The organism is Chitinophagales bacterium (assembly GCA_041392475.1).
Taxonomy (GTDB): Bacteria; Bacteroidota; Bacteroidia; order Chitinophagales; family UBA2359; genus JAUHXA01.
Genome location: JAWKLZ010000003.1, coordinates 1 through 57,671, shown reverse-complemented (window position 1 = coordinate 57,671; position 57,671 = coordinate 1). Strand labels below are relative to the sequence as shown.

Below are 57,671 nucleotides of genomic sequence, written 5' to 3'. Positions count from 1 at the left end.
AGCGGATAACCTCACGAAAGGTTTCAAATTCAAGCGAACCTTCAATGATGGCCAATCCTCCAACGTGCATGGGAGCATTGGGTGTTTCGAGATATAGGAAAGATGCGTCTAAGCCTGTTAATGCGTGCATAAAAAATGAAAATAAAATGAGAATAAATCAAAAATGCCCGAATTTGGCTTCAATTGTAGCAGCCGTAAAAATAAGGTAGCATTTTTACAAAAATACCTTCTTTTTCCTCATTTGTCACATATATCTAGCTTTTTGTGGCTTCAAAAATGGTTTTGTTCTATTTTAATGTGTTTCACAAATGATAGCATTGTCAAATATCTTGCGAGCCTTATAATTTCTTAACATTCATTAAGTGAATATCCAACCAAATTTCCCTAATCTTGCATCTATTTTTTGGAGGACGCAGGTTGACGCTTATTCCCTCTAACCACAAACATTTGAATTTCATGCAAAAAATACTACGACCCTACATTTTTATCCTATTATTGACTTTGATGAGTATACCTTCATTGTTGAAGGCGCAAGGTGGAGACGGCATTATCAGGGGTTTTGTTTACGATGAAGAATCGGGCGAACCAATGATCTTTAACAATGTCTTTTTGGAAGGAACTACTTATGGCGCCGCAACCGACATCAATGGTTTTTTCAGTATCAATAAAGTCCCAGAAGGCACTTACATGCTTATGAGTACCGCCCTTGGATATGATACCACAAAAGTTGAAGTGACGTTGAGGGCCAACCAAATCCTCAATGAAAAACTATTCATTTCCAAAGGCAATATTATGCTGGATGTTTTTGAAGTAGGTGCAGCCAAACAAGAGGCACAGACAGAAGTACGTACTTCTGTTATTAAAATCACCCCAAAACAAATCACCAAAATTCCTGCTATTGGAGGAGATCCCGACTTGGCGCAGTATTTACAAGTATTGCCTGGAGTAGTTTTTACGGGAGATCAAGGTGGACAATTGTATATTAGGGGAGGTTCACAGATTCAAACAAGGGTCTTATTAGATGGTATTACCATTTACAATCCCTTTCACTCCATCGGTTTGTTCTCTGTTTTTGAAACCGACCTTATCAAAAACGTGGAGGTAATGACAGGTGGCTTCAATGCTGAATACAGTGGTCGAATATCGGCGGTGATAGATGTGACGACAAAAGACGGTAACAAAAACCGCCATACAGGTAAAATTGCCTCCAATACTTTTTTGAGCAAAGCCATTCTGGAAGGACCTTTGATGAAATTGAAGGAAGGAGGAGTCGGAGTGAGTGCTTCTTATATCCTCTCGCTCAAAACGTCTTATTTGGATAAAACTTCAAAAACCTTTTATTCTTACATTGACACAGCGGGTCTGCCTTACACCTTCACCGATATTTACGGAAAGGTATCCTTCAATACCGATAATGGTAGCAAATTCAATATTTCAGGCTTTCGATTTGGAGACGATGCCAAGTTTGCAGAACAGTCGGATTTTAGTTGGGATGCTACGGGCGTAGGTTCTACATTTGTATTGATTCCAGGCCAATCCAAAATGATTTTGGATGGTTTCTTGTCTGTGTCTGATTACAATATCGGCTTGGTAGAAGCCGATGGGCAACCTCGCAAAAGTTCTATTGGGGGCTTCAATGGAGGTATCAACTTCAATTATTTTTTGCCCAATAGCAGCGACTTGACCTATGGTATTGAAGTGAGTGGGTATTCTACCACATTTGAATTTATCAATCCTTTGGGCTTCAAAATTGAAGAAAATCAGAATACGACCGAGATTGGTGGCTATTTAAAATACAAGGCAAATATCAAAGAAAAATTGGTGATAGAACCCAGTATTCGGGTGAATTATTATGCTTCGGCAGCCCAGTTCAAATTTGAGCCACGCTTTGGATTGAAGTACAATGCAACGAGCGACCTACGCTTCAAATTGGCGGGTGGAGTTTATACACAAAATTTTATGAGCACAAAGTCCGACCGTGATGTGGTGAACTTGTTTACTGGATTTTTGTCTGCACCCGAAACTGCCATTTTTGATACAGAAGGAAATCGGGCAAGCGACAATTTGCAGGCTGCAGTTCATGCCATTGGAGGAGTCGAATTCGATCTCACCAGAAATTTGTCTTTGAATGTGGAAGGATACTACAAAGATTTCACCCAATTGACGAATGTGAACCGCAATAAATTGTTTGGCAATGATCCCAATTACATCATCGAAACAGGAAGTGCTACTGGGGTAGATTTTTTGTTGAAATACGATCACAAGAATCTATTTCTGTGGCTGGTGTACTCGCTAAGTGAGGTAACAAGAGATGATGGCACACAAATCTACAATCCTCACTTTGACCGCCGCCACAACCTCAATTTCCTAAGTAGTTACGGTTTTGGAAAAAATACAGATTGGGAAGTGAGTTTGCGGTGGAATTATGGTTCAGGTTTTCCTTTCACTCAAACACAAGGTTTCTACGAAGACCTCAATTTTTTGAGTACGGGTATTGACGTAAACATTACAGAAGAAAATGGTAATCTTGGAATTATATTCGATGATCAACTGAATGGCGGTCGTTTGCCAGACTATCACCGTTTGGATTTGTCTTTGAAGAAGCAGTTTTCAGTGGGGGTAAATTCTATCTTAGAATTATCGGGAAGTGTCACCAATATTTACGACCGACGAAATATATTTTACTTTGACCGTGTTCGGTACGACCGAATCAATCAGCTACCAATTTTACCAAGTTTTGGAGCATCTTTTACTTTCTGATAAAAATTGAGCTTCGACTTCGGAAGTTTGCCTCCTAAAGAATCAAGAGGCTATGTTACTAATTGTAAATCTTTTATAAAAAACTTCCGAAGTCTTTCTTTATCAGCCCAAAGAGGCTAACACCACTCATTGCTAAAGTCCAAACATATCCTTAAACATTTTTTGTAAATCTTTGGTGTCCATATCTCCAAAAAAGTCATCGTCGTCATCGTACTCATCATCTTCGTCATCAAACTCATCAAAAAACATCGAAAGATCAGGTATCAGGCCTGCTTTGATTAGCATTTCATTGGTAAGCGTTCCTTTCTTCAACAATTCTTCCATGACTCCTTTCACTGCGATCAGTTGCTCAACTGCACTTTCCATTTGCTCCTTCATATCCGCCACAAAATCAACGCCATATTTTTTAGCGCGGGTAGCTTCTCGGTGCATTTCACCCGCATCTGAAGCCCTCAAATCTTTTGTTTCTGCTTTCACTCGGTTCAACTGCCCTTCTAATAAATCCAGTTCAATAGCTGCTTTTGAAATTTCTTGGTCGAGTAAACTCACAATCGCCGATTCGTCAATTTCATTGTTCACCTCCTCTTTTTGATAATCGGCATATTGAGCTTCCATATCCAATAAGGTCAGAATATCATTGCGTTCATAAGCAGTATTGATTCGCTGCATAATCTTGTGAAAACGATCTGCTTCCTGCGGCGTGCTTGCTTTGTCGGGGTGAAATCTCGCTGCAAGTTTGATAAATACCTTGCGAATACTCCTCTGCTCTTCTTTGGGTGTTTCGGCTCTAAATTGCTCAAAGAAGGCAAAACGTCCTCCCCTTCCTTCATATTCACTTTCATCCCCTCCTTCAAAATCTTCCATATTGGGAACAGTATCATCAAGTTCCCCCAGTTCTTTGAAAAGTTCTTTGGCTTGCGCTCGGCTTTCTTTATCCACTTTTTTTGAAGCCATTATTTTCTTCAACAATGCCAATAGTTCTTCACGAAGAGCCTTCATTTTTTCTTGATTTTGCAGCATTTCATTGGCTATGTTTTGCTGCAATTTGGTAATGCCTTTTTGAAGGTTAGTGAGGCGTGTAGTGCTGCGCTTCAACTGTGTTTTGGTTTTCTTCAACTGCTTTTTCAGATCATTCAATTCACGTTCTTTTCGAATGCTGAGAGGGGTTTTGGATAATTTCATCGAGTCAATTCTGTATTTTAATTTTTAATAAACCTTTAACAACGAAGATAGAGAAAATGTTATATCTGTTGGCAAAATCAATAAATTGTTGGTAAATTTTGCTGAATTTTATTGTAAATGAGGTTGTGTGATTAATCTAGATGGTTCTTAATCGTTACTGTGAGTTTTTGTTTATTTCTTGGGAAAATTACAACTTCACACCGTTCATGTACTTCCGCCATTTTTCAATCACACCCAACATATCCTCAGGCAATTCCGATTCAAAATACAGTTCCTTTTTAGTTGTTGGATGGACAAAACCTAAAACTTTGGCATGAAGTGAATGTCTGGTGATGATTTTAAAAGCATTGTCTACAAACTGTCGGTATTTGGTATAAACCGTACCTTTGATAATTTTATCACCTCCATACGCTACATCATTGAAGAGCGGATGTCCGAGCCACTTAAAATGTACCCGAATCTGATGCGTCCTTCCAGTTTCCAAGCGACATTCCACCAAAGTCACATACCCAAATCTTTCTAAGACTTTGTAATGCGTTACCGCATGTTTGCCCCTATCTCCTTCTGGAAAAACGTCCATCACCTGTCGATAGCGCAAATTGCGCCCTACATTTCCTGTAATCGTACCTTCTTCCTCCTTCAAATCGCCCCACACCAACGCATGGTACCGACGAACTACTGTATGGTCAAAAAACTGTTTGGCGAGATGAGTCATCGCAAAATCGGTTTTAGCAATCACCATCAAACCCGTTGTATCTTTATCAATCCGATGCACCAGTCCAGGCCGCCTCATTCCTTCAATTCCTTTTTCATTGACAGGTAAATGCTCAAAATGATGTAACAATCCATGTACCAAAGTACCTGTATAGTTCCCACTACCAGGATGTACTACCAATCCAGCAGGTTTGTTCACAATCATCAATTCTGTATCTTCATATACAATGTTCAAAGGCATGTCTTCAGGTTCAATCTCATAGCGTCCCATTGGTTTGGGCATCACAATTTTTATCTCATCGTTTGGATTGATTTTGTAATTGGACTTCACCGCCTTCCCATTAACGAGCAAACACTCCGCCTTAGCAGCATTTTGAATCTTGGTGCGACTACTAATCCCAGTTTGTTGAAAAACAAACTTGTCTATTCTGATTGGAGTCTGTCCTGGATCTACTTTTAGGACATAATGTTCATAAAGATGTTCTTCTTCTTGGTTATCTTCGTCCGTCTGATTATTTTGAAACTCGTCACTCATTGAAGGGTTAATTTATTTTTGAATTTACAAAATTACACATAATGCAGCGTTTATACTATTCTTTGCCTACAATACTCCTCTTTCTGCTTCAACCTGCTTTTTCGCAAGTGAATGAGGATGTGTTCAATACAGAAGCAGACAAATCTCAACAAAACACTGATTTAAGAAATGTAGAAGATGCTTTTCGCATTATGTTCTACAATGTCGAAAATCTATTTGACACCCGTGATGATAGCCTCAAAAACGATGAGGATTTCACCCCAAGAGGTATCAAAGGTTGGGGAAGTCGAAAATATTATACCAAACTACAAAATATTTACCGAACCATTATTGGTGTTGGAGGATGGGAACCACCTGCTGTGATAGGTTTGTGCGAAATTGAAAATCGCTTTGTCTTACAAGAACTTATAGTCCGAACGCCCTTGCGAAAATTGGATTACGACATTATACACGAAGAATCGCCTGACCGCCGAGGGATTGACGTTGCGATGCTCTACCGCACAAGTAAATTTGAACCCATTGGCCACAAAGCCATTACTATAAAATTTCCGTTTGATATTGACTCCAAAACAAGGGATATTCTCTATGTAAAGGGAATTGTATTAGGTGAAGATACGGTTCATCTTTTTGTCAATCATTGGCCTTCCCGATTTGGTGGCCATATCGAAACAGACCCTAAACGAAATTTTGTGGCTTCAGTATTACGACAAACGGTAGATTCTATTTACCAAACAGATAGCGAAGCAAATATTGTGATTATGGGCGACCTAAACGATTCACTCAATGACGAAAGTGTTTTGAAGATATTGAATGCTAAAAAAGATACTTCCAATCTGGCTTCTAATGATTTATTCAATTTAATGGCGGCTTTAGAACAAGCAGGAAAAGGTACACATAAACACGAAAATCATTGGGGAATTTTAGACCAAATAATTGTTTCTGCACCCTTACTTCAACGAAAAAAGGGACTTCAAATTCAAAACCAAGCAGCAATGATTTATGAAGGTTCGTTTTTGGTAGAACCAGAAGACAAAAAACTGGGTGTGCGTCCTTTTCGTACCTATTACGGTGCGCAGTATACGGGTGGATACAGCGATCATTTACCCGTTTATTTAGATTTGGTGTACTAAATTATTGAACAAAAAAAGCCTGCTATTCAAAGAATAACAGGCTTTTGTATTAATTATAGTCGCATATTTATTTCAAACCCAATGCTCTCATCGTTTCCATATTCACTTGACCAATTGGAAGGCCATTGTCTTTTTGGAATTGTGTAAGAGCTTGTTTTGTTTTCGCACCCATCACATTGTCAATCGGACCTGGATCGTATCCTCTTGAACGCAATGCTTGTTGGATAGCAGAAACAGTCGCAGCATTCATGTCTGTTTCACATACTACTTCTACCCATTCTGTGAACCCACCTTCTTTTACCAATTTACGAGTAGTTACGGTGCTGTATTCAGCAGGGATTTCTACTTCATTAGTAGTAGCAGGAGAAGCCAATACTTGCTTAGTTACATTTCTGTATTCAGCAGGAACTTCTCTTTCTTGTGTAGCCGCAGGAGATTGAACTACTGCTTTGGTGATGGTTTTGTACTCAGCAGGAATCGGTGCTTCTGTAGTAGTCGCAGGCGATTTCAATACTTGACGTGTTACGGTTTTGTATTGAGCAGGAATTTCAGTCAAACACCATACTTTACAATCTTCTGGATTTTGTGACAAGCAGTTTGCATCTGCTCTTCCTTTTGTCCATTTTGTAGTTGCTGGTTGTACCAAAATTTGTTCTGTAACAGTTTCATATGTTGGCGGAACATACTCCAAACGTGAAGATGCTTCTTTTACCAACAATTCTTCGGTAACAGTTGTAAATTGAGCAGGAACAATTTCCAATACTCGGTATGCTTCTTTTACTAAAATTTGCTCTTCTGCAGTTTGATATACAGCTGGAACAATTTCAATTCTTGAAGAAGCTTCTTTCAAAAGAACTTGCTCAGTAACAGTCTCATACTGATCTGGAACTAAACACTTAGCATAACATTTGCCAGGCTGAGCATTAGAAGGCAAGTCACCTGCTTCTTGTGCGGTAGCAAGGTTAGTTAGCAGCAAACAGACTGCCATACAAGAAAATACTGAAAATAACTGTTTGAGATTTCTCATAATCTGGAAAAAATTTAAGTTGTTAAACAATAATAGCTAAAAGAATTAAACCTAATTATGTCAAATACTCGCCAACAAAATTAAGCATTTTTTAATCATTTCAAGCCTTATCAAATGTTTTTTTGACTTGTATTGTATAATTGAAAAAATTACTCGGTTTGTATAAAGTATTTTAAATCTTATTTATTTTTACTAAAAGGCAGATTATAAATATTTTGCAAGACAATTTATTGTGTAAAAAACACTTTTTAGCTTAACTACTCTTTTAATACCAATACAACCATTAAGTAATAATGGGTATTCTATCGTTATTTCGAAAAAGCAAATGCAAAAATAAATAAATAGAATATAAAAAAAGAATTATTTGCCTACTGACTTTTAGAGCTTGCTTAAATTGGTTGGATTACTTTGTTTCTTTCTTAAAATATCATGCCATTGTAAAATTTTACAAAGTCTTACAAAGTTTATTAGACTCCAATTGCATTATTTTAGTCACATTTTATTTATTTTTTCAATTTTATTATTTCTAAAGCTATTGGGGATGGATTCTCAATATAAGGCAGACTGGGTGTACTTTCGAACTATTTTCAGTATTACTCTCACAAATACATAATGACATTACAAGATAATAAAAAAGCTACTTTGAGGTAAACAAAGTAGCTTTTTTATTATAATTTTTCTGGGATTAATATTTCTTTTCTGTTAATCGTTTCTTTCCTTGTTTATCTTTCCATTCTTTTTGCAGTGGGGAAATATACAACTGATTGAATATGCCCCAATCATGAGTTAAATAGTGGTTCTCTCCAAAAAAATGTAGCAATTTATCCATAACCACTGGGTTTTGAAAGCCTTTTACTGGCTGAGGATTATTTGCTTTCTCATCCAAAAATACTACTGAAGGATAACTTAGTTGTCCTCTTGTTAGATATACACTAAACATATTGTAGCCTCTCTCTACTTGGCTTTCATAGTTAAAATCACGACCACGAAAGTTGATAGTTTCGCGAGTTTCGGCATCAAATTTAACGGGGTAAAAGTTTTCATTGATGTATTGAGCAATTACAGGATGTTTGAATGTTGCCTTCTCCATTCTTTCACACCATACACACCATTCGGTATATAAATCTACTATAATTTTCCTAGGCTCAACTTTTTGTAATTCCATAGCTTCCTGCCAAGTAAGCCAATTGACGACCTCTGGCTTTTCGGTGATTTGACGAAGATAGTGTTTGTAAATAACACTTTGATTGGTGTCAGAAGCCAAAGTTTCTGTTGCATCTGTAGTAGATTCAACTTTAACTTCACCTTTCGAAATTCCGTCATTTATACTAGTAAACGAGGAACACAATGCAAAAACCACTACGAAGAGGAACATTCTTTTCATACAACAACAACTTTTTTCAGTTGGTTATAAACCAATCTGGTATGGAGGCAAATAACAATAATAAAATAGAAAGTAAACTTTACGGTCGCAAGATAGTTATTTTTGATATTTTCTTAAACAGATTTTTAGATAATTTTTTTAAAAAAAATAGTATGGGTAAAAAAATAGTCGTGGCAATCACAGGAGCAAGTGGATCTATATATGCAAAAATATTATTAGACAAACTTTTATTATATGGTAATCAATTGGAAGCTGTAGGTGTTGTGATGTCTTCTAACGCAAAAAGCGTTTGGGAATTTGAGCTAGATAATTCTGATTTTGATCAATACCCATTCGATTTTTACGAAAAAAATAATTTTTACGTGCCATTTGCCTCTGGTTCGGCAAAATATGGTGAAATGATTGTTTGTCCTTGTTCGATGGGAACGATGAGTCGAATAGCACATGGCATATCTAATGATCTTATTACAAGAGCAGCAGATGTAATACTGAAAGAACGACGCAAGTTGATATTGGTGGTGCGAGATACTCCTTACAGTTTGATACACATCAACAACATGAAAACAATAACCGAAGTAGGCGGAATTATTTGTCCGGCAAGTCCTTCTTTCTACAGTAAACCTGCTACATTTGAAGATTTAGCAGCGACTGTTGTAGATAGGGTATTGGACTTAGCAGGATTTGAAAATTTGGATACTTATAGATGGAAGGAAAAAGAATAGCAAATAGAGAAGACCATAAACAAAAAAAGGCGAGTATCCCACAACGCACCGCTCGACAGAACCCTCCTTGCTGCGATCAAGCCCTGGGGAATTAGGTAAAGGAGCTGGTCTTGTGAGACTCGCCGACTGCAAAGATAATAATGTTTTATTATCCAACCATACTTTTTTATCTAAATTTTCAATTGATGTAAAATTACCACACTTCTTTTACTCTCATAAAATTCTCACCTTCAATTTTTTCCATAAAAAAAGCTGCAATGAATTCTTTTTAAAGAACCCATTGCAGCTTAAGTTTTAATGCTTTTTATCGTACGAAAAGGTTATCTGGATGCAGATTCGAAGGATTGATTGTACAGACTCCAATCCATTTCCTTGTAATAATTTTCTCCGAAGTATTGTAGTAACCGATTCATCATCCCAATATTTTGAAAACCTTTGATAGGCTGAGGGTTGTTGACCGTTTCATCTAAAAATACAATGGAAGGGTAAGTCAATTTGCCTCTTGTCAAATACAGACTGAACAAGTTATAGCCTTTATTACCATCTTGAATGTAGCCAAATTTTTGCCCCTTGAAAAATACTTCTTCACGAGTCTCAGCATTGAATTTTACAGCATAAAAATTTTCATTGATGTACTGAATAATCGCTGGATCTTGAAAAGTTGATTTATCCATTTTCACACACCATGTACACCAATCTGTATATAATTCTACCATGACTTTTCGAGGTGATTGAGCATTTTTTCTCATCGCTTCATCCCAAGTCATCCAATTAATAGACGTATGAGCAGTTGAAGAACTTGCTATATTGTCTATCAAAGATTGCATCCCTGTTGTTTTGGCTTTATCTGTTTTGTGATTAATCATATCTAATATAGAAGCAGGCTCTGCAATAGGGACATTGTCTTTTTTTACATTGCGTTGCTTTGCCATATAACTGGTACTTATCAATTGCAGATTGTTTTGTCCTTTCACAGGTTCTAAAGATTTTACTTCTTGAGCCTGTGATCTTACAACAATAGCACTTGGAGTTGGATTAGAAGGACGTATTTCTTTTGTAGAAGGACCAATAGAAGGTTGAATTGTAGTAGTAATTTTTGGCTCAGGTTGGATAGTTACTTCTTCTTTTTTTGCAGGAAGAAACTCATATCCAATTGATTGTACAGTATTCTTTTTTTCTGCTTTATCATCTTCCATTGGAGTAATGGTATTGTTATCTTCCTGAGGTCTAATTACGGTTTCCTCTGAAGGGCCTATACTTGATGCAGGGCCGATTGTAATTTCCTTTTTTTCACTTTTTGCGTTCCCGTCATTTTTTGTAGATCCATCATTGTTATTGACAGTAAACGACATACAAATAAAGCAGTAAAAAGTAATCAATATAAAAGTCAATACATTCTTTGTCTTAGAATGAACTTTGTTGAGGCTTGTAACACTAACTTGCATGGGCTTGTTTTTATTTGGGTGTTAAAAAAATTAAGAAAACCAATTAAAACTTACTGATAGTTCTGCTTGATAGACACACTACTATACAAGCAATTATGAGAGTCTCCAATCATAAACAATATATATTAGCCACTCCAAAGATGTTTTACAAGACATGGGAAAGTGAGACATCTTTGGGAAAGCCAAAAATTATTTGCGTAATTTTACCCTCGAACAAACAAAAAATTATGCAGCAAAACATAGAATTTCAAAAAAACAAAGATGCTTTGAAATTGGCTACATCTAATGTTCGAAGACATTTGGTGAATATATATGCAGGAGGAGGTCACAAAAGAATAGACAAACTTCATGCCAAAGGGAAGCTTACAGCACGAGAAAGAATAAATCTATTACTCGATCAAGATGCACCTTTTTTTGAAGTAGGTGCTTTTGTGGGGTTTGGAATGTATGAAGAATATGGCGGATGTCCCGCTGGAGGTGTTGTGGTAGTAATAGGTTATGTAAGTGGGCAACAATGTATCATCGTTGCAAATGATTCTACGGTCAAATCGGGTGCTTGGTTTCCAATTACTGCAAAAAAAAATCTGAGAGCACAAGAAATTGCCATAGAAAATCGCTTGCCCATCATTTATTTGGTGGACAGTGCAGGTGTGTTTTTACCCATGCAAGACGAAGTATTCCCTGATAAAGAACACTTTGGGCGTATGTTTCGCAACAATTCTATTATGTCTGCTATGGGAATTCCACAAATTGCAGCCATCATGGGAAGTTGTGTGGCTGGTGGAGCGTATTTACCCATTTTATCCGACGAAGCCTATATCGTTGAAGGCACAGGTTCGGTTTTCTTAGCAGGGCCATTCTTAGTAAAAGCAGCTATTGGAGAGGATGTAGATTCCGAAACTTTGGGCGGAGCGACTACACATAGCGAAATTTCGGGCGTGACAGACTACAAAATGCCTGATGAAAAATCCTGTCTTGAGGCCATCCGAAAAAGCATGGGTCGCTTAGGAAAGTTTGAAAAAGCAGGCTTCAATAGAGTGGAAGCCAAAGCTCCAAAATTTGAAGTGAAAAATATTTACGGGGTTTATCCAGAAGGTGGCAAAAAACCCTACGATACGCTGCACCTCATCGAACACATTGTGGATGAAGATTCTGTTCAAGAATATAAAGAAAAATATGGCATGTCCATCGTGTGTGCTTATGCCCGAATTGATGGATGGGCAGTGGGAATTGTGGCAAATCAACGAAAAATCGTGAAAACGAAAAAAGGGGAAATGCAGTTTGGAGGAGTTATTTACTCCGATTCTGCTGACAAAGCAGCCCGTTTTATTATGAACTGCAATCAAAAACGAATACCTCTCGTATTTCTGCAAGATGTGACTGGCTTCATGGTTGGAAGTCGTTCGGAACAAGGCGGAATCATCAAAGATGGTGCAAAAATGGTCAGCGCCATGAGTAATTCTATTGTACCGAAATTTACCGTCATCATCGGCAATTCGTTTGGTGCAGGTAACTATGCAATGTGCGGAAAGGCTTATGATCCTCGTTTGATTGTGAGTTGGCCTTCTGCAAAATTGGCGGTAATGGGTGGAGCTCAAGCGGCCCAGACGTTGGTGCAGATTCAGGTGGCAAGCCGCAAAAACCGAGGTGAAGCAGTGGACAAAGAGGCGGAAAATGAACTGTTGAAGGAAATCACCGAACGCTATGAACGCCAAACAACTCCCTACTATGCAGCCGCTCGATTGTGGGTAGATGCCATCATTGACCCTGCCGATACCCGACGCATCCTTTCGATGGGCATTGAAGCAGCGAACCATGCCCCAATTACCAAAGAATACAATGTTGGAGTGATTCAAACTTAGGGTTCTTTGACAAAATCTGTGATTTGAGACTTCGGAAGTTTGCCGCTTACAAAATCAAAAAACTATTTCGCTAAAAATTAACTTCTTATAAAATGAAACTTCCGAAGTCTTTATTGCTTCCACAAAAATTGTCACAGAACCAAACTTAGTAACGAATGAAAATTAAAATGAAAAAATCACACCTTAATCAAGTGATTAAAAATTTAAAATCGGGGAGTTATTTTTTGAACGTTACTTAACAACATCAATAAGGATTGCCAACAAAATAACTTACCACATTTGAGGTAAAAACTTTTGAAGTTTACTCTTTGAAGGACATTGATTTTCATTGCAATAGAGAACATTTGAAGCAAAACTTCAAAAGTCTAAATTAGGAAATTATTTTATTGACATTCCTAAGATAATTTTCAGATATAGACTTTCACTGATCTTTCGTACTCTCTATTGATAAACAATTATTTAAATTCTATTTTTTTGTTAATTTAATGATTTTTAGGTTTGCTACAATCGGGTAGTTACCTTAATACAAAAAATAGAATTTTAGGGTGCGAAAGGTCAATTCCAATAATATTCTTCATTTTATATTTATTTCACCTCAATCAAGCCACTTTCCCCAATCACATAGTGCAGATTGGCAGCGTCCAAAACACTCTTAACCGCCTGTTCGTCATTGCGGAAATACTCGTACAGCAAAGGAATGATTTTGTATTGAAGGTGGTAGGTCAAATCAAAATTGCCCATTCTGTCCTTCAAAAAATAAGCGTGTCCAATCTGAAATTCTCGTCCTCGAAGTTGGGTGATTTTTCGATTCATTTTTTGCAACACATCGGCGTATGCCAATTGCGGTAAATCATAGCGTGGATAGACCGCTTTGAAGTCAAAACGCCTCCGTAATGCCATGTCTAATAGCGCAATAGATTTGTCAGTGGTATTCATCGTACCAATGATATAGAGGTTGGGGGCAACGACAAAAGGTTGTCCAGAAGGCAGGCGAAGACTCAGCGCATTGCGGGCATCGTAGCGTTTGTCTTTTTCGATGAGGGTAATCAGTTCACCAAATACACTGGAAATGTGCGCTCGGTTGATTTCGTCAATTACCAACACATAGTTTTGTCTGTCCACCCGCTTTCCTTCCTTCAATTGTCGCTCATAAACCGCCTGTTCCTCATTGACCGAAAAATGGTGGTAAGCGTTTGAGTTCGTTTGCCCAATTGAGTTGGTTTCTTGAAGGTATTGCAGCAGTTGTTGGTCTTTGCGGCTCAGTTGGACTTTGGAAGCCAAGTAGTTGAGAATCGCTCGGTCTGCAATGCGTTTGAAAATTCCGTCTTTTAGCTCAAACTCCAATCCTTTGTTGCGGTTGGTGACGGGGCGCAGTCCTTGTATGAAATCTTCGTAGGCGTAGTTGGGATGGAAACTAATCATTTCGATTTGATTGCCCAATGCACCTTGAAAAATGGCTTGATTTACTTCATGTTGTGGATTCGATTTGCCGATGATTTCGGCTGCCATGTCTATGCAGTGATAGGTCTTGCCTGTGCCAGGAGGGCCATACAATAAGATGTTGGGATTGGGGTACTTGTCCCGTATTTCTTCAAAATGTTCGGGGGCAATATGAATTTGGTGTTCAATGCTTTTTTGGTAATCGCTGTCCAATACCTCCGCTAGTTCTTCAATGGTATGGGGATAATTTGCAGCCAAAAATTGCAGGATTTGCTCCAGTGTGAAACCCAGCTGATTCGCCAATGCAAAAGTATCAGGATTTGTTGCAGAGATATTGAAGTGGTGCAAAACGGGTTTGTCAAGGGCATGAACAAACTGCATCCGAATGGCAGGAGAAGGTTTGTTGTTTCCGAGCTTCAATTTGGGATTGCTCACGTGGTAATCTGTTGCAGCAATACCCAGACCATAATAATGTGTTTTGTCCATCAAAACCATCAAATCCTCCCGATTCAATTCGTTTACCCACTTAGGAATCACTCGCTTTCCTCGCTTCAATGACGAAGGGCTGATTCGTTGGTAATCTGTTTCGGCATCCATCCATGACAAGGTGACTAAACCACTTGCTTTAAAAGTATTCCAATATTTCAAATCTCCCAACCGCCACATTTTGCGTGTACTCAATTGCAGTAAATTGTGGATGTGGTGAATATCGGTTGCCAATGAGGTCATATTGAAAGGATTTCGTTTTTCGTTGGATTGGAAATTTGAGCCTTTTTGGTTATTTTGCAAAGATTATCAAACTTTAAAGATATGAAATTATTTGTTTTTTTGTTCATCTTGAGCATGGGTTTATTTGTAAGCTGCTCTTCCAAAATTCACTCTTCTGTTTCTGACAACGAAACACTTAGGTCCGATAAAAACACATCTGATGAACCAGACAACGAGGTGGTCGAAGTTCAACTAATTACCGATGTGTTGGGTCTCGACAAAAAAATTACGGTAAGGGTCAAGAAAAAAGATGGGGTTTTGAAGCCTCTAAAATTTACCGACCAGACGGCCTACTACATCGGCATTTTGAACTACAATCTGTCTATGAGTCCCCAAAGTTCGCTCAAACTCTTGAGTTGGGAACTTCCTATGACCGACATCAGCATTATGGAAGCCCGCAGCCCCTCCCCTATCGTCATTTCCGAATTTGATGTGGGCAAATTGGCGATTGTACATGGCTATTCGGATGGCGGCATGATTTATTTGGCAAACATTGTGGCGGTATTTGAACAAAAACCGATGGCATTGTTGATGGAGTTGTTGAACAATGAGAGTTTTGATTTGGAGGCGCATGTGAGGAAAAACAACTAAAATTAAGTGTGCTTTTTGATTGCTGTTTCATTTTTACCTAACCGACTCCAACACCAAATCATAATAATCTCGTTTCTGCAATTTCGATTGTAGCCACAAGACATAGTTGATGGTTTCGTTGGACCCCAACTCAATATCTTTGTAAAGTGTCAAAAATTCTTGGATTTTGGTCTGCACTTTTTTGCTGCGAAAAGGTTCTGCTTTAAAGGCTACATCTTGCAAAATTTGGAGGAATTGTTTTTCTCTTTGATAGGCAGTTTGTTTCAACTCTTTGCTAAAGCGGCGTTTGATGTCTCGCAAACGGTGGGCAACATACTCAAAATCATGGGTTTCAATCCGAAGTATCAATTCGAGGATGCTCACATTTAGCTGGAGATTGTCCGCCAATGTTTTGTATAAATCCGTTGCCAAAACCATCGCCAAATTGCCCAATGCTTTGTCCACTTGTTTTTCACAGTAATAACTTGCCGCCAAATTGAGGTAAACAAACACATCGTAAAAAATATTACCCTTCAATTTGGGATTGTGTTCCACTTCCTCCAATAAGTCAATCACCTCTCGGTTGCGCCCCAAAAAAGAGTAGTTGATGATGAGGCTTTGGTGATACAGCCATATATATTTGTCATAATACGCTCGGTTATCATCCATAATTAATTTGTGCAACTGTTCTGCATATTGAAGGGATTGTTCAAACTTTTTGTTTTTTGTGGACACATTCACAATCCAGCTCAACATCAAGATTTTCTGGGCAGCATTGACAAACAGTTTCTTTTCTTCAAAGTCATGAAGGCTTTGAATTAGGTACTGCTCCAATGCCACGAAATCTCTTTTTTGGAGCAATACATTTTTTACGCATATATGTATTTGGCGTTGAATGTTGTGGTCATCTAAATATTCCTCTGCCACCGAAAGTTCTGCAATGATTTGATTGAGCTTGTCAATCACTGCATTGTCATTGTGGGCAAAATTCGTTTTTCGCAACTTGTAGCCTATGGTTGCCATCAAAATTTCAGCTTTTTGGGTAGCATCTTGTTTTACTCGATTTTTTTGCTTTCTCTCCAAATATTTCTGGGGATCAATCGTATAATACACACCACACAAGCCAATTATTTCGTCATAAATGATATTGAGTAAGTCAAAAGTCACTTCTTTTATGGCCAGTTTTTCGGCTTTTTTGAGGTAGAAAAACGCCTTTTCGTAATCCGATTTGTAGCTGAATATGCGGGCCAATTGAAGCCAATTGAAGATTTTAAAACGCTCGTATTTTTTGCGGTTCAACATCAATAGACTATGTTCGATGTCTTCAACCAATCTATTTTTGAGGCGGTAATAGGCATTTTTATTGCCGTTAGGATACAATTCTGCAATCAAATCATCCCCAAATTCGTCCATTTGGTCATTTTGGATACCTTCAAATAAGTCAATGATTTTCTTCCCTTCTTCACTTTGGTGTGTACGAGTTGCGTAGATTTTGAAGTTGCGTAACTCTTCCTTGTTCAGTGAATTGATCAATTCTGTGAGGTGGTACTTCGACATGATTTTTAATTTTGGAGGTGTAAGATTACGCTTTTTTTAACTCATAAAGAATAGACACATTGTTTATTTTTGAGGTATTATAAAAATTCCCACATTAAAAAGGGTTCTACCGTAATACAATTATCGGCAAAAAAGACTACTTTAGCTTTCATTATTACCTCATTAAATTGATTCAAATGTCTATTTTGCAATCCATTAAATTACATATCATTCGTTTAGTTGGCTTACTGTGCTGCTTTTCGATGGGTATTCAAGCTCAAACCGCCGATTTAAGTTTGGTACAAGTCCAGCTACCTGATACAATTGTATTGGGAGAGGTGGTGACTTTTAGTGCTTACCTCAAGAACAATACAGATGCAACCTATACAAATGACAACCTACAACTGAACCTCTATGTCAATGAAATCCAAGACATTGAGAAAATAGCAGCGATTCAAAACCTGAATATTGCAGGTAATTTTAACATTCCTTCGGGAGATAGTATTTTGATTGAGCAGAATGTTTTGGCGGACAATTCACTGCTTCAAATGGGTGAACAACAACAGATTCAAAAAAACATCATCATCGTTTGGCCCACCGAAGACAACTATTCTATCAACTACCATCTTCAACCAATTGTAGCACTTAAACAGGCGATTCCAACCGTCTTTTACAACAATTCCTCCAATTTTTCGGATACAAATATAAATAGTACAGATTTGCCGCTTGATGCCATCAACTACATCAATGCGGAATATACTGGATATATTTTTGATGACATCAAGCAGCAAAATTTTGAGGATGGCAGTGTGCAATTTGAAGTGAGACTGGAGAATGATGAGGACAAAGTGCGACTATACTTTAGCGCAGAGGGTATTTTGGTGCTGACCCAAACAGAATTTGATGAGAGCAACGTGCTTCCCAATATCTCCACTTTTATTGCAGAAAATTACCCTGATTACACGATTGACAGTGCCTATGAATTGCTTTTTTCGGATGGAACGATACAGTTCAAAGTTGAATTGACCAATATAGTAGGAGACGAAATCGAAATATATTTTGATTTGGTGGGCAACAACATTGCAGAGATTGGAATAGTCATCGAACTCTACGAAGAACCTGATATTGAACTAAATGGGCTGGAGCTTCCAAGTTTATTGGATTTAGGCGAAGAAATTGTTGTAAATGGTTCTCTCACCAATCACTTAGCAGTTCCTTACAACGATGTTTTCATTCCTATCAACTATGCTACTTTACCCTTTCCTCCAACGCTTAACAACCCCAAACTTCGCACTCAAACGACCGATATTGACCTCATCGCACCTGCCGAAACCATCGCTTTTCAGCAGAATTTAAGTATTGAGGACGACCTTTTTTATGCAGGTAAAAATATTGTGATTGTATGGCCTACGGATTATGCGATGAACCTGACCAGCAATTGCATTTTCCAAGAAGTTTTTGTAGAAACAGTGCGTGATACCGTTGGTATAGAAACGATTGTAGCACTTTCCAATGACATTGTGATTGCTCCAAATCCCACAATAAGTCATTTGAATATCCAAACCCACGAACTGCAAATTGAAGCGATTGCAGTCTATGACATAGCTTCAAAAGTCATTGCCCATTATCCTGCTATCCATCAAAATTCCTTTGAAACAGATATTAGCCATTTCAAAAATGGAATGTATTTGCTTTATATTCAGACGGATAAAGGAAATACAATGAAGAAATTAATTATCGGAGATGGATTGTGAAATGATTGAATAGTGAGATTCAATTTTACATTAACACAAATTCTAAATGCGTAAGATTTTTACTTTTTGGATTACTTTTTCGTTATCCCTTCTACTACTTTTATCGCAAGGATAGAGGTAGAGGAGCTATTTATTCACAAATATTCGTAAAAATGAATCGCAAAGATTTTTTGAACAGATTAGGCATTGGAGCAGCATTTGTATTGACAACAAGTTGTATGAACGCTTGCAGCAAGGCAGCAGATATTGGACCAGTTGACTTTACATTAGATTTAGACGACCCCAGTTATTCCAAACTGAAAACCAATGGCAATTATATTGTTGTCAATGATACCGTTGTTGCACGAACAGTAGATGGCGACTATGTTGCAGCAACAGTTATTTGCAGTCATGAGCAAAAAAAGAGGGTTACCTACCAAAAAAGTAGCAATGAATTTCTATGCACCGAACACAGCGCACGGTTTGACCTTTCTGGAAAAGGACTCAACAATGATGGACGAAAAGGTTTGACCATTTTTCAAACAACTTTGAATGGAAATCTATTGAAGGTAGTTGGTTAGATTTTGAAGATGTAAGATTCTTCAAAATATGATTAGCAGGTATTATCTTTTGGGAATAAATTTGTAGTAGTCATAATTATTTTAGTAATGGTTTAGTTTAGTAGTGATAAAGGATGGGTGAATATATTTTACCCATCCTATTCATAAAAATGGTATCATTAATTGGCAATTAAGAAACGACCGCATTGCCTATGGTATAGGAGTATCCTATGGATCTACTTTTGGCAGACCCAGCATCATACCCGTTTTTGCTTACTACAATACCTTCAGTGAAAAATTTGGGATAGAAGCCTTATTACCAGGCAGTATCAAACTGCGGTGGAGCATCAATCAGATGAATACCGTCTATTTTACGACTAAAGTAAATGGAGCAAGTTTCCGTATTCGCTTAGACGATGACTCTGTGTTCTCACAATATGACATCTTGGAACTACGGAGATCTGAAATCAAAAGTTATTTGAGTTACGAGCGAGAAATTTACGATTTTTTGTGGTTCGGTACAGAATTCGGTGTGCGTTCTAACCTTAATTTTAGTCTCAGCAATTCGCTTTACCGAAGAGGCGATACACTTGTAGAGGGTCAAGTAGATATAGCTCCTTTTGTGAATTTTAGCATTTTCTTAGTTCCTCCAAGAAAATTTTTGGACTAACTCTAAAGCAAGATATAGTTTATTTTTAGTATTACGGGATAAGAGGCGTTTGGCTATAAGAATGGTCAAACGACCTCTTTTTTTTATACAAAAATGCCCACCAATACAAGTTATAAACTCTTGTATTGGTGGGCATTGAATGAGAGTATAGATTCTTCATTCACACACTAAGCCACTACTCTTTCTCTCTCCATAATAATCTTGGTGATTACCAAGAGCAAACGCTGCATGGTTTGTTCATTTTTGATGATGTAATCATACGCACCTTCTCGGATAGTCTGAATAGCCGTTTGCATATCCTCTTGTCCAGACACCATGATTACCTGGGTTTCTGGAGCGAGGGTTTTTATTTGCTTCAATATCTGCAAACCATTTTGGGCATCTTCACGGATGGCATTGAGGTAATAATCCAACACTACGATGTCTGGCTTTTCATCCATTCTATCCAAGCAGTTTTCACCATACGCAAAAACATTCGCTTGAATTTTGTGATCAGGAAGATTTTCCAATTTGTGCTTGAGCATGATGAGCGTTTTCACATCGTCATCCACTAAAAATACTTTGTAAATTTTGTCTGCCATAATTGTTGGGTTTAAAATGTTAAAAATGATTGATTTATTGCTGTAATCTTTTAAGCTCCATTTCCAATTCTTTACAAGCCTCCAAACAAGTCTCTTTCACCACTTCAATTCTATCCCACAAATCCTCCAAATTTTCTTGTTTTTCTGCATCAATCTGAATATTCTTCACCATCTCTTCAATGTCGGGCATTCCCATAAATGCCGCTGAAGATTTGAACTTATGTGCCACAGCCCGCAGTCTATCCCAATTTTGCTGATAATAATGATATTCCATCTTTTCGAGTTCCTCGGGAGTTTCTCGAAGCATGATTTCGATCATCTTCACTATCAAATCAGTATTGTTGTCCGTTGAAGCTTTCAAAAACTCCAAATCAACTGTATGATAAACGATTGAAATATCTTCATTGTTTTTAGGAATTGCAGCTATTTCTTCTGTTTTTTCAGGTAAAGTAGCAGGGTCATATTTGACCAACTTTGCAATTTTTCGGTACAATTTTGCAGGATCAAAAGGCTTGCTAATGAAGTCATTCATCCCCGCCACAATCGTTCGCTCTGCCTCTCCTGTCGTTGCATAAGCAGTCATTGCGAGAATAGGTAGATTTTTCAATTGCAGTTCTTTGCGAATATATTTAGTCGCTTCCAGTCCATTCATTTTTGGCATTTGCACATCCATCAGCACCAAATCATAGCGGTTTGGATGTTGTTGAAGTGCATCCACTGCCAACTGTCCGTTCTCAAAAATATCTACAATAATGTCCTCATTCCACTTCTTAATCGTATCTTCTGCCACCACTTGATTGAGTTCGTTATCTTCTGCCAACAAGATAGTTAACATCGGCAGTTTCCCTTCTTCAAAAGCAGCCTTGCTAAAAGATTTTACCGTAGCCCGTTCTTGTTCCGATTTAGGATATTTCAGCACAAAACTAAATGTAGATCCTTCTCCCACTTGACTCCTCACCGAAAGAGTACCGCCCTGCATCTCAATCAGTTTTTTGGTAATCGTGAGCCCAAGACCCGTACCTCCAAAGCGACGAGTTGTATCACTACTAATTTGAGAAAAACTATCGAAAACCGTTTCCAATCGTTCTTCGGGGATTCCACATCCTGTATCCAAAACCGAAAAAACAAGGTTCACACTCGAAGCCCCTTCCTGCAATGCCCCCACTTCAATCTCTACGCTCCCTCTGTCTGTAAACTTGATGGCATTCGACACCAAATTCAACAAAATTTGCATCAGTCTTGTCGGATCACCCAACAACATATCTGGCAAATTGTCCTCCATGTGAAGCAATAAGTCAATTTGTTTTTCCTCCGCTTTGTATTTGAAGGTGTGACTCACATTTTGCAGCACCTCATAAAGACTAAATGGAACATGCTCAATCTCCAGTTTGCCTGCTTCAATTTTAGAAAAATCGAGTATGTCATTGATAATCACCAGTAAATGCTCAGAGGCATTTCTGATTCCCCGCAAATATTTTTTTTGATTAGGGGTAAAACTATCTGCATCGCTTTCCAGTAAATTGCTCATACCAATCACCGCATTCATCGGTGTGCGAATTTCGTGGCTCATATTCGCCAAAAAACGCTGCTTCAAACCCGCCGAACGCTCTGCCAATTCTTTTGCCGTTTGGAGCTCCTCATTTCGTTTGAGTTCAGTAACATCACGAATAATTCCCTGATAACCGATATTTTCCCCCTTAGCGTTTCGGCGAATCGTTGTCGACAAAATACAGTCTAAGGTCGTTCCATCTTTCCGCATCAACTTCACCTCATAGTTGCTCACCGAACCTTGTGCTTCCATTACTTCCTGAAAACGCTTTCGATCTTCCGCATTCGCATACAACTTAAGAGCCGACTTACCGACCATTTCTTCATGTTTATAGCCAAAAAGCTCTAAAGCCGCTTTATTGATTTGCACAAACTCACCACTCACCGCCGATACATAAATCGCATCATTGGAGTTCTCAAAAAGATTTCGGTAGCGAATTTCACTATACACCAATTGTTCCTGAACCTCTTTTCTTTTCGTAAGATTTTGGATAGCAATCACTTTGGCTTCTGAACCTTTGTGGGGAATATACTTGCGTTTGATTCTGGCAGGAAAAGTGCTTCCATTTCGATGGACACAAACGATTTCAAAAGCATCTTTATTAGGATCTTCAATGTCCCACAAAGCCGCACTCCGATTCTCTTCTTCAAACAACAAACCGACATCCATATTGGTCATTTCGAAGCGATCGTAAGCGAACATTTCGCACATAGCCTCATTCATCAAAATGATTCTACTGTCTTCCAACATAGCAATACCTTCAAAAGAAGCTTTTGAAAGTTGAAGAAAACGCAACTCTGCTTCAAACATATCATTTTCAAGCACTTCAATATGGTTGCGAAGTAGTTCGTTTTCTTTTTGAAGTTTGAGGTACTTTTTTTGTAGTTGTTGAAATTCTGATTGATTAATTGTAATGTTTTCTAACATAGGCGTACTGGTTTAAAGGCTGTTTGTAAGTATTTCTGTAGCAAAAGAAGCATCTTTTATCACTCAAAACCAATTAGGAAAGTAGTTTCTGGCAAGCCTTAGTTCTATCCTACATATTTACAAATTTAAAGTGAGAAATACAAGTTTTTCACAGCATTGATAAACCAAATAAAACACCTTCAATTTTCAACTATCACATAATCAATATTTTATTTCATTATTTCGATTTTGATTCTCATTTTTATTTTTCACCTCCTAAATAATTCCATACAGACTTTTTCCTTTTTCGCCCAACCTGTCCACCTTTCGTTCAGTAGCCGCATCTTCAATCAAAGGCGGCGCATGATGTGGTTTGATGCGGGTATCCATCACCAAAGAACCTCGACATCCCCAGTGTTTGTGTTCCACAAAAGAATCAACACCGTGTATATCGTGTGAAGGATTGCAACGTGTAAAACTTGTCCAGAGAAAATTGTTCAGCGTTCGGGCCACAAACTCACTGTCATCGGTCAGCAAAATAAGTGGCCATTCCTTCAATTTATCCCTACCATACACTTCAAAATGATGTGTCAAATGCTCTACTTCCTCCAATGCACTTTTTTCATCCTTGTATTTGGGGGAAGACACTGCAAAAACACCAGGCAGCACCATTTTGGGAAGACTAAACCCATCGGGAAGCGTCAAATCACTCGGCAAAGCTGTTGCCAAAGTCCGAATTGCAGCACCTGCCGCCGCCATGACTACTTTCGACCCTGTATTCAAACCCGTACCACTGTAATCCAGCGTATCCATCGTAGCTTTGGTATGAAAATGCAAATCACGCTGCCAATCAATCCGCTTCAATACATGCTGCAAATAGTGGGCAATGTCGTGCGTGTTGAGTTGAACATCATCTTCTTTGGCTGCAATGATTAGAAACTTCGCCAATGACATCTGCCCAAATCCGAGGATGTGATTCGCAATCGTCAGAATCTCCTGCGGTTGTTTGCGCTCATAATAAGGCGTATATCTTTCGCTTCCAATCGCCAACAAAACAGGATGTACGCCCGCAGCATCTACCGCATTCACCTCATGCAGCCCCGGCACTTCACTCGGAATCACAGGGCCCGTGATGTCGTGAATCAATGCCCCAAACTGTGTGTCCTCTTGTGGGGGTCGCCCAACTACCGTAAACGACCAAATCGCATCCTTTCGGTGCCACACTTTGTGTACCTTCATCAACGGAAAATCGTGGGTCAAACTGTAATACCCCAAATGGTCGCCAAAAGGACCTTCAGGCTTGTTTTCTCCAAAATAGACGGCTCCTGAAATAACAAAATCAGCATCTGCCGATACTGCAAAACCATCTTGATAGGCATACCGAAAACGCCGTCCTCCCATCGCCCCTGCAAAAGCTACTTCAGGCAAACCTTCGGGCAGAGGCATTACCGCCGACAAAATATGAGCAGGCGATCCGCCTACAAACACGCTCACTTTGAAGGGTTCACCCTTGGCATTTGCTTTGGATTGATGCACTCCGATACCTCTATGCAACTGATAGTGAAGCCCAATTTCTTTGTCTTGCACGTAGTCATTGCCGCCCAACTGTATGCGGTACATGCCCAAATTGGATTTCATAATCCCTGGCTTGTCCAAGTCTTCGCTATACACCAAAGGCAATGTGACAAAAGGGCCTCCATCATCTGGCCAACATTGAATTTGGGGTAAATCGCTGATTTTGCATTCATTTTGGAGAACAGGTTTAGAGAACCACGCTTTACTCGGTAGGGCGGTCAAACCCGTGTAAGGCACATCCAAAAATTTCCACGGCTGCTTCAATGCCACACTTGGATCGGCCTTCAATTGCACCAACTTGCTGACCCGCTTCAAGGTATGCCGAAACATAAACTTGCTGCGCTCCATATTTCCAAACAAATTGGAACAAGCCGAAAATTTGCTACCTTTCACCTTCTCAAACCATATTGCGGGCCCGTTCGCTTCAAATACCCGCCGATGTATGGCAGCCATCTCCAAATAAGGATCGACTTCTTCTGAAATCCGAACCAAATGTCCATGCTTTTCGAGGTCTAATAAACAGTCACGGGTGCTTTTGTATGCCATTGTTTTTGGGATAAAGATTCGATAAATTATGGGAATAAAAATAACCAAACCTCTGTTTTGTTCAAAAACCTTAGATGAAAAGTAGATTTAAGGTGTTTTTTGTAAAAGCGATTGCGATTTTGGAGAGGTCAAATACACGCCTGTTTATTCTGCAATTAGCTAGGTAAAATCGCTTGTATATTATTTTATTCAAAATTTTTATTCCCCTTTTTTCTAAGTTTTATCAAATTTTGTTTTGGAGAGATGCGAAAGTTTTTTTATTTTTGAAAATTGCAAGTGGCAATTGAAAAAAGAATGGAAAAACTCCAAAATCCTTTGGATAATTTGGACATATAGAAATATCAACTATTTGAGGTTTTTTCCTCATTTCTTTTTATTGATGTTGTTGATTGTCAAAAAAATACCCAACAAATATCAACTAAATTGTCTAAAAATCACTTGCGATATATGTGCACCTAGGTGTACATATTGACGAGTTGCCAGCAATTAAAACCAACAAGACCGTAAAAGGACAAACGACAGAATGAAGTATAAAAACATAAGAAGAAGAACTAAAAATAAAGTTGGTGCGGACTGGTTTAAGCAATTTGACACCACCGAAATTTTTAGGAAATATTGACTTCACCGTTTTACCAAACAAGACAGCTTGTTTGGACGGACACCTCTTTTGTGGGCGGAAGCGAAAACTGGAAGTTTTGATATTCCGACGATGTTTGTGCAACTCGCTATTCTGACTATTGGAAAAGCACGAACATTTGACAAAACTTTACCACCTGCATTTTAGGAGCGTTTGACTTTAAAAAAATTGCTTTTGCAGATTACATAAATGTTCAAGACATATTCTTTCTAAACGATTTTAACTGGAATGTTACCAAACAAGCACGACACGAAAGAATTTAAACTGATTAAAGAACGAATAGAATCGGTTTTTTAAGTAAAGACCTACGTTTTTGATTACCAAAAAGACGAAAAGGAACTCAAAACCTTTATCAAAAACAATGTGGCAAAAGCCACCACAAAAAGTAAAATCAAAATTGACAAAAACAATTTCATCCCTATTCTTACGTTGGATCGAAATTGTAAAACCAATTATTGATGTAAACTGGGACGAACTCAAAAAGAGTAACATTCTCGATAGCGATTTTATTTAGCAGACTTATTTGTTGATGATAATAACACTCAAAACATTGATGACGACTTAACAATAAGAGATAGTTTGTTTGTTGTGTATCAAAACCAAGGCTATAAAATTGCTAAAGAGAACATCAAGCAAATGTTTGATGCCACAATAAACATCCGCAATAAAGACGCTTATTCACAATTTTTGGAAACTCTACAAACGACCACCTATAAAAGAGTTTCAGGATTACATTATTGAACGTAGAGATTTACTTGTTCCTCAAGATATTAGAGAACGTAAAGGAGCATTTTTCACGCCAAGAATTTGGGTAGAACTTTCACAAAAATACCTGACCGATTATTTGGGAGAAGATTGGCAAGACGAATATTACATTGGGATTGTGCAGCAGGAACGGAAACCTTTTAGCGGGTTTAACCAATAAATACAACATTTATGCAAGTACTTTGAGACCAAGCCGACATCAATGTAATGCACGAGCGTATTGACCACGGGTAACCTATTAAAAATCACGTTTTCCAATTTGATTTTTAAATGATGATTTTACAAACTACCTCAAAGTTTACAAGACATCATAAACGACCCTGAAAAACGAAAAAAATTAGTCATTCTATATAAATCCGCCTTATGCGGAAGCTGCAAGTAAAGGCACTGTATCAAACACAGGAACAAACAAAACAGATGTTGCTGTAACAACAAAAGTTTACGAAAAGTATAAAAGTAAAATTGGAATTGGTGGACGTAGAACTCTTTGTTCAATTCATTACAAGAATTAATGCTGAAATCCCTAATACCTTGCTTGCAGAATTTTCAAAGTTGAAAATTCTGCAACAATTTTTCGGATTTCCGAAACTTTTTCGAGCGAAGTCGAAAAGTTATTTGTTGTTCCTGCTGATTCTTTTGATAATGTGAAAGGCAAGTTTCCAATTGGGTTTTCATTTGGAACAACGATTTAAAAGAAGAATTTAAGGAAATAGATAGTGACATTTATAACTCTAAAGGGGATTTTATTGGTCGTAAGAAATTTATAAACACTTCAGTTTTTAAATCAATAAATGATTGGATAATCACAACAAGAAACAGAGCAAATGAAAAAAATATTGGTTTTATGTCCGCAAAAGGCAATGATTTTCAGAATGTAAATTTCATTTTCATTATTAACGACAAAAATCAATTACCACATCCAAGAGGCACTTGGGTAACTGATAAAAACATTATAGAGATTTCGATTTACATTTCGGTACGTCATACTATTCAAGCAACTTGGCTTAATGATAGAGACCAGTTTACCTTTCCAAAAAATGATTGGGAACAAGACCAAGAATTTCATAACGACTGCTTAAGTTTTTGTTTGTTCGACAATAGCAATAACATTTCAAGTAGCAAGGGCATCAACCATTGGATACCATTCACAGAACAAGAGGTAAATGCACAGAATAGATTTGAAAGCCATTTTATGACCGACTTTATCAATGGTAAAATAAAAACCGAAAACGAAAGCAATCTATTTGGCACATCAAAAATTCAGTCTATAAAATGTGAGTTTTCGGCAGAAGCGAAAGATGTTTTTGATGCAGGTAGAGAACTTTGGAAATATTATCACAGCAAACCAAATGTAAACGTAAATGCAAGTTTATACGACATTAGAGAATACTTTCAAGGCAGAAACGACAAAGGCAGAATGAATAACAAAAGTGATGATGAAAAATATATGGAATTGATTGGCGAATTAAGAAATAAACTTGACTTTTTAGCCGACAAAATCAAACCGAAAATATACGAATACGAATTTTTAAAAGAATAATAACTGCTGGCAACAATGGCTATAAGCAATTGGGGTTTAAGTGGTGAAACAAAGTATAGAACATAAAATAAAGGTCAGTGCTAAACTGAAAAGTTAGGGCAAGAAATCCCCAACTGCTCATAGCCGAGACCGTTGGCAATAATTAAAAAATACGAACTCAAATGGAATTAATAGTCCACCATAAAATTTCGGACTTGTATAAATCGCTGAATTTACCAATTGAGCAAGAAATGGACTTTACGATTCATTTTTTACCTGCTATTCATTCTAAAACACCTTTTAAATCACCAGTTTTTAGAGCCGATTATTTTTCTTTTGTATTTATAAAAGAAGGTTCTGGAAAATATACCATTGATGATAAAATATTTCCCTTTGATTCACAAACCATATATTTTACAAATCCCGGACATATTAAATCCTTTGAAATAGAAAACTCTAAAGACGCCTATATTATCACATTAACAGAGAGTTTTTTAAGAGAGAATGTTCACCCAGATATTTTTGGCGAATTTCCGTTTTTATTAGCAGAAACAGTTCCACCAAAAAAAATGTTGCAGAATGACTTTAGTGAATTTGAAATTCTTTACAAACAAATATTCAAAGAGTTCAAAAAACAATCTGAATACAAGAACAAAATTCTTGGAAACCTTTTTGTTGTATTACTTCTAAAAATAAAAGAAAATTTTTGGCTATCGTACAATCCATTAGAAGAAGGAGGAAGAAATTCTCAAATTGTTAAATCCTTTAAAATTTTATTGGAACGAGAGTTTAAAATAGCAACTTCAAAAGGACTAACTATCGCCTTTCAAGTACAAGATTATGCCAACGAATTAAATTTACACCCAAATTATTTAAATTCTGTAATAAAAAGTAAAACAGGTAGAACTGTAAACGATTGGATTTCTAAACGAACATTGTCAGTAGCCAAATCATTGCTCAAAAACACTACCTATTCTTCAAAGGAAATAGCTTATAAATTAGGTTTTAGTGAACCTACTCATTTTAGTCGATTTTTTAAAAAACACACACAACTTTCCCCAAATACATTCCGAAAATCTAACCAATAATAGGTTAATCTTTGAAATTGGTCATTTCTTGTATAATTAAGGTTATATAAAATACTTCCTTTTACTTCAACTTTGCACTATAATTTTAAAACAATAAATAATGGAACAAAGAATATTAATTACAGGAGCAAGTGGAGGATTTGGATTTTTAACTTGTCAATCACTTATTGAAAAAGGACACAAAGTTGTTGGAACAATGCGTTCAACTAAAGGGAAAAATGAAAAAGTTGCGGACGCACTAAAATCAATTGGTGTTCATTTGGTAGAGATGGATGTTACCAATGAAGAAAGCGTAAACAAAGGTGTTAAAAACGCTATTGACTTTTTAAGTGGGTTGGATGTTTTGATAAACAATGCAGGAGTTGGCGTATTTGGAATGCAAGAACATTTTACACCAGACGATATGAAATATGTATTTGATGTCAACGTTTTTGGAGTTCAACGTGTAATGCGAGCAACATTGCCACATTTTAGAAAACAAGGAAAAGGAACAGTAATTTATACTTCAAGTTTATTGGGTAGAATGACTTTACCTTTTTATGGTGTTTACAATGCTTCCAAATGGGCATTAGAAGCTATTGCAGAAAATTATAGAACGGAATTATCAGCTTTTGGTATAGAGTCAAGTATTATTGAACCTGGTGGTTTTCCAACGACATTTATGGAGAATCTTAAAAAACCAAGTGACAACAGCAGAAATGAATCTTATGGAGAATTTATGCAAGCACCAAAAGCTATGTTTGACGGGTTTGAACAGGCTTTAGAGGCAAATACAGAGCAAAGACCACAGAAAGTTGCAGATGCCATTACAAACCTTATTGCAATTCCTTATGGAGAAAAACCATTGCGTACAGTAGTTGATTATATGGGAATGGGACAACACATTACAAATTACAATGAAATGTTAGACAACGTAACTTTCGGAATTTATTCTGCTTTTGGAAATGAAGGTATGTTGAAAATAAACAAGTAAAATGGAATTTACTGTAAGAGAGCAAATCATTGAAATAGTTCATAAACTATTTATCTATACAGACAATCAAGAGTGGAAAAAACTTCAAAAAGAAGTTTTTTCTGAACTTGTTGACTTTGATATGTCTTCACTTGGTGGAGAAATTTCCAAGAAGAGTTCTATTGACATTTGTAATGAATGGAAACAAGGATTTGCAAATATAGATGCGATAAATCATTTAGCAGGAAATCATTTAGTTAAAATCAGTAATAATTCGGCAGAAGTTTTTGTTTACGCAACTGCTACACATTTTAAGGAATCTGCAAGCAAAGGAAAGACACGAGAATTTGTTGGAAGTTACAATTTGCATTTGGTTAAAAATAGAGAATTTTGGAAAATTGACAAATTCAAGTATAATTTAAAATATTCGACAGGAAATCTCGATTTGAAATAAAATTTAGGAAGTGGAATAATAACTATTGCCAACACCGTATATAAAAAATAGCAGTTTAGTGCTAAACTTAATGTTTGGTTCTTTTCTGCTATCTTTGTTTTTAAACTGAAAAATGGCACATTCAAATCTGCTACTTTTCATATACAAACACGTTGGGCAATATTATAAAACCAAATTAAAACCATAATTAAGATTGATGACAGGAATATTCCTAAATATATTTGAAAGTAAGTTTGAAAAAGACTACTTCGAATTACAGTACTTATCTTATGAAAAGTATACTACAAGAGAAGCATACAGAAAACTTCGCACAGAAAACCTTGACTATGAATTCTATAAGTGTGATGTCAAACTTGATAATGGAAGAACAGAAAGACGCATCTACTTTTGGGGTAAAAAATTAAACCCTAACACAACTATTTTAGGAACGAAAGATAGGGTTGATATTCAAAATAACCCTAAAATAATCAGCAAAATTATAGAGAGTTGCATTCTTCAACAATTTAGAAATTTTGGTAAGTTTCAAATATTTAAGAAAAAGGAAGAACACTTTTGGAGTATTGTATCTCCCTCTAACCTTTTTGTTACTGAGCAAGTGGAAGAAGATATAGAAGGAAATAAAAGAAAAGTAAAAAGGAAATTAGTTAATGGCATTCTTGCATTCAATAAGTTCCATTTTAATACTTTGTTCAATTCTTTTAACGGTAATCTTTCATATTACTTTGTGCTTTCAAGAAGTATAAAACTCCAGTTTGAAATAGGCAAAGACGGTTTTGAAGAAAGAAGAATCGAATGCAGAGATTTGAAAGGAAAAGACAATGTGATTTTCGCAAACAAGCAATCGATAAAACGTTTCTTAACAGCCACAGGACAGCAAGGGAATTATGACAGTCGTATAAATTTATTGGAGCATAATCAGGAAAATTTTAAGAAAATCAAACAGGTTTTTGACTGGCTTGATGCAGAGAAAGAAAAAATATTCTTGCCTTCAGAAAATAAGTTTAGTGAGTTTTCAATGAAATATTTACCACTTGAAAACGATAAAGTTCAATCAGACAGATTGGAAGACCCGATACGGTACTATTTTGAGAACAGAACAGAAAAAGGTTATTATAACGATGTGATTTCAAGACTTAAACCATATAGTTTTAAGTTCTTTGAAAACCAAGAAATTAAGATTTCTATTATTTGCCCTAAGTTTAATGAAGGGATTTTGGAAGGCTTTATAAATAAACTCGAAACACGTCTTAAAAGCATGTTTCATATAAAGCCTGTTTTTTCGACAGTATTCTTATCAGATACAAAAATAGAGGCTTATACTAATGCTCTTTATGAAGAGCAGATTTCATCATCAAGTCTCTGTATAGTTGTACTTACTGAACAACACCTAAAAATTATTGATTTAAAGCAAAGTCCGTATTTTGTATGTAAAGCAAAATTGCTTGGTCAAGGTGTTCCTACGCAAGATATTCAAGAAAAACACCTCAAAAAACTTAACCAATTTGTTATGAACAATCTTGCTCTTAATATCTATGCAAAGATTGGCGGGATTGGTTGGACTATACAGAATATTGAAAAGCGTAGAGAAGAATTAGTGATTGGTATTGGCTCATCTTTGAATAAAGAAGGTAAGAGAATTTTAGGAATAGCCCAAATATTTCATTCAGATGGTAGATACTTGGTGGGTGATTGCTCGCCATTATCAACTTTTGATAATTATGCTGAAAATTTAGAAAACCATCTTTATAATTCTTTGTCAAAGATAATCAGCCAAGAAATCATCAATAAAAAGTCAGAGTTTCGTTTAGTTTTTCATCTTTTCAAGTCAGCAAGTAAGGAATATGAAATAAAAGCCGTTGAAAATGTGATTAAGAAATTCCAAAATGATAATCTAACTTTTAAGTATGCTTTTGTTCATCTTGCTTACGGGCATAATTTTAGGTTGTTTTCAAATGATGGAATTAACAATGATACAGTAAAAGTATTTGGGAAAGAGCAAAGGGTTAATACTACACCCAAAGGTACATACGTAGAGCTTTCAAAATATCGTTCATTAGTTCATTTTGTCCCAGAAAGCACTATACCATTAGAAATTGAAATAGACAAGCGTTCAACCTTTGAAGATTTACGTTATATTTCCACACAGGTTTATTGGTTTTCACATCTCTCCCATAGAACATTTTTACCATCTAAGAAAACGGTTACAATTTTGTACCCATCTATTATGTCAGGTCTTTTGGATAAACTTCGTGAAATTGATGATTGGGATAAGATGCGTGCTGAAAAAATCACGGATAAACTTTGGTTCATTTAATCTATGAATTGGATAAATGAAATAATGCAGCATAATGCGAATAGAATTTTTGAATACCCTACTATTCAAGAGTTATGCTATTTGTATGTCGTTGACAAAAACAAGTTACAATCAAAAAGCATAGATGCTTTGCAAGGAGAAGAAGAAACATTAGCCGCTAAGGGCTTTAAAGGGATTAAACCAAGTAATGAAGAATTGGCAATTATTAACAAACCTGAAAACAGAAGGGTAGCACATTATAAGCATGATAAATATAAGCTTATTGGCATTTCGTTAACTTCTGATAAGAACAACAGTCAGGCATATAAGCACCTTGAAACCTTTGTCAGTCAGGCATCAACAAAAGAAACTTACTTAGTACAAAAATTCTTTCCAGAATTTCGCCAAAGCTTTTTGGATAAGTTGAAAGCAGAAAACAAAAATGATATTCCCAATAAAATCTTGAAGTATATTTATCAAAATGATTTTTCGACAGAAATAGATAGTTTCATTGCTGAGTCAAGCAGAAAAGAATTAGAAACTGTTGATTTAATTGTATTTGCAGAACTACAAAGCCACTTCAGTAAACAAGCAGTTACAAAAACAATATACAAGAGTCTATCTGCAACAGAGTTAATAAACAGTATTTTAGAGAACTTTGAGAATGCAGTCATCAAAATTACAGACTCAAAAGAAAGATATGGAGGAAAGACAGCTAATCCAAAGAAAACTCCAAAATCCATAATAAAAATAGAAGACGAATATGACGTTCAAGATATACTATATGTTGTTTTAAAAGCAACATTTCCTGCTATTAAGTATGAAAACCCATTGGCAAAGTTTGGCGGTAAATCGACCAGATTAGACTTTGTTTTAGAGCAAGAAGGCTTAATTATTGAAGTCAAGCAGATTAGTCAAAGTGAGATAAATGATAAAAAATTCACAGACCAAATCAAAGTTGACTTACAATCCTATCACGTTCTTGATTATTTAAAGCAAATCATATTTTTTATTTATGCGCCAAATGCTATTCAGGATATAACCAACTTTAAGGAACTGGAAGGCGAACAGACAATACAAGGAAAAACTTTTGATGTTAAAGTGATTGTAGTGAGGTAGAATAAAAAAGTCGAGTAGAGCGGGGAACTGACTAAAACAGTTCCCTACCCTCTCACAGAACCGTACGTGAACCTCTCGATTCATACGGCTCTTCAGGATTAGAAACCTATCAGGGAGTATAGCCGTACTGCCAATGCACAAACAAGTTCGGAAAATCTTTGGCGATTTCCTTCAATCTTGTTCGTGCTTCTTTCATACGCCTTCGGTATCGCTTGTACTTATTGGTGAGCAAACGTACCTTGTCCTTGAACAAAATCTCAACACATAAACTACTCAAGGTGATTTCAGAGCCTCACCCAAAAAACACGACATAAGAAAATCTTGCTCAAATAACCCATTGAAGAAAAGTCCTATTCGTAGTATCAATGAAAAAGTAGCACCCCAAAAACACCAAACAGCCTCACAAACCACTTGATAAAACTCTATTTATCCAGTCCTTACCTCCAACTCTAAAAATAAAGCAATTTCTACATACATTTTTTTGCCCCAAAGCAAAATTTGGCTATATTTGCGAAGTATAAAAGGCAGTCCGAATTAAGAGCCTTTCCCTATACACCAATTTCGTTCAACTGAAATGTCTGCGCTAAGGAAGCTTGGAGTAGTGTTGAAAGGGGTAGGAGGCGCAGACATTCCTTTGAGTTCTCGGCAATTTAAAAATGAACACACCTAATAAACAGAATGATAAATCAAACCAATAAGACTTTAGAAGAATTAATATTAAATCATTATAAGATTCCATACGAGAATACAGGCTTACGGAATTTTGAACAGACCTGTTTCATTTGTGGATTGCCAATGGAAGATATAACTGAAGAAGATTATATTCCTAAATGGTTGATGAGAGAGTTTGACCTGTTTCAAAATAAAATTACTTTACCTAATAAAACAAAATACCCATTTAAAAACTGTAAGATACCTTGTTGTCAAGAGTGCAATAATGAGACCTTATCCAAGATCGAAGTTAGGACGAAAGAAATTTTACAAAAAGACATAAGAACAATAAATGAAGATGATGAAGATATTTTATTTAAGTGGTTCATGAAAATGTTCATTGGTTTCTGGTTTCAATCTACAAAAATAAAAGCAGATATTAGATTACGAGATTCACCTGCTCTTTTGCCAATAGAATCGTTAGAAGAAGCATCGCAAATATCAGGACTCTTGAAGACAATAAAATATCCTGTAAATTTTAGGAATTTTAAACCCTTTTCAATTTTCAAATTTAAATACAAGGATACTATTGGAACACCGATACTATTTCAAAATGATTTAAGATTTCCTACTTTATTATTTGCCTATAAAAAATCAGCTTTTATCATTGCGTTTAATGATAATGGGATAATTCGAGATAACTTTATGAGTTTGGCAAAAACTGGATCAGCGGAATTAGAATATCCTGAATTATTATTAAAATTCTGCGAAATTGTTACTGCACAAGAGTTAACGAGAAAAATTTATAGCTATTTGATTATCCATAATTCAATTCCTAACATTAATCGAGTGGTTGTTCCAGAAAACAAAGGAAAGTCTCCTGTATTACCATGGGATTTATCAATTTTAAAAAGAAATATTGATGAAGCCTTTGATGAAAATATTTTTAATCTGACTTTTAATAGTGAAAAAGGAATATTGAATTTTTCATACAAAGAGTAAAAAAACAGCCGAGAATCGAGTAGGTAGCCCATAGGCATTGAACGCCTACGCGGGAGTACCTCTCACACCACCGTACATGCGGGTCTCGTATACGGCGGTTTCCTACCCATCTCCGATGATGCTCTTTTCACCATCACCAGCTATTTTGTACTTTAACATAGGGCTACTATCTGTCTATGCTTTTACAGCAATGGATGACAACATAGGCTCCTATCCAATTTCCAAAAGGGTAAGATTCAGTCCTTCGCCATGAGCAATCAATGCTCGGCTACTATGACCTCTGCTGACTTCTGCAATTGCCACCTTGCTTGTTACCAAGCGGTGTTTGCTCTTAGGCTGATGCGTTGCCTCCGTCTTTACAATTACAGACCTCCCTCGGTAAGGTAAATATCCTTCGGTCAATCCCTGCTGAATCTACTGTATAAGTACCGCATCAAATAATTGATGTTTAGGGCGTTAGTATGCGTGGCTACCTTACCCGACCTATACAGCCTCGTATCCTACCGCTTTGCTCTTCTCTTCGACAAAGACATATCTATGTCTTTGGTTTCTTTCAGAAACTCTTCTTCGTTCACTATTCGTCAGTACCAACCTTTGCAGTCCTGCTTACTTCCAGTGCATGGGTCGCCCCAAACCACCTTGCAAACTGCTAACAGTTCGAGTCGTCACACCCGCCTGTAAGAGACTTTCACTCTCTGGACATTTTGCTTTCTCTTCACAAAATCAAACGATTCTTTAGGCAATAAGCTAAATCTTCGTTATATTTACCATTCAAGGCGCACATCGAGTAGGTAGCCCGTAAGCGGCTTGCCCTAGGAGTACCTCTCACACCACCGAGCGTACGGGTCTCGTACTCGGCGGTTTCCTACCCATCTCCGATGATGCTCTTTTCACCATCACCAGCTATTTTGTACTTTAACATAGGGCTACTATCTGTCTATGCTTTTACAGCAATGGATCAACAACATAGGCTCCTATCGAATTTCCAAAAGGGTAAGATTCAGTCCTTCGCCATGAGCAATCAATACTCGGCTACTATGACCTCTGCTGACTTCTGCAATTGCCACCTTGCTTGTTACCAAGCGGTGTTTGCTCTTCGGCTGATGCGTTGCCTCCGTCTTTACAATTACAGACCTCCCTCGGTAAGGTAAATATCCTTCGGTCAATCCCTGCTGAATCTACTGCATAAGTACAGCATCAAATAATTGATGTTTAGGGCGTTAGTATGCGTGGCTACCTTACCCGACCTATACAGCCTCTTATCCTACCGCTTTGCTCTTCTCTTCGACAAAGACATATCTATGTCTTTGGTTTCTTTCAGAAACTCTTCTTCGTTCACTATTCGTCAGTACCAACCTTTGCAGTCCTGCTTACTTCAGTGCATCCCTCACGAGAAACCACCTTGCGAGCTTTGCTAACAGTTCGAGTCGTCACACCCGCCTGTAAGAGACTTTCACTCTCTGGACATTTTGCTTTCTCTTCACAAAATCAAACGATTCTTTAGGCAATAAGCTAAATCTTCGTTATATTTACCATTCAAGGCGCACCACAAAGTGCAGAACGTACATAGAGCCTAAACGGCACTACAGTCGTCTGCACAGAGCGTTAGCTTCTATGAGAAAAAAAATAAATGAAAAACGAAAACGAAATAGCAGATAAATTGGATTTAGAAATTAGCAAGATGTTTAACAATTGCCAAAGATTGCAACTTAATCCATCAGAATATCTTTTTACAAAGAAAACTCTACCTCTAATTCTTATTGGGTAATCTTAATATTTTTGAAGAAGAAACAAAACTAAACGAAGCACTAAATGACGGAACTTGTTATCAAATTCATGAATATATTTTACATAACCTTTATGGATTTAAAGATTTTCAAAACATGAATTTTACAATGGATTTTGAATACGGAAGAACTCCAAATTTACAAGAAGATTCCGAAAAATTGTTTTCAAAATTTACTAAGAAACTAATTAGAACATTAGATATTAAATTGGTTGAATCAAAAGACGTGTGTAATATTTGTAACCATGATTTCGACAAACATCAATTACGAGGAGAAATAAATGAAGAAATAGGATACCCAACAAAAGGTTGGATGATTTGTCCTGAAGAAAATTGTAAATGCTTTAGAACTTGGAGTCATCAAACAGAGAATTGATAAATAGAATAAAAAAAAGTCAAGTAGAGCGGGGAACTGACTAAAACAGTTCCCTACCCTCTCACAGAACCGTACGTGAACCTCTCGATTCATACAGGCTCTTCAGGATTAGAAACCTATCAGGGAGTATAGCCGTACTGCCAATGCACAAACAAGTTCGGAAAATCTTTGGCGATTTGCTTCAATCTTGTTCGTGCTTCTTTCATACGCCTTCGGTATCGCTTGTACTTATTGGTGAGCCAACGTACCTTGTCCTTGAACAAAATCTCAACACATAAACTACTCAAGGTGATTTCAAGAGCCTCACCCAAAAAACACGACATAAGAAAATCTTGCTCAAATAACCCATTGGAGAAAAGCCCTATTCGTGGTACCAATGAAAAAGTAGTACCCCAAAAGCACCAAACAGCCTCACAAACCACTTGATAAAACTCTATTTATCCAGTCCTTACATCCAATTCTAAAAATAAAGCAATTTCTCCATACATTTTTTTGCCCCAAAACAAAATTTGGCTATATTTACAAAGTAGAAAAGGCAGTCCGAAATTAGAGCCTTTCCCCTATGCCCCAATTTCGTTCAACTGAAATGTCTGCGCTAATGAAGTTTCCAGTATTGTTGAAAGGGTTGGAGGCGCAGACATTCCTTTGAGTTAGCTACAATTAAAACAGACCGTGAAAAAAGAGAAAGTAATAGAAAAATTAGAAAAGCATTGTTCTGAAAAACTTTATATTCGACTGACAAGGAAAAAAGGAGGTTTTGAAGGAATATCTACTGGGTTTATCCTCGACAAATCATCTGATTTTATATTACTTCAAGAAACAGATGAATTTAGGGTTTTAGGCTACCAAATCATTCCAATTCTAACTATTAAACACGTTCGATACAATAAGAATGATAAAACTATCCACAGAATTTTAAAAGAAGAAGGATTAATAAGTGAAGTTAAAGCTAAATATAAAGTAGATTTAACTAATTGGAATACAATAGCAAATGACGTTAAAGCAACGGAATTGACAATAATATCGGAATGTGAACATCCGAAGCAAAACTTCTTTTGCATTGGAAACTTAAAACGTATTAATAAAAAGTCAATTTCAATAAGATATTTTAACGCTCAAGGAATTTTGGACAAGAAAAACACCAAACACAAATTTGAGGATATTACAAAATTGAGTTTTGACGACCGATATGCAAACATCTTTTCAAAATATTTAAAAGAATAACGAAAAAAGTGGAAAAGATTTCAAATAAAAATGGGAATTGGTTCATCGTTGAGATTATCGAAAAATGTGAGCCTGTTAATCGAGATGAAAACCAAGAATTACGAAGAGTTACAACTTGGGGAAATCATTATTTGATTAAAGCTGATTCACCAGAAAAAGCATTTGACAAAGCTGTAAAACTTGGGAAAGAAGCGGAATATAAATTCACCAATACTGATAAAATAGAGATGGAATGGATTTTTATTGGTATCGGAGAATTATTGCCTATTTACGAAGACATCGAAGATGGAGCAGAATTGATGTGGAATGATTACGGATATATTAGTAATCGAAGAACTATGAGAATGCCTTATAAGAAGAAAGAACTTATGAAATTAATAAAACCTAAACAGCAAACGAAAAAAGTCGAGTAGAGCGGGGAACTGACTAAAACAGTTCCCTACCCTCTCACAGAACCGTACGTGAACCTCTCGATTCATACGGCTCTTCAGGATTAGAAACATATCAGGGAGTATAGCCGTACTGCCAATGCACAGACAAGTTCGGAAAATCTTTAGCGATTTCCTTCAATCTTGTTCGTGCTTCTTTCATACGCCTTCGGTATCGCTTGTACTTATTGGTGAGCAAACGTACCTTGTCCTTGAACAAAATCTCAACACATAAACTACTCAAGGTGATTTCAAGAGCCTCACCCAAAAAACACGACATAAGAAAATCTTGCTCAAATAACCCATTGAAGAAAAGTCCTATTCGTAGTATCAATGAAAAAGTAGCACCCCAAAAACACCAAACAGCCTCACAAACCACTTGATAAAACTCTATTTATCCAGTCCTTACCTCCAACTCTAAAAATAAAGCAATTTCTACATACATTTTTTGCCCCAAAGCAAAATTTGGCTATATTTGCGAAGTATAAAAGGCAGTCCGAATTAAGAGCCTTTCCCCTATACACTAATTTCGTTCAAAGAAAAATCTGCGCTTTGAAAGTTGATTGATTATACTAAACTTGGAGAAGCGCAAACATTCCTTTGAGTTATCTTTCACCAATAAAATAAAAAGCAAAACGATGAAAATTACCATTATCAACAGTAAAGGCTATTGGAAAAATGGCTGGGTTAATTCACAAACTGACCTTCAATCATTAGTAGAATCTCTTGAAAGAAATGATTTTAATGTAGAGGTTTTTGAGGTTACCAGTTTGGATTCGTTAGAAAAAATACTTAAAGACAAAGATGCTCACAGCTTGATTTTGCCAAACGCTTATTATGTGAACCGACATGAGGGGAGTAAAGAAACGGTTTGGATGGTTGATGTAATTGAATCTTACAACATCCCCTATATTGGTTCCGGGAGTAAAACTTTACAGGGCGTTTTACAAAAGGACGTTTGCCAAACCATACTAAAAGAGAACGATATTCCTATTCCCAAATTTGCAATTGTACCTCAATCCCAGGCAGGTAATGAAAAAGCTATTTTAGATTATATTGGATTAACCTACCCTGCTATTGTCAAGCTAAATGCTGAATCTGGTAGTATGGGGATGGATGAGAATTCTTTGGTCAAAAATCAAAATGCGGCAATTGTTCAAATCCGGAAAATGATGCAACGCTATCAAGGGGATGTAATTATTGAAGAATTTTTGCCAAGTGATGATATCACTATAGGCTATTTACAAGGGAAAAATGGGGAATCCAAGTTATTGACGACTTGGTATCAAGTTTCCGATAAACCAGGTATTAAATCTATTATGGGACATAAAGAACGATTTATGCCATGGGGTGGTGTCAAACAATTGACTCAGGTCAAAGACAAACACATTTTAGAACAAGTCGAAAAACTAATTCCCAAGGTTTGCGAAATTTTAAAAATTAAGGACATCACCAGAATAGACGGACGATTAGATAAAAATGGGCAATTAAGGATTTTTGACGTGAATGGCTTCCCTGCATTATCCTTTCCCGAAAGTGTTTCGGTTCAACAAGGACTAACTTGTTTTCCTGACTACGACAGTTATTATGTTTTTGATACTTTGATTAACACCATCGTTTTAAGTGCTGCAAATCGCTATAATATGATAGTACCCGATGCTGTTAATTTGAATAATTTTTTTACATTAAAGAGTAGTCATAAAGATGGAATTTTGGCTTTAAAATAAGTTGGAGTTTATGAATTTTCCGTTGTGTTTATTCGATTTTAAATTATGAAATGCCAAAAGAATCAGTTAATCCAAATAGGGAACACTACTCAAAAAAAATGCCTTAAAATCAAGATGACAACTATGGATTTACAGAATTATTACTATGGTCTTAGTTCAGACAGATTGCTTTTTCGAAAACTCGTTCACAATGATATTGAGAGTTGGACGGATTTTTATGAAAACAATCCTAATCTGAAGTATTTGAGCATAGATTTAAACCGAACAAATTATGAAATGGCTCAGGCGTGGATTGAAGCCCAACTGGAACGGTATCGCAAAAACGAATTCGGACAGTTAGCAATGATTTCAAAAGAAACGGGTGCATTGATAGGAACGAGTGGGTTCAGTTTATACAAATTCAAAGGAGAGTTTTTTTTGCATTCTATGAGTTCGGTGAAACCTCTTTATTGGAGGCAAGGCTATAGTTTCGAAGGTGGCACGTGCTTATACAACTTTTTTTTTCAGAACAATTTGACTGACAAAATAATAGCGTTTAGTCACATAAAAAACCATGCATCGCAAAAAAATTTGGAGAAGTTAGGTTTTAAAAAGCAAGAGCAATTGTATATAAAACATCGACAAGTATTTTTTTATGTGCTTACACAAGAAAGTTGGGAAAACAAACAATCCATTGAATAAAGCCAGTCAGTTAAATAAAATAGCTCAAAGTTTGGATTATTATTTCTGGATATTCGACTTTGTAATTGTTGAAAATAAAGAAAAGAGAAGGCGAAAAGATAATCGAGTAGGTAGCCCGTAAGCGGCTTGCCTACGGGAGTACCTCTCACACCACCGTACATACGGGTCTCGTATACGGCGGTTTCCTACCCATCTCCGATGATGCTCTTTTCACCATCACCAGCTATTTTGTACTTTAACATAGGGCTACTATCTGTCTATGCTTTTACAGCAATGGATGACAACATAGCTCCCTATCCAATTTCCAAAAGGGTAAGATTCAGTCCTTCGCCATGAGCAATCAATACTCGGCTACTATGACCTCTGCTGCATCGCAGATTCCGATTCATCGGAACTTCTGCAATTGCCACCTTGCTTGTTACCAAGCGGTGTTTGCTCTTCGGCTGCATCGCAGATTCCGATTCATCGGAATGCGTTGCCTCCGTCTTTACAATTACAGACCTCCCTCGGTAAGGTAAAAATGCACAAGAAGAATGTTTTAAATTAACCAATAGGTTAATTGCAAAATTCTTAGATTTGCATAAAAGAGCAAATCACATTGTGGTTGAAGTTAAACAAAACTAAATGAAAGAACTTATTATTATAGCAGGGGCAAACGGTTCGGGAAAAACAACCTTTTCAAAACAGATTTTGGCAGAAACAGGCTTTGAATTTCTCAACGCAGACGAAATTGAGAAAGAGTTATCCGTTTCTAAACTGCAAGCAGGAAAAGAGTTTTTTATCCGACTTGACAAGTTTTTAGGTGAAGGAACAAGTTTTGTATTGGAAAGCACTTTGTCGGGAAATTACCTTGTAAAAGCCATTGAAAAGGCAAAACAACAAAGTTACGTTGTCCGAATTGTGTATGTATTTTTGGAAAACCCGAATGACTGCATACAAAGAATAAAACTGCGGGTAAAATTGGGAGGACATTTTGTACCTGATGAAGACGTAATTCGCAGGTATTACCGTAGCAAAGCCAATTTTTGGAATATCTACAAAAGTTTAGCAGACAGTTGGGTAATGATTTACAATTCAACAGATACAGCACCGCAAAGGGTAGCAGTAGGAACAAGTGAAAACTTTATAGTTGAACTTGAAAATTTATTTCATGACTTTTTAAACGACCTTGAAAAATGAGAGTACAGAAATTAGATAATCTTGAAGCCTATCAAACCGCATCTTACTTTACTAACCTGTTCAGTAAAGCAGTGCAAGAGGCAAAAGAAATAAACCGTAAAAACGGCTTGCCTAACGACTTTGTAGTGAATGGCAAACGATTTTACGAATTGCCAAACGGAGAAATCGTAACAGAAAATCCTTTGGCAACTGAAAGCACGAAAGAATGAAAACAGCCCACAATCGAGTAGGTAGCCCATAGGCATTGAACGCCTACGGGAGTACCTCTCACACCACCGTACATACGGGTCTCGTATACGGCGGTTTCCTACCCATCTCCGATGATGCTATTTTGTACTTTAACATAGGACTTCTATCTGTCTATGCTTTTACAGCAATGGATGACAACATAGCTCCCTATCGAATTTCCAAAAGGATAAGATTCAGTCCTTCGCCATGCTTTGCAGTCCTGCTTACTTCGTGCTTGAGCGGAAACCCTCAATCATTTGACTATCAAAATATAACTAATTGTTTAAACAAACGAACTTTTTGCCTATATTTCACGAAGATTCTATATTCTTGTAATAACTTGTGCCTAATTCATTAGGAATTTATTGAAGGTATTGGTATTCCTAAAAATCCAAAAAAGTTCAAATAATTTTTTGCATCCAATAGTTTGACTGTGAACTTCTTGTAAGATTCCGTTCAGGCACTACATACAATGCCTCAAACGGTTTCGCAGCCATTCATCCATCTTTTTCGACTTGCTGTGGATAGATGCTTCTTTGAAGTAATTTAGCCAACCTCGCATCAACTGTTTGATACGTGTTATACGTTCATCAAAACTCATGGGCAGAGTCTTTTTGGTCAGGCGTTTCAGCTTTTGCTTAAAGGTCTGCCAAGCCGACTTCTTCACCACGAATTGATATTTGCCTTTCTCGCCTTTGCGATGAGTAGGAACAAAACCATGCCCCAATACTTCAAAGGTCCTCTTGTCTCCAATAGTTTGTCCAACTCATTGAGTAGGATATTGGCGAGCAAAGGGCTTAAAGGTAAGCCTCGCGGTACGCCTTTTCTGCGTTTTTCCAGTTTACCTTTGAGCAGTATCAGGCTGCGTAGAAATGTTCGTATCAGCTTTAGGGTCAGTGGACATTTATTTCTACGATTATTTACTGAACCATGAAGAGAACTATGTCCAAGCCTTGCGCTATGCCGAGCCGCAATTGATAGCTGACAATCTACCTTCAAATTATTGGAGTAGTTTTTTGTTATTGGGAAATTAAAAAAAGCTTGTTTTTTTTAAAAAATAGGTCACGTTTTTGTTTGCTGAGGTCACGTTATAACAAAGAAGTCATACATAATTTATGATTTGCTGAGTGTATAAAATCAGAAGTTCTCCTCAATTATAAAAAAATGAAAGAAATAAAAACAATAGGAATTATAGGAATGGGAGCTATCGGAGTTTCCACTTCTTTGATTTTACAACAAGCGGGTTTAAATGTAATTGGATTTAAACATGAAAGCAGAAAAGGACAATTATATAAAGAATTCATAGAAAAAGATAAAATAGTAATAGTCAACAAGACAGATAATAATATTTTACCCAAAAGAAATATTTTAAAAATAAAAATCACCTCATCCTTACAAGAAATTGTAGATAAGTCTGATTTAATACTCAATTGTTGTCGTTTTCCTCAAAATTCAGCGATATATCAATTTAGCGAATTTGCAAAGTTTACAATAAGAAAAAAAAATATTCCAATCTTAATGTTTCCAGGAAAACTTGGTTCTGTATGGATGATTCAGAAAGAAAATATAAACGTAGGTTTAATTGGATATTCGCCCATTTTTGCTAAAAGTAAAATTACTCCTGATGGTATCACCGTAAATTTATTAGATTTTAAGTCAAAAATCCCCTTAGCTTATGATAACTTAGATACTCGAATGTGTTTATTAAATTTTCTAAATAAACATTTTAGATTTAAAAAAGAAGCACTTACATTTATTGATGGAGGTAGCCCGATTCAAACTGCTTTAAGTTCACCAATTTCAGCTATTAATGTATCAGCTATTTGTGATAATGCCCAAAAACTAATCAACTCAAAAGGAAAACCTATAAGAGAAGAAATTTATGTCCTAAGTGAAGAATATTCTCAGTTATTTCAAAAGGTTTTTAATGAACAAATCATGGTCGCTAATTCATTACAAATTTTTAATCTACCAACTTTAAAGAGCTGGCTATTAAATCGTGTAAAAAGTATTCAACCTAACAGTAGTATTACTAAGATGTTAGAAGAAATCTATAAAGAAAAGCATGTGACTATTTCAAGACAAGATAGGCGAATAACAGAGGGATTTTACGATTTATTGTTTTTTAAATATTTTTCAAATGTCCTTGGAAATGAAGTTCCTGTAACAGAAAAACTGCTTAAGGAAATTAATAATTTGCAGAAAGCACTAAATAAAAATGATTTCTCCCAAAACATTAATTCACAAATACAACAATTAGCAATATCATATGCTGAACATATATTGAAAGAAAGAAAGAAAACTGAAGGAGAACAATGTGTATCAGGTTTATAGTTGCTAAACGCAACCGTTACTTGCAACCCAAAAAAGAAAAAATAAGAAGTTCGGACAAATCAGCCAGAATCAGAAAAATGAAAAAAATGTCAGATTTGGTTATCAACATCACTCCTTTAAATGGAGAAACCCATGGAGATGAATCTTTTAAATTAGAATTTTCAGATGGTCGGGAGAAAGTAATAAGAAGTTGGGATTATACTTTTATTTATTCCTTTCCTTACTTGTATCGAAATATTATAGGTTTCCGCATTGATTAGATATAAAACCCCACTTTTGTATTCCTGAAGAAACTTTTAACAAGTTCCTTATTCGCTTTGATTTCTTCTAAAGCTTCAATTACCCTTCTTTTTAACTCATCTTCTGTTTTACAAAAAACATTAACTAACAATACATTTTTTACATAATTCCAAACTTGCTCTGAAGCATTTAGTTCGGGAGAATAAGCAGGTGTGTTTTCTAATCTAATACAAGGATTTCTATGTGTTTGATGTAAAGCATTTGCCACCTCCTTAGCCTTATGAATGGTAGCATTATCCCAAATACAAACCAAAGCGGTTTGCAAGTCTGCCCAGCAGTTATTCATGAATCGAACAATTGCATTATGATGAAAATTACATTGGCGTACTTCGTAATATAGGTCTCCATCTTCTGTGATGACTACTGCTGCTGAAATTTTTCTATAATGCTTGCATTCATGCTGTAAAACAGGCGTTTGTCCTTTGCGGGCATAGGTCACTTGACAAGTAGGTAATAAACTAAAACCTGCTTCTTCTTGATAACTTATTGTTCGATTTTCTTCTTTTGCTTTTTTTTATGCTGGGTAACTTTTCCTCCTTCCATTCCTGCACTTTTTCTGGATTTTTACGATAATCTTCTAATTGTGGTTTTTGGCGGGTATAGGTAAGTTTTTTTAGAATACGCCCAACATGTTGGGTACAATAGTCTATTGCGAATTTTTCCTTTATGACTCTTTGAACTCGACCACAGTTCCAAATTTCCCCTTCAAAGCCGTAGTTTTCAGCTCCTTGGTCTAATATATTTTCTAATTCTTTTAATTGTTCGTTTGTTATTTTAGGAATTGCCCCTTTCGCTTTTGAAGGTTGAATAGCTTTCCGCCCCCCTTGCTTATAGGCTCGAATAATTTTGCTCACATAAGGTTGAACTACATCTACAACTTCAGCTATATCAACTTGTTTCATGCCTTTTTCATGCAAATTAATAATAGTTTGACGACGGTTTAATTGAGCTTCAAGTCCTTTTAATTTCATGATGATTACCAAATTTACAGCAAATATACATAATCCTTAGAATATTACTACTCAATGTGGAAATCAATAAACTCACAAAGGACAGAGATTTCGTAAACATTTTTAAAAATAGTTGGCAAAATACAAAGCCCATCAATTTAGAGCTTCGACGTACAAAACAAGTTTCTCGGGCAATTTCTTCAATGGAGGATTCACTAAAAAAAGTTACCATTTTTTCACTAACTTCGTTCATGTAAGGCAGTAAGTTCTTCATATAATTTTTTTTTGTTTATTAATTTATAAATCTGCGCTATCAAAGTTGGTCGATTAGCCCAATATGGGGTGAGCGCAGATATTCCTTTGAGTTGGCTACCATTAAAACCGAAACGTGTTAAGCATTCAGCGATTTGTGTTAATGAATCTCAGAACGTTTGAATAAGTTTGTGAAAAGAAGTAAAATGAACGAGCAGATTTTTCATTCAAAATCAATTACTGAAATTAGGTCGGTATTTGGAGTAGGTAAACCTACCCACCCCTTGATAACCATTTTAGACACCCAGAAACTTGCTTACGGAGAAGAAACTGTTGGTAAGCGATTTTCCTCAGATTTGTACTGTATTGCACTGAAAGATTCAAGCTGTGGCATAGATTACGGACGAAATTCATACGATTTTGATGATGGTGTACTGATTTTTACCGCACCAAAACAAGTTATAACAGTGACGAAACCACAAGAATTGAATCAAGTAAAAGGTTGGATGCTTTACTTTCATCCCGACCTGATAAGAAACACAGTGCTCGGTTCGAAAATTGACTCCTACAACTTCTTTAATTACGAAGTTCACGAGGCTTTGCATCTTTCCGAAAGCGAGCAAAACACACTAAATCAAATTGTTCAACTGATTCAAGAAGAAATCAAAGAACGAATTGACAATCACAGCCAACAAGTATTGGTTTCAAATATTGAATTATTGCTTAATTACAGTAAGCGATTTTACGAAAGACAATTCAATACTCGTACAGCAAGCAATATAGATGTGGTTTCTAAAGTAGAAACACTGTTAAAAAACTATTATTCTGATAACCAACTCATTGAAAAAGGACAACCAAGTATTCAATATTTGGCAGACCACTGTCATTTATCAGCTAGTTACTTGAGTGACCTACTTACCAAAGAAACAGGACGTTCTGCCAAAGACCACATTAATGATTTTTTAGTGGACAAAGCAAAACATTTACTACTCAGTTCTACCGATTCAATAAGCGGAATAGCTTACACACTTGGTTTTAATTATCCGCACTATTTCGGGAGGCTATTCAAACAAAAAACAGGTAAAACACCACAAGAATACAGGCAGTTAAACTAAACAAAAGAAAGCAAAACAGCTTCCTTTATTGTTTCTGCGATTTGTGTTTAACCTTCCTCTTTTAGTGTTAAGGCAACGCTCATATTCATCTGATATTTGTTTCATCAATTCATTAAAAATTAAAAAAGATGAAACATAAAATTTTAGTAACTGGAGCAAGCGGAGCTTTTGGAAGCTTGACTTGCATTCAATTAGTAGAAAACGGACATCAAGTTGTGGGAACAATGCGTTCTATGCAAGGAAAAAATGAAGTTGTCGCCAATGAATTAAAATCAAAAGGTGTTACACTCGTTGAAATGGATATCACCAAGGAAGAAAGCGTTATTTCAGGAGTGAATTCAGCCATAGAAACAATGGGAGGTTTAGATACCGTTTTCAACAATGCAGGCATTGGAGCAAATGGAATTCTTGAATGTTTTACTGCTGGTGACATTCAAAGAATGTTTGACGTGAATGTTTTTGGTGTACAACGCCTTATGAGAGCAGTTTTGCCCCATTTAAGAAATCAAGGGAAGGGAACTATCATTCACACTTCAAGCTGCATAGGCAGAGTCACTACCCCATTTCTTGCGTCTTATTCAGCTTCAAAATATGCATTAGAATCTTTGGCAGAAGGTTACAGAGCTGAACTTTCAGGATTTGGAATTGAATCTTGTATCGTAGAACCAGGTGGATTTCCAACAGGCTTTATGAGTGGAATGATAACACCAAGTGATACAGAACGTTTAACCCAATATGGCGAAATGGCAAGCCTGCCAGAAACGGCATTAAATGGTTACGTTGCTTATGTAGAATCTATCCCTGAACAAAGACCTGAACGAGTGGCAGAAGCAGTGTCTGCTTTAGTTGAAATTCCATTTGGTGAAAAGCCTTTTAGAACGGTAGTCGATTTTTCTGGACTGAAACAAGCTATCGAAAACTACAACAAAGTATTAAACGAGACGACAAAGGCAATCTACACGGCAAACGGTGTGGATAACCTACTCACCCTAAACAAAGATTAAAATGAGCAAAACCATATTAATTACTGGAGCAAGTAGCGGAATTGGCAAGGCAACAGCCATTCATTTTCAAGAGCAAGGTTGGAATGTAATTGCTACAATGCGAACGCCAGAAAAAGAGACAGAATTGAATAAATTGGAGAATGTGCAATTGGAAAGGTTGGATGTTCTTGATTTGGAATCCATAGATCAGGCTATTAAAAATGGTATTTCCAGTTTTGAAAGAATAGACGCAATTGTGAATAATGCAGGCTATGGAGCTTATGGGCCATTGGAATCATTCCCAAGAGAAAACATCATCAAGCAATTCAATACTAATGTCATAGGGTTAATGGACGTAACAAAAGCCATTATTCCACATTTTAGAGCAAATAAGGACGGAGTTATTGTCAATATCTCATCCATAGGCGGACAAATGACCTTTGCTTTGGGTTCCCTTTATCACGGAACTAAGTTTGCGGTTGAGGGTATTTCGGAATCACTGCATTATGAAATGAGTGAAATTGGTGTAAAAGTTAAAATTGTAGAACCTGGATTTATTGCGACAGATTTCGGGGGACGTTCGTTCGATTTTCAAGCGGGTGATATTGCCGAGTACCAACCGATTATTGGCGCATTAATGAAACAATGGCAAAACCCCGAAAACACCGTTTCACCACCCAGTTTAGTGGCAGAAGTTATCTACAATGCAGTGACAGACGATACTAATCAATTGAGATACAGAGCAGGAGGTGATGCCAATTTCCTGCTTGATAGTAGAAAAAAAATGACGGACGAAGAGTTCTTTGCAATGATGAACAAGCAATTGGAAAAGTAAAGTCGAGTAGAGCGGGGAACTGACCAAACAGTTCCCTACCCTCTCACAGAACCGTACGTGAACCTCTCGATTCATACGGTTCTTCAGGATTAGAAACATATCAAGGAGTATAGCCGTACTACCAATGCACAAACAAGTTCGGAAAATCTTTAGCGATCAATAGAAAGCCCAGCCTCAGAGGTTTCTCAAACCACCAAAACCGCTTCATAAAGAATTACTTTACCATCACTTGCCCCTTTTTATAAAAATATACCTCTACTGCAATGTGTGTTTTTTGCTCCAAAACAAAATTTGTCTATATTTACAGCACACAGATCAAAACAAAAAGCCTTTCCCCTATACCCCAATTTCGTTCAAAGAAATGTCTGCGCTATCAAAGTTAGTCGATTAGCCGAATATGGGGTGAGAGCAGACATTCCTTTGAGTTCGCTGCAACCAAAAAAGAAAAAAATGAAGAAACTACTTCCAATTTTAGCAATTATTATTAAAGAATGGACACAAGAGGACGAACAACAAATACTTGATACACATCAACGCACTCCTTACAAGGCACAAAACGAGTTTTGGGACAATCAAAAAAACACCCTCTAAATGTTCAAAATCTTGGTCGGTGGTGGTTTTAAGCTTCCAACTCTATTTCTTTGCATCTAATCCTCTCCTCTGCCTAGTCGCCAAATCACCCAAACAATTTCGCTTTCATATATCTGGCGTTCATTTCAGCAATATTCACAATCGAAATACCTTCAGGACATTCAACTTCACAAGCACCTGTAAAGGAGCAATGACCGAAGCCCTCTTTTGCCATTTGAGCGGTCATATCCAAAACTCGGCGATGCTCTTCGGGTTTACCTTGTGGAAGAGAATTTAAGTGGTTGATTTTGGCGGAAGTAAATAGGGCAGCCGAAGAGTTTTTGCAGGTAGCGACACAGGCTCCACAACCAATACAGGCTGCTGCATCCATCGCTTTATCTGAAATTTCTTTTCCAATCAAAATAGCATTCGCTTCTGGCGCAGTTCCAGTTTTGGCAGTGATGTAAGCACCTTGTTCGATGATTCTATCGAAGGCAGAACGGTCAACCACCAAGTCCTTGATAATTGGAAAAGCATCTGCCCGCCACGGTTCGACTGTAATCGTTTCACCCTCCTGAAAACTTCTCATGTGCAGTTGGCAAGTCGTCATATTTTGATGTGGCCCATGCGCTCGACCATTGATGAATACGCCGCATTGTCCACAAATACCTTCTCGACAATCGTATTCATAAGCAATCACTTTTTCATTTTTCAAAACCAAGATTTCATTCAAGTGATCCAAGGCTTCCAAAAATGACATATCTTCTGTAAGGTCGGTCACTTCATACTCTTTGAAGCCCCCTTTTTGAGTAGGATTGTTTTGTCTCCAAATTCGGAATGTTACTTTCATCTGTTTATTATTTATAACTCCTTACGGAAGGTTTAACAAATTCAAAATTCAATGTTTCTTTGTGCAGTTTAAAATCGCCATTTGCATATTCCCAAGCAGATACATAGGCATACTCTTCGTCTATTCTAACGGCTTCACCTTCTTCTGTTTGATATTCTTCACGAAAATGTGCGCCACATGATTCTTCTCTCTGCAAAGCGTCGGTACACATCAAAATTCCGAGTTCGATAAAGTCCGCCAAACGAAGTGCTTTTTCCAGCTCTGTGTTCATCTCATCCGCTTCGCCAGTGACTTTCACCCCACGCCAAAATTCCTCACGAATCGCTTCAATTTGTAGAATCGCTTTTTCCAAACCCGCTTTGTTTCGACTCATCGCACATTCTTGCCACATCACCTTGCCCAACTCTCTGTGAAAATGGTCGACGGTTTTCGTTCCATTGACCGATAATATGCGGCGTACATATTCGGTCACCTCCTTTTCTGCTTTCGCAAATTCGGGGTGTTCCGTTGTTAGCTGTTCAGACTTCAATTCTGAAGCGAGGTAATTGTTAATTGTATTGGGTAGAATGAAATAACCATCAACACTGGCTTGAAGCAATGAATTTGCACCCAAGCGATTCGCTCCGTGGTCAGAAAAGTTGCATTCTCCAATAGCATACAAGCCTGGAATCGTTGTCATCAATTCATAATCGACCCACAATCCACCCATCGAGAAATGAGCAGCGGGAGAAATCTGCATGGGTTGTTTGTAGGCATCGACACCCGTAATTTTCTGATACATCGTAAAAAGATTGCCATATCTATCTCTAATTGTTTCTTCTCCAAACCTTTCAATCGCATGTTTGAAGTCCAAATAAACTGCATTCTTCAATCTACCAACACCATAACCCGCATCAATTCTTTCTTTTGCAGCTCTTGAAGCAATGTCCCGAGGGGCTAAATTTCCAAAACTTGGATAGCGTCTTTCCAAATAATAATCTCTTTCACTTTCGGGAATATCGTTGGCTATTCGAGTGTCGCTTTTTTGTTTGGGTACCCAAATTCGTCCATCATTTCTCAAGGATTCGGACATCAAAGTCAGTTTTGATTGTGCCTCACTTGATTGTGGCAAAGCAGTCGGGTGAATTTGGGTGAAACTTGGTGCAGCGAAAAATGCCCCCTTTTTGTGTGCTTTCCAAATCGCACTTCCGTTGCAGCCAATCGCCAAAGTCGATAACCTAAAAACCCGTGAATATCCACCAGTTGCCAGTACCACTGCATCCGCTGCAAAACGTTTGATTTCACCGCTGATCAAATCCCTTGCAATGATTCCTTTTGCTTTTCCTTCAATGACCACCAAATCCAACATTTCTGTTCGTGGGAACATCGTGACTTTTTTGGCTCTAACCATTTTGGACAATTGCGAATAAGCCGCCAATAAAAGCTGTTGCCCAGTTTGTCCCCTTGCATAGAATGTTCGCTGGACTTGCACCCCTCCAAAACTCCGATTCACCAAAACACCTCCGTATTCTCTCGCAAACGGAACGCCTTGTTGTGTAAAGTGGTCAATCAGTGGAGAAGACAGTTCTGCCAAACGGTAGGTATTCGCTTCTCTAGACCGAAAATCGCCCCCTTTGAGTGTATCGTAAAACATTCGCCAAACACTATCGCCATCATGTTGGTAATTTTTTGCAGCATTTACACCACCTTGAGCGGCAACAGAATGTGCTCGCCGAGCAGAATCTTGATAGCAAAAACACTGCACATCATATCCCAACTCGGCAAGAGTTGCGGCTGCACCTGCTCCCGACAAGCCCGAACCGACAACAATGACATTCAATTTTTTCTTATTGGCAGGATTTATCAGTTTGCTTTTGACTTGATAATTGCGCCATTTTTCCTCCAATTTTCCTTCTGGAACTTTTGCATCTAACATCATAATCTTATTTCTATTTGAAGTAAACGATAAATGGAATGATTCCAAATAAAATGGAAACAATAAGGGCATAGACCAAAGCTACTTTTGATACGATTTTCAATCCATTTTTATGGTAAAATCCAAGTGTCTTGAAAGCACTCTTCAATCCGTGGTGTAAGTGAAAACCCAAAGGAATCATCAGAATAGAATAAAATACCACATAGTAGATATTGTGAAATAAACTGCTCGTCACTTCGTAAACATCTTTATTCCCCAAGCTATCTACACCGACACCTTCTCCCATTCCCAATTTTATTCTTGCCCAAAAATTCGCCAAATGAACGACTATGAAAAGTAGAATGAAGATGCCGATTAAGCCCATATTTTGCGAGGTCCAAGAGCTGTTTTCATTTGTGTGATTGACTGCATATTTTTGAGGTTTGGCTTTTCTATTGTGGAGTGTTACCAATAAGGCATAGACCGTGTGTAAAATAATCGACAAATATAATGCGTAAGCAACCAGTTTAATCAGTGGGTTTTCACGCAATAAAGTTGAGTAGGAATTGTACATTTCCCTTGCGGTTGTTTCTGGCAAAAGTAAAATGCAATTGGCAGATAAGTGTACAATGAGAAACAGGCAAAGAAACAGCCCCGTAGCTGCAATGATACTTTTCCTAAAAAATAGATCCATGATGTTTCTTGTGATTTTTACTTAGTGAGGCTCAAAAATTAACTTGCTGATTTAGCCTTTTGAAGTTTTGTTTCAAGGAATCTCTATTGCAATGATAGTCAATTGTCAATAAAAGATTAAACTTCAAAAGTCTTCGCCCTAAATATGAAGGATATTCTTCACCATTCCTAACAATGATAGTCTTTCAAAAAAAAAATAATGTTCATGGATGTAAAGTAATGCAGTATCGGTAAACTACTAATGACGAGCGTTTGCTTTTTGAATGATTATTGTCATATTGGATATGGGGTCAAACAAGCCGCTAAATAATTTACTTTGAAGAAAGCACTTCTCAAATGTTCAAAATCTCGTTTGTGGGTGATGGACTCTGCAACTTCAAAAGCACAATTTCCCAATCTACGGGTTTCAATTCCACTCAATCTCTATTGCTGCTTCTTCAATCAAAAATTCGACTAAAGGTATTTCCTCACTGCCTGAAAAAGTTATTTTTTCGGAGCCTTTGGTCAATTGAAAATCCTCTCCATAAGGGTTATTTGTTTCTACGATGTAATAATCACTAAAGGGTACAAAAATTGTGAAATTGCCTTTTTTATCGGTTAGTGCGGAGAAAGCTCTGCCTGTTGGATTGGTGGCGGTGATTCTGATTCCTTTGACTGGTAGGCTTTCGTAAGAAGAGTTGTCGTCTCTTTTTATGTTAAGTTTGCCTTTGATTACTCGTCCTTTTCCAAAAGCCAATTGCAAAGTTTTATTGCTTGTCAAGTCAATACGAATAGATTCAGAAGTGGTATTGAAGTAGCCATCATTGTCAGGGAAAAGTTGGTGAACAGATAACTGATAAACTCCTTGTGGTAAGTTTTTAAATTGAGATTGATTTTTTGCAGTTGAAAAAATAGCGGCTTCCTTGAAATTGTTGTTGGGGAAAGAAGGGTCTTTCACAGGGGTCAAATGCAAACGTACATCTGGTATTGAAGTTTCGCCTTTGTCAAATATTCCATTGCCATTTTCATCCCTAAAGCACTGAATGGCTAAGTCGTATGTTTTGTCGCCCAAAGGATCGAAGTGAAAGTTCTTTTTTAGTCCAAGTTCAAATTTGGTATTTTGAGTTTGAATGGTTTCGGGGTCTTCTATATTTACAATTTGCTTTTTTTGAAGAAGCTGACCCTTACACAATAGATGCCAGCCTTTTGCGAATCGCCAATCCAGGTCAGTACGTGAAAAAAAAGTGGTTGTTTGGGTATCGAAAAAATGCATGGCATTGGCTGACAACTTCCATTTTAAAGCCCTCTTAAACCACTCTCCCTGAAGATGTAAAGGCACTATCAAACGAGTGTTTCTGTTTGTTGAATAATATTTTGCTCCTACGAGAACCCGCCGAGATTGATAGGTTAGCGCAAGGGCATGGTGAACTTCTGTGGTCAAATTTTGAGCATCTGTATTTGCTAAAAACCGGCTGTGGTCATCCGCTTTGCGGTATTGATATCCTATAGAAAGAGCGTTTTGTTGAAACTGAGTACGAAAGTCAGTTGTGCGGAAAGTAGGCAGATTGTTATATAAATACAATTCCCCTGGAGATACAAAATCTGCTATACTGTATTGTTTGTGTTTGAGATTCATCCAAAAATACTTTTTGAAAGCAGTTCCAACCGACCATTCAGTAGTTTTGGTTTGATAATCAAGGTTCGTTTCGGTCAAAGAAGAAAAGCGTTTGGCGTTCAATTGCTCAAATTGACCTCCGACTTCAATGTTCATTTGGGGGAGAAAAAGATAATTGTAATTGAAGGATAAAAGGTTTCTACTGTAGCTTTCAGGTGGCAAGAGTTCACCCTTATCATAAGCTTTGGGCATTTTTTGGTTGGTTGCTCCTCCAATAGCTATGCGGTGTTTCTTATCCAGAGATTGATGTGCTGTTTGGGCTTGTACTTGCAGAACACTTTGTTGTCCATAAGGGTGATGTGCTGAGTTGTAACTACTCTGGAAGTATGTTTTCCATTTCAAAGAGGGATTGCTTTCATAACGAAGGAAATACTGAAAGGAATTGGTGGTATAAGGAGTTTCATTTCCTTTGTCGGATATGAGTATGTCTTGAAGTGAAAGGTACAATTTTCCTTTGTTGTGGATAGGGATGTCAGTCATAAGGTTAGCGATTCCTATTTGAACTCCATTTTGTGAATCATTGTAAAAATTTAGCCCACCACTAAGCCGTGTATCTACCAATAATTTCTGTTGTTTGTATTGTAGTTGAGTGAGTCCGCTTTTCAGGTCTTGAATCGCACCAATTGACCATTTCTCAAAAGTATTTTCTTCATTTCCATAAGTCGCTTTGACTATTTGATTTTGACTTTCGAGCTTTATTTTTTTACTTTTGTATTGGATAAAATACTGTGTATTTTCGGTATCTGGCTGCAATATATCTTGGGAAGTCATCGAAAAATTGACCTCTCGTTCTTTGCCTACCGAAATTTCTCCGCTGGCTTTCAGTCCTGTATGGATAGTATTGGTTGACCCCATATTTCCTGTTGAGACTTCAATGGAGACATTTTTTTTCTTCGTATTACCATGGTTGTATTGTCCCTCTAATAAAAGAAAAGTCATCATTCCTTTTTCTGATTTATCGGAATCTGCATTACTTGCTTCAAAGCGAATGGATATTGTTTGAATGGGTTTGGAGGAAGGTAGATACTGAGCCTCGTATATTAAGGTAGTGTCTTGTCCAGGCAATAAATCTAATCCTTTTCGTATTCCTTTGGAAATAATTAAATTAGGATTTTGCTGAAATTTTAGACTAAAGGTTTCTTTAAGGTTTCCAGTATTTTTTAAGAGAAGCTTGAAAGGGATTTTTTTACTTTTTGAAGGAATGTACACTTCATTTTTTTCAGACCATATTTTCCAATCCCTTACTTCGGGTATGGAAATATGGCAAACAGTGGAGCTGGTACTTTTTGCGTTGTTGGTTAAGATTTTTGCAGTCACCTCATGTTTTATGCCTCCCAATGTTTCATCAGGTATGGCAAAATCAAGCGTTAGATAAAAGATTTCTGCATTGGGTGGAAGTGTCAGTTTTTGAGGCAATGCAAAAATTAAACTCCAGCCATCAGGCATCAATACTTCAATGTGTGCCTCAATAGGAACGCTTGAAAGGTTTTTTATTTTTAAAATATTGGATAATTCACCTGATTCGTAGTCAAAATTGATTTCACTTTGAGCAAAAGATACTTCAATATCTTTAGAACTTGTATTCTGTGCATTTATCTCGCTCCAAAAAGGACTTAAGAGTAAAACAAGAAGGCAGAAAGTATGTCCTATTTTCATTTTTGCGATTTCAGGTGTAGAAAAGAATTGTTGCTGTTTAAGGGTGTTTCGTGTTTAATTCTGATGCAAAGAAAAGGGTAAAAAATAGGACCGCTTTTGGGTTTTCGGTAGTTGGTTTATAGGCTTCGGCTTTTGGTATAAATGCTTCGGTTTTTGGGAAATGGTTTTTTTGAAGAAAATTGGGTTGAGGATTTTTTGATAAACCAAAAAAAGCCGAGCATTCTTGCTCGGCTTTCGATAGTTTTTTGGCTTGAAAAAAAACGTTTATTGAATCCAAGGAT

The 57,671-nt window shown here is 36.9% G+C and carries 56 protein-coding genes (1 of these 56 running past the window's edge); 30 read left to right on the top strand and 26 right to left on the bottom strand.

The annotated features are described in order from the left end of the window. A protein-coding gene (locus R3E32_23225) for a wax ester/triacylglycerol synthase family O-acyltransferase (GenBank protein MEZ4887665.1) crosses the window boundary here: on the bottom strand, positions 1-130 show its beginning. Its footprint begins 1,649 nt before the window's first position; only the first 130 of its 1,779 coding nucleotides appear in the window; it begins with the start codon at positions 128-130; its stop codon lies beyond the left edge, outside the window. Positions 131-456: 326 nt separating this feature from the next. Between R3E32_23225 and R3E32_23220 the strand changes: the two genes are divergently transcribed. Continuing rightward, entirely contained in the window at positions 457-2,760 is a 2,304-nt protein-coding gene (locus R3E32_23220) for a TonB-dependent receptor (protein MEZ4887664.1), read from the top strand. A gap of 132 nt (positions 2,761-2,892) precedes the next feature. Here the strand turns inward: R3E32_23220 and R3E32_23215 are convergent, their stop codons facing one another. Continuing rightward, positions 2,893-3,942: a J domain-containing protein gene (locus R3E32_23215; protein ID MEZ4887663.1), complete on the bottom strand. Its 1,050-nt coding sequence runs from the start codon at positions 3,940-3,942 to the stop codon at positions 2,893-2,895. 187 nt (positions 3,943-4,129) lie between these two features. Then, the gene (locus tag R3E32_23210; protein MEZ4887662.1) at positions 4,130-5,191 is read right to left on the bottom strand and encodes an RluA family pseudouridine synthase; all 1,062 of its coding nucleotides are present in this window, start codon (positions 5,189-5,191) and stop codon (positions 4,130-4,132) included. Positions 5,192-5,232: 41 nt separating this feature from the next. On the opposite strand from R3E32_23210, the gene R3E32_23205 reads away from it, so the two are divergent. Further along, the gene (locus R3E32_23205; protein MEZ4887661.1) at positions 5,233-6,321 is read left to right on the top strand and encodes a hypothetical protein; all 1,089 of its coding nucleotides are present in this window, start codon (positions 5,233-5,235) and stop codon (positions 6,319-6,321) included. Between the two features lie 67 nt (positions 6,322-6,388). Here R3E32_23205 and R3E32_23200 read toward each other — a convergent pair whose 3' ends face one another. Then, the gene (locus R3E32_23200) at positions 6,389-7,348 is read right to left on the bottom strand and encodes a peptidoglycan-binding domain-containing protein (protein MEZ4887660.1); all 960 of its coding nucleotides are present in this window, start codon (positions 7,346-7,348) and stop codon (positions 6,389-6,391) included. A gap of 685 nt (positions 7,349-8,033) precedes the next feature. Continuing rightward, positions 8,034-8,732: a DUF255 domain-containing protein gene (locus tag R3E32_23195; protein ID MEZ4887659.1), complete on the bottom strand. Its 699-nt coding sequence runs from the start codon at positions 8,730-8,732 to the stop codon at positions 8,034-8,036. A 152-nt stretch (positions 8,733-8,884) separates the two neighbouring features. Here R3E32_23195 and R3E32_23190 point away from each other — a divergent pair, with 152 nt between their 5' ends. After that, positions 8,885-9,454: a UbiX family flavin prenyltransferase gene (locus R3E32_23190; protein ID MEZ4887658.1), complete on the top strand. Its 570-nt coding sequence runs from the start codon at positions 8,885-8,887 to the stop codon at positions 9,452-9,454. Positions 9,455-9,774: 320 nt separating this feature from the next. On the opposite strand, the gene R3E32_23185 is transcribed toward R3E32_23190, so the two are convergent. Further along, on the bottom strand, positions 9,775-10,899 hold the full coding sequence (locus R3E32_23185; GenBank protein ID MEZ4887657.1) for a DUF255 domain-containing protein: 1,125 nt from the start codon (positions 10,897-10,899) through the stop codon (positions 9,775-9,777). 227 nt (positions 10,900-11,126) lie between these two features. Here R3E32_23185 and R3E32_23180 point away from each other — a divergent pair, with 227 nt between their 5' ends. Next, entirely contained in the window at positions 11,127-12,761 is a 1,635-nt protein-coding gene (locus R3E32_23180) for a carboxyl transferase domain-containing protein (GenBank protein ID MEZ4887656.1), read from the top strand. 585 nt (positions 12,762-13,346) lie between these two features. Here R3E32_23180 and R3E32_23175 read toward each other — a convergent pair. Continuing rightward, positions 13,347-14,930, bottom strand: a complete 1,584-nt coding sequence (locus tag R3E32_23175) for an AAA family ATPase (GenBank protein ID MEZ4887655.1) — start codon at positions 14,928-14,930, stop codon at positions 13,347-13,349. Between the two features lie 81 nt (positions 14,931-15,011). On the opposite strand from R3E32_23175, the gene R3E32_23170 reads away from it, so the two are divergent. Continuing rightward, entirely contained in the window at positions 15,012-15,560 is a 549-nt protein-coding gene (locus R3E32_23170; GenBank protein ID MEZ4887654.1) for a hypothetical protein, read from the top strand. Between the two features lie 33 nt (positions 15,561-15,593). On the opposite strand, the gene R3E32_23165 is transcribed toward R3E32_23170, so the two are convergent. Beyond that, positions 15,594-17,096, bottom strand: coding sequence for a hypothetical protein (locus tag R3E32_23165; GenBank protein MEZ4887653.1), 1,503 nt, complete (start codon positions 17,094-17,096; stop codon positions 15,594-15,596). A gap of 176 nt (positions 17,097-17,272) precedes the next feature. Here R3E32_23165 and R3E32_23160 point away from each other — a divergent pair, with 176 nt between their 5' ends. The 3 genes from R3E32_23160 (at position 17,273) to R3E32_23150 (ending at position 20,038) form a co-directional block, all read left to right on the top strand. Beyond that, a complete protein-coding gene (locus R3E32_23160) occupies positions 17,273-18,829 on the top strand; it encodes a T9SS type A sorting domain-containing protein (protein ID MEZ4887652.1) in 1,557 nt (518 codons plus the stop codon). Positions 18,830-18,981: 152 nt separating this feature from the next. Further along, complete coding sequence (locus R3E32_23155; GenBank protein MEZ4887651.1) at positions 18,982-19,389, top strand: Rieske 2Fe-2S domain-containing protein; 408 nt, start codon at positions 18,982-18,984, stop codon at positions 19,387-19,389. A gap of 121 nt (positions 19,390-19,510) precedes the next feature. Beyond that, the gene (locus tag R3E32_23150; protein ID MEZ4887650.1) at positions 19,511-20,038 is read left to right on the top strand and encodes a DUF6268 family outer membrane beta-barrel protein; all 528 of its coding nucleotides are present in this window, start codon (positions 19,511-19,513) and stop codon (positions 20,036-20,038) included. Positions 20,039-20,205: 167 nt separating this feature from the next. On the opposite strand, the gene R3E32_23145 is transcribed toward R3E32_23150, so the two are convergent. The 3 genes from R3E32_23145 to R3E32_23135 all read right to left on the bottom strand — a co-directional run bounded on the left by R3E32_23145 (position 20,206) and on the right by R3E32_23135 (position 25,195). After that, a complete protein-coding gene (locus R3E32_23145; GenBank protein ID MEZ4887649.1) occupies positions 20,206-20,619 on the bottom strand; it encodes a response regulator in 414 nt (137 codons plus the stop codon). A 34-nt stretch (positions 20,620-20,653) separates the two neighbouring features. Further along, positions 20,654-23,095 (bottom strand): PAS domain S-box protein, encoded by a 2,442-nt coding sequence (locus R3E32_23140; GenBank protein MEZ4887648.1) that lies wholly within the window; start codon positions 23,093-23,095, stop codon positions 20,654-20,656. A gap of 255 nt (positions 23,096-23,350) precedes the next feature. Beyond that, positions 23,351-25,195, bottom strand: coding sequence for a UbiD family decarboxylase (locus R3E32_23135; GenBank protein MEZ4887647.1), 1,845 nt, complete (start codon positions 25,193-25,195; stop codon positions 23,351-23,353). A 2,246-nt stretch (positions 25,196-27,441) separates the two neighbouring features. Here R3E32_23135 and R3E32_23130 point away from each other — a divergent pair. The 6 genes from R3E32_23130 to R3E32_23105 all read left to right on the top strand — a co-directional run bounded on the left by R3E32_23130 (position 27,442) and on the right by R3E32_23105 (position 34,022). Beyond that, positions 27,442-28,137 carry a hypothetical protein gene (locus tag R3E32_23130; GenBank protein MEZ4887646.1) on the top strand — a complete coding sequence of 232 codons (696 nt, stop codon included), beginning with the start codon at positions 27,442-27,444 and terminating at the stop codon, positions 28,135-28,137. Positions 28,138-28,298: 161 nt separating this feature from the next. Further along, complete coding sequence (locus R3E32_23125) at positions 28,299-29,204, top strand: helix-turn-helix transcriptional regulator (GenBank protein MEZ4887645.1); 906 nt, start codon at positions 28,299-28,301, stop codon at positions 29,202-29,204. A 100-nt stretch (positions 29,205-29,304) separates the two neighbouring features. After that, positions 29,305-30,177 carry an SDR family oxidoreductase gene (locus R3E32_23120; protein ID MEZ4887644.1) on the top strand — a complete coding sequence of 291 codons (873 nt, stop codon included), beginning with the start codon at positions 29,305-29,307 and terminating at the stop codon, positions 30,175-30,177. A gap of 1 nt (position 30,178) precedes the next feature. Beyond that, positions 30,179-30,610, top strand: a complete 432-nt coding sequence (locus R3E32_23115; protein MEZ4887643.1) for a nuclear transport factor 2 family protein — start codon at positions 30,179-30,181, stop codon at positions 30,608-30,610. Positions 30,611-30,806: 196 nt separating this feature from the next. Beyond that, positions 30,807-32,924 (top strand): Piwi domain-containing protein, encoded by a 2,118-nt coding sequence (locus tag R3E32_23110; protein ID MEZ4887642.1) that lies wholly within the window; start codon positions 30,807-30,809, stop codon positions 32,922-32,924. Positions 32,925-32,927: 3 nt separating this feature from the next. Beyond that, complete coding sequence (locus R3E32_23105; protein MEZ4887641.1) at positions 32,928-34,022, top strand: hypothetical protein; 1,095 nt, start codon at positions 32,928-32,930, stop codon at positions 34,020-34,022. A gap of 109 nt (positions 34,023-34,131) precedes the next feature. Here R3E32_23105 and R3E32_23100 read toward each other — a convergent pair whose 3' ends face one another. After that, positions 34,132-34,299 (bottom strand): hypothetical protein, encoded by a 168-nt coding sequence (locus R3E32_23100; protein MEZ4887640.1) that lies wholly within the window; start codon positions 34,297-34,299, stop codon positions 34,132-34,134. A gap of 401 nt (positions 34,300-34,700) precedes the next feature. On the opposite strand from R3E32_23100, the gene R3E32_23095 reads away from it, so the two are divergent. Continuing rightward, a complete protein-coding gene (locus tag R3E32_23095; GenBank protein MEZ4887639.1) occupies positions 34,701-35,675 on the top strand; it encodes a hypothetical protein in 975 nt (324 codons plus the stop codon). A gap of 210 nt (positions 35,676-35,885) precedes the next feature. On the opposite strand, the gene R3E32_23090 is transcribed toward R3E32_23095, so the two are convergent. Continuing rightward, positions 35,886-36,077, bottom strand: coding sequence for a hypothetical protein (locus R3E32_23090; GenBank protein ID MEZ4887638.1), 192 nt, complete (start codon positions 36,075-36,077; stop codon positions 35,886-35,888). Between the two features lie 42 nt (positions 36,078-36,119). On the opposite strand from R3E32_23090, the gene R3E32_23085 reads away from it, so the two are divergent. Further along, positions 36,120-36,356: a hypothetical protein gene (locus tag R3E32_23085; GenBank protein ID MEZ4887637.1), complete on the top strand. Its 237-nt coding sequence runs from the start codon at positions 36,120-36,122 to the stop codon at positions 36,354-36,356. Positions 36,357-36,649: 293 nt separating this feature from the next. Here the strand turns inward: R3E32_23085 and R3E32_23080 are convergent, their stop codons facing one another. Further along, positions 36,650-36,841, bottom strand: a complete 192-nt coding sequence (locus R3E32_23080; GenBank protein MEZ4887636.1) for a hypothetical protein — start codon at positions 36,839-36,841, stop codon at positions 36,650-36,652. A gap of 594 nt (positions 36,842-37,435) precedes the next feature. Between R3E32_23080 and R3E32_23075 the strand changes: the two genes are divergently transcribed. Next, a complete protein-coding gene (locus R3E32_23075; GenBank protein ID MEZ4887635.1) occupies positions 37,436-37,837 on the top strand; it encodes a hypothetical protein in 402 nt (133 codons plus the stop codon). Between the two features lie 119 nt (positions 37,838-37,956). Here R3E32_23075 and R3E32_23070 read toward each other — a convergent pair whose 3' ends face one another. Next, positions 37,957-38,160 carry a hypothetical protein gene (locus R3E32_23070; protein MEZ4887634.1) on the bottom strand — a complete coding sequence of 68 codons (204 nt, stop codon included), beginning with the start codon at positions 38,158-38,160 and terminating at the stop codon, positions 37,957-37,959. A gap of 349 nt (positions 38,161-38,509) precedes the next feature. Between R3E32_23070 and R3E32_23065 the strand changes: the two genes are divergently transcribed. Continuing rightward, entirely contained in the window at positions 38,510-39,061 is a 552-nt protein-coding gene (locus R3E32_23065) for a hypothetical protein (protein MEZ4887633.1), read from the top strand. Between the two features lie 8 nt (positions 39,062-39,069). Then, positions 39,070-39,474, top strand: coding sequence for a DUF4288 domain-containing protein (locus tag R3E32_23060; protein MEZ4887632.1), 405 nt, complete (start codon positions 39,070-39,072; stop codon positions 39,472-39,474). A 91-nt stretch (positions 39,475-39,565) separates the two neighbouring features. Here R3E32_23060 and R3E32_23055 read toward each other — a convergent pair whose 3' ends face one another. Then, positions 39,566-39,769 (bottom strand): hypothetical protein, encoded by a 204-nt coding sequence (locus R3E32_23055; GenBank protein ID MEZ4887631.1) that lies wholly within the window; start codon positions 39,767-39,769, stop codon positions 39,566-39,568. 358 nt (positions 39,770-40,127) lie between these two features. Here R3E32_23055 and R3E32_23050 point away from each other — a divergent pair, with 358 nt between their 5' ends. Together R3E32_23050 and R3E32_23045 are read left to right on the top strand one after the other, a co-directional pair. Beyond that, positions 40,128-41,216, top strand: a complete 1,089-nt coding sequence (locus R3E32_23050; protein ID MEZ4887630.1) for a hypothetical protein — start codon at positions 40,128-40,130, stop codon at positions 41,214-41,216. A 123-nt stretch (positions 41,217-41,339) separates the two neighbouring features. Continuing rightward, positions 41,340-41,897: a GNAT family N-acetyltransferase gene (locus R3E32_23045; protein ID MEZ4887629.1), complete on the top strand. Its 558-nt coding sequence runs from the start codon at positions 41,340-41,342 to the stop codon at positions 41,895-41,897. Positions 41,898-42,190: 293 nt separating this feature from the next. Here the strand turns inward: R3E32_23045 and R3E32_23040 are convergent, their stop codons facing one another. Further along, the gene (locus tag R3E32_23040) at positions 42,191-42,448 is read right to left on the bottom strand and encodes a hypothetical protein (GenBank protein ID MEZ4887628.1); all 258 of its coding nucleotides are present in this window, start codon (positions 42,446-42,448) and stop codon (positions 42,191-42,193) included. Positions 42,449-42,521: 73 nt separating this feature from the next. Between R3E32_23040 and R3E32_23035 the strand changes: the two genes are divergently transcribed. Together R3E32_23035 and R3E32_23030 are read left to right on the top strand one after the other, a co-directional pair. Beyond that, positions 42,522-43,076, top strand: coding sequence for an AAA family ATPase (locus R3E32_23035; protein MEZ4887627.1), 555 nt, complete (start codon positions 42,522-42,524; stop codon positions 43,074-43,076). Further along, on the top strand, positions 43,073-43,285 hold the full coding sequence (locus R3E32_23030; protein MEZ4887626.1) for a hypothetical protein: 213 nt from the start codon (positions 43,073-43,075) through the stop codon (positions 43,283-43,285). Before R3E32_23035 ends, R3E32_23030 begins: the two co-directional genes overlap by 4 nt. A gap of 482 nt (positions 43,286-43,767) precedes the next feature. Here R3E32_23030 and R3E32_23025 read toward each other — a convergent pair whose 3' ends face one another. Continuing rightward, complete coding sequence (locus R3E32_23025; protein ID MEZ4887625.1) at positions 43,768-44,031, bottom strand: group II intron maturase-specific domain-containing protein; 264 nt, start codon at positions 44,029-44,031, stop codon at positions 43,768-43,770. 145 nt (positions 44,032-44,176) lie between these two features. Here R3E32_23025 and R3E32_23020 point away from each other — a divergent pair, with 145 nt between their 5' ends. From R3E32_23020 to R3E32_23010, 3 genes are all read left to right on the top strand, one after another. After that, entirely contained in the window at positions 44,177-44,338 is a 162-nt protein-coding gene (locus tag R3E32_23020; protein MEZ4887624.1) for a hypothetical protein, read from the top strand. Between the two features lie 130 nt (positions 44,339-44,468). Further along, entirely contained in the window at positions 44,469-45,638 is a 1,170-nt protein-coding gene (locus R3E32_23015; protein ID MEZ4887623.1) for a hypothetical protein, read from the top strand. A gap of 77 nt (positions 45,639-45,715) precedes the next feature. Further along, complete coding sequence (locus tag R3E32_23010; protein MEZ4887622.1) at positions 45,716-45,898, top strand: hypothetical protein; 183 nt, start codon at positions 45,716-45,718, stop codon at positions 45,896-45,898. Here the strand turns inward: R3E32_23010 and R3E32_23005 are convergent. Then, the gene (locus R3E32_23005; protein MEZ4887621.1) at positions 45,895-46,377 is read right to left on the bottom strand and encodes a transposase; all 483 of its coding nucleotides are present in this window, start codon (positions 46,375-46,377) and stop codon (positions 45,895-45,897) included. The genes R3E32_23010 and R3E32_23005 overlap by 4 nt on opposite strands. A 19-nt stretch (positions 46,378-46,396) precedes the next feature. Continuing rightward, complete coding sequence (locus R3E32_23000; GenBank protein ID MEZ4887620.1) at positions 46,397-46,909, bottom strand: winged helix-turn-helix domain-containing protein; 513 nt, start codon at positions 46,907-46,909, stop codon at positions 46,397-46,399. A 437-nt stretch (positions 46,910-47,346) separates the two neighbouring features. Here R3E32_23000 and R3E32_22995 point away from each other — a divergent pair, with 437 nt between their 5' ends. From R3E32_22995 to R3E32_22980, 4 genes are all read left to right on the top strand, one after another. Beyond that, positions 47,347-48,255, top strand: coding sequence for a helix-turn-helix domain-containing protein (locus R3E32_22995; GenBank protein ID MEZ4887619.1), 909 nt, complete (start codon positions 47,347-47,349; stop codon positions 48,253-48,255). Positions 48,256-48,383: 128 nt separating this feature from the next. Beyond that, positions 48,384-49,259 (top strand): SDR family oxidoreductase, encoded by an 876-nt coding sequence (locus R3E32_22990; GenBank protein MEZ4887618.1) that lies wholly within the window; start codon positions 48,384-48,386, stop codon positions 49,257-49,259. Between the two features lies 1 nt (position 49,260). Next, entirely contained in the window at positions 49,261-50,073 is an 813-nt protein-coding gene (locus R3E32_22985; GenBank protein ID MEZ4887617.1) for an SDR family oxidoreductase, read from the top strand. A gap of 450 nt (positions 50,074-50,523) precedes the next feature. Beyond that, positions 50,524-50,664 carry a hypothetical protein gene (locus R3E32_22980; GenBank protein MEZ4887616.1) on the top strand — a complete coding sequence of 47 codons (141 nt, stop codon included), beginning with the start codon at positions 50,524-50,526 and terminating at the stop codon, positions 50,662-50,664. An 85-nt stretch (positions 50,665-50,749) separates the two neighbouring features. Here the strand turns inward: R3E32_22980 and R3E32_22975 are convergent, their stop codons facing one another. From R3E32_22975 to R3E32_22950, 6 genes are all read right to left on the bottom strand, one after another. Beyond that, a complete protein-coding gene (locus tag R3E32_22975) occupies positions 50,750-51,493 on the bottom strand; it encodes a succinate dehydrogenase/fumarate reductase iron-sulfur subunit (GenBank protein ID MEZ4887615.1) in 744 nt (247 codons plus the stop codon). Positions 51,494-51,500: 7 nt separating this feature from the next. Then, on the bottom strand, positions 51,501-53,411 hold the full coding sequence (locus R3E32_22970; protein MEZ4887614.1) for a fumarate reductase/succinate dehydrogenase flavoprotein subunit: 1,911 nt from the start codon (positions 53,409-53,411) through the stop codon (positions 51,501-51,503). Positions 53,412-53,421: 10 nt separating this feature from the next. Further along, the gene (locus tag R3E32_22965; GenBank protein MEZ4887613.1) at positions 53,422-54,081 is read right to left on the bottom strand and encodes a succinate dehydrogenase cytochrome b subunit; all 660 of its coding nucleotides are present in this window, start codon (positions 54,079-54,081) and stop codon (positions 53,422-53,424) included. Positions 54,082-54,353: 272 nt separating this feature from the next. Next, on the bottom strand, positions 54,354-54,500 hold the full coding sequence (locus R3E32_22960) for a hypothetical protein (protein ID MEZ4887612.1): 147 nt from the start codon (positions 54,498-54,500) through the stop codon (positions 54,354-54,356). Then, positions 54,487-57,390, bottom strand: coding sequence for a hypothetical protein (locus R3E32_22955; protein ID MEZ4887611.1), 2,904 nt, complete (start codon positions 57,388-57,390; stop codon positions 54,487-54,489). The genes R3E32_22960 and R3E32_22955 overlap by 14 nt, the downstream gene beginning before the upstream one ends. Before the next feature lie 37 nt (positions 57,391-57,427). Further along, on the bottom strand, positions 57,428-57,671 hold a 244-nt coding region (locus tag R3E32_22950), incomplete at its 5' end, for a hypothetical protein (GenBank protein ID MEZ4887610.1).

Coding starts and splice junctions, on each gene's coding strand:
- R3E32_23220 (MEZ4887664.1), top strand. CDS start 457: ATGCAAAAAATACTACGACCCTACATTTTTATCCTATTATTGACTTTG.
- R3E32_23215 (MEZ4887663.1), bottom strand. CDS start 3,942: ATGAAATTATCCAAAACCCCTCTCAGCATTCGAAAAGAACGTGAATTG.
- R3E32_23210 (MEZ4887662.1), bottom strand. CDS start 5,191: ATGAGTGACGAGTTTCAAAATAATCAGACGGACGAAGATAACCAAGAA.
- R3E32_23205 (MEZ4887661.1), top strand. CDS start 5,233: ATGCAGCGTTTATACTATTCTTTGCCTACAATACTCCTCTTTCTGCTT.
- R3E32_23200 (MEZ4887660.1), bottom strand. CDS start 7,348: ATGAGAAATCTCAAACAGTTATTTTCAGTATTTTCTTGTATGGCAGTC.
- R3E32_23195 (MEZ4887659.1), bottom strand. CDS start 8,732: ATGAAAAGAATGTTCCTCTTCGTAGTGGTTTTTGCATTGTGTTCCTCG.
- R3E32_23190 (MEZ4887658.1), top strand. CDS start 8,885: ATGGGTAAAAAAATAGTCGTGGCAATCACAGGAGCAAGTGGATCTATA.
- R3E32_23185 (MEZ4887657.1), bottom strand. CDS start 10,899: ATGCAAGTTAGTGTTACAAGCCTCAACAAAGTTCATTCTAAGACAAAG.
- R3E32_23180 (MEZ4887656.1), top strand. CDS start 11,127: ATGCAGCAAAACATAGAATTTCAAAAAAACAAAGATGCTTTGAAATTG.
- R3E32_23175 (MEZ4887655.1), bottom strand. CDS start 14,930: ATGACCTCATTGGCAACCGATATTCACCACATCCACAATTTACTGCAA.
- R3E32_23170 (MEZ4887654.1), top strand. CDS start 15,012: ATGAAATTATTTGTTTTTTTGTTCATCTTGAGCATGGGTTTATTTGTA.
- R3E32_23165 (MEZ4887653.1), bottom strand. CDS start 17,096: ATGTCGAAGTACCACCTCACAGAATTGATCAATTCACTGAACAAGGAA.
- R3E32_23160 (MEZ4887652.1), top strand. CDS start 17,273: ATGTCTATTTTGCAATCCATTAAATTACATATCATTCGTTTAGTTGGC.
- R3E32_23155 (MEZ4887651.1), top strand. CDS start 18,982: ATGAATCGCAAAGATTTTTTGAACAGATTAGGCATTGGAGCAGCATTT.
- R3E32_23145 (MEZ4887649.1), bottom strand. CDS start 20,619: ATGGCAGACAAAATTTACAAAGTATTTTTAGTGGATGACGATGTGAAA.
- R3E32_23140 (MEZ4887648.1), bottom strand. CDS start 23,095: ATGTTAGAAAACATTACAATTAATCAATCAGAATTTCAACAACTACAA.
- R3E32_23135 (MEZ4887647.1), bottom strand. CDS start 25,195: ATGGCATACAAAAGCACCCGTGACTGTTTATTAGACCTCGAAAAGCAT.
- R3E32_23130 (MEZ4887646.1), top strand. CDS start 27,442: ATGTCCGCAAAAGGCAATGATTTTCAGAATGTAAATTTCATTTTCATT.
- R3E32_23125 (MEZ4887645.1), top strand. CDS start 28,299: ATGGAATTAATAGTCCACCATAAAATTTCGGACTTGTATAAATCGCTG.
- R3E32_23120 (MEZ4887644.1), top strand. CDS start 29,305: ATGGAACAAAGAATATTAATTACAGGAGCAAGTGGAGGATTTGGATTT.
- R3E32_23115 (MEZ4887643.1), top strand. CDS start 30,179: ATGGAATTTACTGTAAGAGAGCAAATCATTGAAATAGTTCATAAACTA.
- R3E32_23110 (MEZ4887642.1), top strand. CDS start 30,807: ATGACAGGAATATTCCTAAATATATTTGAAAGTAAGTTTGAAAAAGAC.
- R3E32_23105 (MEZ4887641.1), top strand. CDS start 32,928: ATGAATTGGATAAATGAAATAATGCAGCATAATGCGAATAGAATTTTT.
- R3E32_23095 (MEZ4887639.1), top strand. CDS start 34,701: ATGATAAATCAAACCAATAAGACTTTAGAAGAATTAATATTAAATCAT.
- R3E32_23085 (MEZ4887637.1), top strand. CDS start 36,120: ATGTTTAGGGCGTTAGTATGCGTGGCTACCTTACCCGACCTATACAGC.
- R3E32_23070 (MEZ4887634.1), bottom strand. CDS start 38,160: ATGTCGTGTTTTTTGGGTGAGGCTCTTGAAATCACCTTGAGTAGTTTA.
- R3E32_23055 (MEZ4887631.1), bottom strand. CDS start 39,769: ATGTCGTGTTTTTTGGGTGAGGCTCTTGAAATCACCTTGAGTAGTTTA.
- R3E32_23050 (MEZ4887630.1), top strand. CDS start 40,128: ATGAAAATTACCATTATCAACAGTAAAGGCTATTGGAAAAATGGCTGG.
- R3E32_23045 (MEZ4887629.1), top strand. CDS start 41,340: ATGGATTTACAGAATTATTACTATGGTCTTAGTTCAGACAGATTGCTT.
- R3E32_23035 (MEZ4887627.1), top strand. CDS start 42,522: ATGAAAGAACTTATTATTATAGCAGGGGCAAACGGTTCGGGAAAAACA.
- R3E32_23030 (MEZ4887626.1), top strand. CDS start 43,073: ATGAGAGTACAGAAATTAGATAATCTTGAAGCCTATCAAACCGCATCT.
- R3E32_23020 (MEZ4887624.1), top strand. CDS start 44,177: ATGTTCGTATCAGCTTTAGGGTCAGTGGACATTTATTTCTACGATTAT.
- R3E32_23015 (MEZ4887623.1), top strand. CDS start 44,469: ATGAAAGAAATAAAAACAATAGGAATTATAGGAATGGGAGCTATCGGA.
- R3E32_23010 (MEZ4887622.1), top strand. CDS start 45,716: ATGAAAAAAATGTCAGATTTGGTTATCAACATCACTCCTTTAAATGGA.
- R3E32_23000 (MEZ4887620.1), bottom strand. CDS start 46,909: ATGAAATTAAAAGGACTTGAAGCTCAATTAAACCGTCGTCAAACTATT.
- R3E32_22995 (MEZ4887619.1), top strand. CDS start 47,347: ATGAACGAGCAGATTTTTCATTCAAAATCAATTACTGAAATTAGGTCG.
- R3E32_22990 (MEZ4887618.1), top strand. CDS start 48,384: ATGAAACATAAAATTTTAGTAACTGGAGCAAGCGGAGCTTTTGGAAGC.
- R3E32_22985 (MEZ4887617.1), top strand. CDS start 49,261: ATGAGCAAAACCATATTAATTACTGGAGCAAGTAGCGGAATTGGCAAG.
- R3E32_22980 (MEZ4887616.1), top strand. CDS start 50,524: ATGAAGAAACTACTTCCAATTTTAGCAATTATTATTAAAGAATGGACA.
- R3E32_22975 (MEZ4887615.1), bottom strand. CDS start 51,493: ATGAAAGTAACATTCCGAATTTGGAGACAAAACAATCCTACTCAAAAA.
- R3E32_22970 (MEZ4887614.1), bottom strand. CDS start 53,411: ATGATGTTAGATGCAAAAGTTCCAGAAGGAAAATTGGAGGAAAAATGG.
- R3E32_22965 (MEZ4887613.1), bottom strand. CDS start 54,081: ATGGATCTATTTTTTAGGAAAAGTATCATTGCAGCTACGGGGCTGTTT.
- R3E32_22955 (MEZ4887611.1), bottom strand. CDS start 57,390: ATGAAAATAGGACATACTTTCTGCCTTCTTGTTTTACTCTTAAGTCCT.